General features: G+C 65.1%; 63 protein-coding genes and 1 pseudogene (1 of these 64 running past the window's edge). 31 read left to right on the top strand and 33 right to left on the bottom strand.

Going from position 1 to position 55415, the window contains the following annotated elements; all coding sequences use genetic code 11:
• The 3 genes from RHODMAR_RS26480 to RHODMAR_RS27295 all read right to left on the bottom strand — a co-directional run.
• Positions 1-522: the beginning of a DEAD/DEAH box helicase gene (locus RHODMAR_RS26480; protein ID WP_008720917.1), read on the bottom strand. Its footprint begins 4443 nt before the window's first position; only the first 522 of its 4965 coding nucleotides appear in the window; its start codon is at positions 520-522; its stop codon lies off the left edge, out of view.
• 217 nt (positions 523-739) lie between these two features.
• Complete coding sequence (locus RHODMAR_RS26475) at positions 740-1321, bottom strand: hypothetical protein (RefSeq protein ID WP_232433771.1); 582 nt, start codon at positions 1319-1321, stop codon at positions 740-742.
• Positions 1322-1489: 168 nt separating this feature from the next.
• The gene (locus tag RHODMAR_RS27295; RefSeq protein WP_008720915.1) at positions 1490-2131 is read right to left on the bottom strand and encodes a hypothetical protein; all 642 of its coding nucleotides are present in this window, start codon (positions 2129-2131) and stop codon (positions 1490-1492) included.
• Between the two features lie 409 nt (positions 2132-2540).
• On the opposite strand from RHODMAR_RS27295, the gene RHODMAR_RS28550 reads away from it, so the two are divergent.
• From RHODMAR_RS28550 to RHODMAR_RS28545, 5 genes are all read left to right on the top strand, one after another.
• A complete protein-coding gene (locus RHODMAR_RS28550) occupies positions 2541-3869 on the top strand; it encodes a pentapeptide repeat-containing protein (protein WP_008720914.1) in 1329 nt (442 codons plus the stop codon).
• A 491-nt stretch (positions 3870-4360) separates the two neighbouring features.
• Complete coding sequence (locus RHODMAR_RS26460; protein WP_008720913.1) at positions 4361-4924, top strand: hypothetical protein; 564 nt, start codon at positions 4361-4363, stop codon at positions 4922-4924.
• A 180-nt stretch (positions 4925-5104) separates the two neighbouring features.
• The gene (locus RHODMAR_RS26455; protein WP_008720912.1) at positions 5105-5410 is read left to right on the top strand and encodes a hypothetical protein; all 306 of its coding nucleotides are present in this window, start codon (positions 5105-5107) and stop codon (positions 5408-5410) included.
• Between the two features lie 33 nt (positions 5411-5443).
• Positions 5444-5776, top strand: a complete 333-nt coding sequence (locus tag RHODMAR_RS26450) for a hypothetical protein (RefSeq protein ID WP_008720911.1) — start codon at positions 5444-5446, stop codon at positions 5774-5776.
• Positions 5773-5934, top strand: coding sequence for a hypothetical protein (locus RHODMAR_RS28545; RefSeq protein ID WP_157226255.1), 162 nt, complete (start codon positions 5773-5775; stop codon positions 5932-5934). The genes RHODMAR_RS26450 and RHODMAR_RS28545 overlap by 4 nt, the downstream gene beginning before the upstream one ends.
• A 429-nt stretch (positions 5935-6363) precedes the next feature.
• Here the strand turns inward: RHODMAR_RS28545 and RHODMAR_RS26445 are convergent, their stop codons facing one another.
• Entirely contained in the window at positions 6364-6804 is a 441-nt protein-coding gene (locus RHODMAR_RS26445; protein WP_008720910.1) for a hypothetical protein, read from the bottom strand.
• A gap of 857 nt (positions 6805-7661) precedes the next feature.
• Positions 7662-7820 carry a hypothetical protein gene (locus RHODMAR_RS28540; protein ID WP_157226254.1) on the bottom strand — a complete coding sequence of 53 codons (159 nt, stop codon included), beginning with the start codon at positions 7818-7820 and terminating at the stop codon, positions 7662-7664.
• A 242-nt stretch (positions 7821-8062) separates the two neighbouring features.
• Between RHODMAR_RS28540 and RHODMAR_RS26440 the strand changes: the two genes are divergently transcribed.
• From RHODMAR_RS26440 to RHODMAR_RS26430, 3 genes are all read left to right on the top strand, one after another.
• Positions 8063-9004, top strand: a complete 942-nt coding sequence (locus RHODMAR_RS26440; protein WP_008720909.1) for an ArdC-like ssDNA-binding domain-containing protein — start codon at positions 8063-8065, stop codon at positions 9002-9004.
• Between the two features lie 365 nt (positions 9005-9369).
• Positions 9370-9657, top strand: a complete 288-nt coding sequence (locus RHODMAR_RS26435) for a hypothetical protein (protein ID WP_008720908.1) — start codon at positions 9370-9372, stop codon at positions 9655-9657.
• Between the two features lie 325 nt (positions 9658-9982).
• Positions 9983-11467 (top strand): hypothetical protein, encoded by a 1485-nt coding sequence (locus RHODMAR_RS26430; protein WP_008720907.1) that lies wholly within the window; start codon positions 9983-9985, stop codon positions 11465-11467.
• 154 nt (positions 11468-11621) lie between these two features.
• On the opposite strand, the gene RHODMAR_RS26425 is transcribed toward RHODMAR_RS26430, so the two are convergent.
• Positions 11622-11990 (bottom strand): histone-like nucleoid-structuring protein Lsr2, encoded by a 369-nt coding sequence (locus tag RHODMAR_RS26425; RefSeq protein WP_042940532.1) that lies wholly within the window; start codon positions 11988-11990, stop codon positions 11622-11624.
• A 421-nt stretch (positions 11991-12411) separates the two neighbouring features.
• On the opposite strand from RHODMAR_RS26425, the gene RHODMAR_RS26420 reads away from it, so the two are divergent.
• The 8 genes from RHODMAR_RS26420 (at position 12412) to RHODMAR_RS26395 (ending at position 17869) form a co-directional block, all read left to right on the top strand.
• On the top strand, positions 12412-12672 hold the full coding sequence (locus RHODMAR_RS26420; protein WP_008720905.1) for a hypothetical protein: 261 nt from the start codon (positions 12412-12414) through the stop codon (positions 12670-12672).
• 285 nt (positions 12673-12957) lie between these two features.
• Positions 12958-13170, top strand: a complete 213-nt coding sequence (locus RHODMAR_RS26415) for a hypothetical protein (RefSeq protein ID WP_008720904.1) — start codon at positions 12958-12960, stop codon at positions 13168-13170.
• 130 nt (positions 13171-13300) lie between these two features.
• The gene (locus RHODMAR_RS28535) at positions 13301-13465 is read left to right on the top strand and encodes a hypothetical protein (RefSeq protein ID WP_157226253.1); all 165 of its coding nucleotides are present in this window, start codon (positions 13301-13303) and stop codon (positions 13463-13465) included.
• A gap of 87 nt (positions 13466-13552) precedes the next feature.
• Positions 13553-14401 (top strand): hypothetical protein, encoded by an 849-nt coding sequence (locus RHODMAR_RS26410; protein ID WP_008720903.1) that lies wholly within the window; start codon positions 13553-13555, stop codon positions 14399-14401.
• Between the two features lie 336 nt (positions 14402-14737).
• Complete coding sequence (locus RHODMAR_RS28530; protein ID WP_008720902.1) at positions 14738-14992, top strand: hypothetical protein; 255 nt, start codon at positions 14738-14740, stop codon at positions 14990-14992.
• Positions 14993-15340: 348 nt separating this feature from the next.
• On the top strand, positions 15341-16177 hold the full coding sequence (locus tag RHODMAR_RS27285) for a restriction endonuclease (protein ID WP_008720901.1): 837 nt from the start codon (positions 15341-15343) through the stop codon (positions 16175-16177).
• Between the two features lie 480 nt (positions 16178-16657).
• A complete protein-coding gene (locus tag RHODMAR_RS28525; RefSeq protein WP_157226252.1) occupies positions 16658-16798 on the top strand; it encodes a hypothetical protein in 141 nt (46 codons plus the stop codon).
• A gap of 51 nt (positions 16799-16849) precedes the next feature.
• A complete protein-coding gene (locus RHODMAR_RS26395; RefSeq protein ID WP_008720900.1) occupies positions 16850-17869 on the top strand; it encodes a DUF4192 domain-containing protein in 1020 nt (339 codons plus the stop codon).
• Between the two features lie 179 nt (positions 17870-18048).
• Here the strand turns inward: RHODMAR_RS26395 and RHODMAR_RS28520 are convergent, their stop codons facing one another.
• The gene (locus RHODMAR_RS28520) at positions 18049-18219 is read right to left on the bottom strand and encodes a hypothetical protein (protein WP_157226251.1); all 171 of its coding nucleotides are present in this window, start codon (positions 18217-18219) and stop codon (positions 18049-18051) included.
• A 500-nt stretch (positions 18220-18719) separates the two neighbouring features.
• Between RHODMAR_RS28520 and RHODMAR_RS26390 the strand changes: the two are divergent.
• From RHODMAR_RS26390 to RHODMAR_RS26380, 4 genes and pseudogenes are all read left to right on the top strand, one after another.
• Positions 18720-18961 (top strand): annotated as a pseudogene (locus RHODMAR_RS26390) (glutaredoxin domain-containing protein).
• Between the two features lie 36 nt (positions 18962-18997).
• Positions 18998-19141 (top strand): hypothetical protein, encoded by a 144-nt coding sequence (locus RHODMAR_RS28515; protein WP_157226250.1) that lies wholly within the window; start codon positions 18998-19000, stop codon positions 19139-19141.
• An 84-nt stretch (positions 19142-19225) separates the two neighbouring features.
• Complete coding sequence (locus RHODMAR_RS26385; protein WP_008720898.1) at positions 19226-19819, top strand: DnaB-like helicase N-terminal domain-containing protein; 594 nt, start codon at positions 19226-19228, stop codon at positions 19817-19819.
• A 139-nt stretch (positions 19820-19958) separates the two neighbouring features.
• The gene (locus RHODMAR_RS26380) at positions 19959-20771 is read left to right on the top strand and encodes a hypothetical protein (protein ID WP_008720897.1); all 813 of its coding nucleotides are present in this window, start codon (positions 19959-19961) and stop codon (positions 20769-20771) included.
• An 85-nt stretch (positions 20772-20856) separates the two neighbouring features.
• On the opposite strand, the gene RHODMAR_RS26375 is transcribed toward RHODMAR_RS26380, so the two are convergent.
• From RHODMAR_RS26375 to RHODMAR_RS26345, 7 genes are all read right to left on the bottom strand, one after another.
• Positions 20857-21186, bottom strand: a complete 330-nt coding sequence (locus RHODMAR_RS26375; RefSeq protein WP_008720896.1) for a hypothetical protein — start codon at positions 21184-21186, stop codon at positions 20857-20859.
• Positions 21183-21602, bottom strand: a complete 420-nt coding sequence (locus tag RHODMAR_RS26370; RefSeq protein ID WP_008720895.1) for a hypothetical protein — start codon at positions 21600-21602, stop codon at positions 21183-21185. Before RHODMAR_RS26370 ends, RHODMAR_RS26375 begins: the two co-directional genes overlap by 4 nt.
• Positions 21599-22405, bottom strand: coding sequence for a hypothetical protein (locus RHODMAR_RS26365; RefSeq protein ID WP_008720894.1), 807 nt, complete (start codon positions 22403-22405; stop codon positions 21599-21601). Before RHODMAR_RS26365 ends, RHODMAR_RS26370 begins: the two co-directional genes overlap by 4 nt.
• A gap of 30 nt (positions 22406-22435) precedes the next feature.
• A complete protein-coding gene (locus RHODMAR_RS26360; RefSeq protein WP_042940494.1) occupies positions 22436-22660 on the bottom strand; it encodes a hypothetical protein in 225 nt (74 codons plus the stop codon).
• A gap of 3 nt (positions 22661-22663) precedes the next feature.
• Positions 22664-23083, bottom strand: a complete 420-nt coding sequence (locus tag RHODMAR_RS26355; RefSeq protein WP_008720893.1) for a hypothetical protein — start codon at positions 23081-23083, stop codon at positions 22664-22666.
• A gap of 142 nt (positions 23084-23225) precedes the next feature.
• On the bottom strand, positions 23226-24515 hold the full coding sequence (locus RHODMAR_RS26350; RefSeq protein WP_008720892.1) for a pentapeptide repeat-containing protein: 1290 nt from the start codon (positions 24513-24515) through the stop codon (positions 23226-23228).
• A gap of 82 nt (positions 24516-24597) precedes the next feature.
• Positions 24598-25239 carry an NPCBM/NEW2 domain-containing protein gene (locus RHODMAR_RS26345; RefSeq protein WP_008720891.1) on the bottom strand — a complete coding sequence of 214 codons (642 nt, stop codon included), beginning with the start codon at positions 25237-25239 and terminating at the stop codon, positions 24598-24600.
• A 417-nt stretch (positions 25240-25656) separates the two neighbouring features.
• On the opposite strand from RHODMAR_RS26345, the gene RHODMAR_RS26340 reads away from it, so the two are divergent.
• The 6 genes from RHODMAR_RS26340 to RHODMAR_RS26315 all read left to right on the top strand — a co-directional run bounded on the left by RHODMAR_RS26340 (position 25657) and on the right by RHODMAR_RS26315 (position 31132).
• On the top strand, positions 25657-26037 hold the full coding sequence (locus RHODMAR_RS26340; protein ID WP_008720890.1) for a plasmid mobilization protein: 381 nt from the start codon (positions 25657-25659) through the stop codon (positions 26035-26037).
• A gap of 26 nt (positions 26038-26063) precedes the next feature.
• Positions 26064-27782 (top strand): relaxase/mobilization nuclease domain-containing protein, encoded by a 1719-nt coding sequence (locus tag RHODMAR_RS26335; RefSeq protein ID WP_157226248.1) that lies wholly within the window; start codon positions 26064-26066, stop codon positions 27780-27782.
• Between the two features lie 562 nt (positions 27783-28344).
• Positions 28345-29379 carry a hypothetical protein gene (locus RHODMAR_RS26330; RefSeq protein ID WP_157226247.1) on the top strand — a complete coding sequence of 345 codons (1035 nt, stop codon included), beginning with the start codon at positions 28345-28347 and terminating at the stop codon, positions 29377-29379.
• 11 nt (positions 29380-29390) lie between these two features.
• The gene (locus RHODMAR_RS26325) at positions 29391-29606 is read left to right on the top strand and encodes a hypothetical protein (RefSeq protein WP_042940488.1); all 216 of its coding nucleotides are present in this window, start codon (positions 29391-29393) and stop codon (positions 29604-29606) included.
• 585 nt (positions 29607-30191) lie between these two features.
• Entirely contained in the window at positions 30192-30428 is a 237-nt protein-coding gene (locus tag RHODMAR_RS29655) for a TIR domain-containing protein (RefSeq protein ID WP_081606126.1), read from the top strand.
• Between the two features lie 23 nt (positions 30429-30451).
• On the top strand, positions 30452-31132 hold the full coding sequence (locus RHODMAR_RS26315; protein ID WP_008720886.1) for a hypothetical protein: 681 nt from the start codon (positions 30452-30454) through the stop codon (positions 31130-31132).
• Positions 31133-31339: 207 nt separating this feature from the next.
• On the opposite strand, the gene RHODMAR_RS27280 is transcribed toward RHODMAR_RS26315, so the two are convergent.
• The 19 genes from RHODMAR_RS27280 to RHODMAR_RS26220 form a co-directional block, all read right to left on the bottom strand.
• Positions 31340-32914, bottom strand: coding sequence for a hypothetical protein (locus RHODMAR_RS27280; RefSeq protein WP_008720885.1), 1575 nt, complete (start codon positions 32912-32914; stop codon positions 31340-31342).
• A complete protein-coding gene (locus RHODMAR_RS29335) occupies positions 32911-33690 on the bottom strand; it encodes a DUF4913 domain-containing protein (RefSeq protein ID WP_008720884.1) in 780 nt (259 codons plus the stop codon). Before RHODMAR_RS29335 ends, RHODMAR_RS27280 begins: the two co-directional genes overlap by 4 nt.
• On the bottom strand, positions 33687-35549 hold the full coding sequence (locus RHODMAR_RS26300; protein WP_008720883.1) for a type IV secretory system conjugative DNA transfer family protein: 1863 nt from the start codon (positions 35547-35549) through the stop codon (positions 33687-33689). The genes RHODMAR_RS29335 and RHODMAR_RS26300 overlap by 4 nt, the downstream gene beginning before the upstream one ends.
• A 29-nt stretch (positions 35550-35578) precedes the next feature.
• Positions 35579-36160 carry a hypothetical protein gene (locus RHODMAR_RS26295; RefSeq protein WP_008720881.1) on the bottom strand — a complete coding sequence of 194 codons (582 nt, stop codon included), beginning with the start codon at positions 36158-36160 and terminating at the stop codon, positions 35579-35581.
• Positions 36157-37860, bottom strand: a complete 1704-nt coding sequence (locus RHODMAR_RS26290; protein WP_042940486.1) for a M23 family metallopeptidase — start codon at positions 37858-37860, stop codon at positions 36157-36159. Before RHODMAR_RS26290 ends, RHODMAR_RS26295 begins: the two co-directional genes overlap by 4 nt.
• Positions 37860-38177 (bottom strand): hypothetical protein, encoded by a 318-nt coding sequence (locus RHODMAR_RS27275; protein WP_008720879.1) that lies wholly within the window; start codon positions 38175-38177, stop codon positions 37860-37862. Before RHODMAR_RS27275 ends, RHODMAR_RS26290 begins: the two co-directional genes overlap by 1 nt.
• The gene (locus RHODMAR_RS26280; RefSeq protein WP_008720876.1) at positions 38174-40069 is read right to left on the bottom strand and encodes a hypothetical protein; all 1896 of its coding nucleotides are present in this window, start codon (positions 40067-40069) and stop codon (positions 38174-38176) included. The genes RHODMAR_RS27275 and RHODMAR_RS26280 overlap by 4 nt, the downstream gene beginning before the upstream one ends.
• Before the next feature lie 54 nt (positions 40070-40123).
• The gene (locus tag RHODMAR_RS26275; protein ID WP_008720873.1) at positions 40124-41617 is read right to left on the bottom strand and encodes an SCO6880 family protein; all 1494 of its coding nucleotides are present in this window, start codon (positions 41615-41617) and stop codon (positions 40124-40126) included.
• Entirely contained in the window at positions 41614-43170 is a 1557-nt protein-coding gene (locus tag RHODMAR_RS26270) for a hypothetical protein (RefSeq protein WP_008720871.1), read from the bottom strand. The genes RHODMAR_RS26275 and RHODMAR_RS26270 overlap by 4 nt, the downstream gene beginning before the upstream one ends.
• Complete coding sequence (locus RHODMAR_RS26265) at positions 43161-44042, bottom strand: hypothetical protein (protein ID WP_008720869.1); 882 nt, start codon at positions 44040-44042, stop codon at positions 43161-43163. Before RHODMAR_RS26265 ends, RHODMAR_RS26270 begins: the two co-directional genes overlap by 10 nt.
• Complete coding sequence (locus RHODMAR_RS26260; protein WP_008720866.1) at positions 44039-44698, bottom strand: hypothetical protein; 660 nt, start codon at positions 44696-44698, stop codon at positions 44039-44041. Before RHODMAR_RS26260 ends, RHODMAR_RS26265 begins: the two co-directional genes overlap by 4 nt.
• Positions 44695-45051, bottom strand: a complete 357-nt coding sequence (locus tag RHODMAR_RS26255) for a hypothetical protein (RefSeq protein WP_008720864.1) — start codon at positions 45049-45051, stop codon at positions 44695-44697. The genes RHODMAR_RS26260 and RHODMAR_RS26255 overlap by 4 nt, the downstream gene beginning before the upstream one ends.
• A complete protein-coding gene (locus RHODMAR_RS26250; RefSeq protein ID WP_008720862.1) occupies positions 45048-45341 on the bottom strand; it encodes a hypothetical protein in 294 nt (97 codons plus the stop codon). Before RHODMAR_RS26250 ends, RHODMAR_RS26255 begins: the two co-directional genes overlap by 4 nt.
• A 172-nt stretch (positions 45342-45513) precedes the next feature.
• Positions 45514-46071 (bottom strand): hypothetical protein, encoded by a 558-nt coding sequence (locus RHODMAR_RS26245; RefSeq protein ID WP_008720859.1) that lies wholly within the window; start codon positions 46069-46071, stop codon positions 45514-45516.
• The gene (locus RHODMAR_RS26240) at positions 46068-46835 is read right to left on the bottom strand and encodes a hypothetical protein (protein WP_008720857.1); all 768 of its coding nucleotides are present in this window, start codon (positions 46833-46835) and stop codon (positions 46068-46070) included. Before RHODMAR_RS26240 ends, RHODMAR_RS26245 begins: the two co-directional genes overlap by 4 nt.
• Positions 46832-47794, bottom strand: coding sequence for a hypothetical protein (locus tag RHODMAR_RS27270; protein ID WP_008720855.1), 963 nt, complete (start codon positions 47792-47794; stop codon positions 46832-46834). The genes RHODMAR_RS26240 and RHODMAR_RS27270 overlap by 4 nt, the downstream gene beginning before the upstream one ends.
• Positions 47795-47931: 137 nt before the next feature.
• A complete protein-coding gene (locus tag RHODMAR_RS26230; protein ID WP_008720853.1) occupies positions 47932-49200 on the bottom strand; it encodes a hypothetical protein in 1269 nt (422 codons plus the stop codon).
• Between the two features lie 29 nt (positions 49201-49229).
• Positions 49230-50837: a cutinase family protein gene (locus tag RHODMAR_RS26225; RefSeq protein WP_008720851.1), complete on the bottom strand. Its 1608-nt coding sequence runs from the start codon at positions 50835-50837 to the stop codon at positions 49230-49232.
• A gap of 386 nt (positions 50838-51223) precedes the next feature.
• Complete coding sequence (locus RHODMAR_RS26220; protein WP_157226245.1) at positions 51224-51433, bottom strand: hypothetical protein; 210 nt, start codon at positions 51431-51433, stop codon at positions 51224-51226.
• Between the two features lie 365 nt (positions 51434-51798).
• Between RHODMAR_RS26220 and RHODMAR_RS29650 the strand changes: the two genes are divergently transcribed.
• From RHODMAR_RS29650 to RHODMAR_RS26195, 5 genes are all read left to right on the top strand, one after another.
• Positions 51799-52242 (top strand): helix-turn-helix domain-containing protein, encoded by a 444-nt coding sequence (locus RHODMAR_RS29650; RefSeq protein ID WP_080736002.1) that lies wholly within the window; start codon positions 51799-51801, stop codon positions 52240-52242.
• Positions 52243-52695: 453 nt separating this feature from the next.
• A complete protein-coding gene (locus RHODMAR_RS27265; RefSeq protein WP_051048296.1) occupies positions 52696-53223 on the top strand; it encodes a hypothetical protein in 528 nt (175 codons plus the stop codon).
• A 17-nt stretch (positions 53224-53240) separates the two neighbouring features.
• Positions 53241-53684, top strand: coding sequence for a hypothetical protein (locus RHODMAR_RS27260; protein ID WP_051048295.1), 444 nt, complete (start codon positions 53241-53243; stop codon positions 53682-53684).
• 47 nt (positions 53685-53731) lie between these two features.
• Positions 53732-54247, top strand: coding sequence for a hypothetical protein (locus tag RHODMAR_RS26200; protein WP_008720845.1), 516 nt, complete (start codon positions 53732-53734; stop codon positions 54245-54247).
• Positions 54244-55395 (top strand): MAB_1171c family putative transporter, encoded by a 1152-nt coding sequence (locus RHODMAR_RS26195; RefSeq protein WP_008720843.1) that lies wholly within the window; start codon positions 54244-54246, stop codon positions 55393-55395. The genes RHODMAR_RS26200 and RHODMAR_RS26195 overlap by 4 nt, the downstream gene beginning before the upstream one ends.
• The last annotated feature ends 20 nt before the right edge of the window (positions 55396-55415 follow it).

The following is a 55415-nucleotide window of genomic DNA, read 5'->3' as shown; positions in this document are numbered from 1 at the left end:
GTTGCGGACCGCTTCACTCAACTCGACCGTCAGCTCACCCTGCGGCCATGCGATGTCCCAGTCGATCGGGGCCTCGGCGATCTCGGCCAGACCGATCCGTTGGACAGGGATGGTCTGGTGATTGATCGCGTCTTCGGCGTTCTTTCCCCACCGGTCGGTGGTGGAGATGATCACGCGGTTGGTGAACGACCGATCCCCATCGGCGGTGGGAAATGTTTGTCCCGAGGCGGTGAAAAACGAATCGAGATCGCCTTTGCTCAACGTGGTGGTCGGTTCGTAGAACTTGCACTGGATCGCGGCGTAGTCGCCGGTGTCGCGTTCGCGGGCGACCAGGTCGATGCCGGTGTCGGCCTTACCTTGACGGTCGGGCCAGTCGATCCACCGCCACACCTGCTCGTACTGCTGCGACAGCGTCGGATCGAGCTCGAAGTATCGAACCATCAGCTGCTCGAACTTGGTGCCCCGCTCCGAATTCGACGGCTCACCACGGAACGCTTCGATAACCTCGTGCACACTCGCCATGACCTACCGAAACCACCTCAACGTCGGGGACGATCAGACCGAGTATGCCGCTTACATCGACGACAACCGCCATCCACGAGGACTCTTCGGCGTTTCGGTCACTGAAGAGGTCGTGGCCCAGCAGAGTCTCCCGGGTAGAGCCGCAGACGCGGAAAGCTCCGGTGTCGCATCCTCGAGTGCAAAGGGGCGTGCCGCCACGAAGCCTGCACGGTCGAAGTCAGGATTGTTCGCGCGCCGCAGCCTGGACAACACTGGCGAGTCCGGAGAACGAACATTCGACGGGATCGTGTGAGAGCAGACTGCTCAACACAATCGACTTCTGCTCCCCGAACGTGGAGTTGAGGCGCTGGGTGGACATCACGTAGAAGTCCCAGTGGTCTAGGTCGAGCGGGTCGGCGGTGGCCCGATCGGTCTGTTTGAAGACACAGAAGACGTATACGTCGGCCTGCCGCTTCCGTTGCGCGGCAATTGTGTTCGTCGTCGCGTCCCAGCCGTTCGTCGGCTGGATCCCGAAGCTGATCGTCGACAACCTCTCCTGCTTCCAACTTTGCAGGTAGGCAGACGATTTCACCTCGACGCGAATTCCCCCTTCGGTCAGTAGATCAGAAGCATCCCACTCCACTCGGACTCCATCGGCTACGCATCCGAGTGCGAGTCCGACAATGTATTCGGCGAGAACACCGCGTTGGGCGTTACCGATGAGATCCGAGCACGCCCAACGCCAGAACTGGCGAAGGTCCGATCCGATCGACTGACCTTGCTGTGTGAAGGGCTCGTCGCCAGTCTTCGGTGCTGTCACGAGTGGGTCGCGGTGGTTCGTGAGCTCGATCGACGAGCATTCGTCCACCTCGGCCGCATACCGGGTCCCGTGGTGGTCGTGCAGCATCGCACTCGATGGGTCGAGATGCCGATGAACTCGAAATCGATGGCCATGAAAATTCTCCCTCGATCGGACAGGTGAACGGAACTAGCTCTTCCGAGGTCTACTCATGTGCCGCCAGATCGAGTGGTCGAGTGCCGACACCGGCATGTCCATCCGCCTCGCAGCGTCGGTCACCAGCCGTGAGACTTCTTCGCTCCCGGGTCTACGGCCCAACGCCTCCACCACGAATCGAGTGACGAGAGTGTCGGCTTTGACGCCGTCGTGGCCGACCAGCATGAGGAAGTAGTCCCACGTCACCGGGCCCAAGCCGCGAGTTCCGCAGTACGCGGCTCGCTGCGCTGCCGAGTCCCGATCGATGTCGGATGCGTGGCGCGCGCCCGACGCTGCGAGCCGGCCGGCAGCAGAGACGATCGCCTCGGCCTTCGGCACACCCCCGGTCTTCTGCTTGTTGCCGAGCACCGTCTGAAGCCACCGCGGGTCGGCCTCGCCCAGTACACCGAGGTCGTCCCAACTTTGCCTGCCGGACTCGGCCTTGTACCGCTTGATCGCGCCGCGTACGCCCGTGTCGGCAGAGACTCCGTAGACCGCTCTGATCGACAGGACCGCATCGATCAACGCCAGTTCCACATGCCCCGGCCATCCGTCCGGGGCAGCGTGCATCTCAGTGATCTCAGCCGTGAGGTACTCGACGAGCACCTCGACATCGCCTGCGTCCGTCGTCGCCATTACGGTGGATCCCTTCTGGGTCGATGAGAGCGGACGTTACCGGCCACCGCCGACCCATTTGCACAGAACTCGTCCTCGACGACCACAGTTCGTCGTACGGGCGAGGGTAAGGCAGGCGACACACCTCCCGGTGCTGCCTGCGACAGTCAGGCGCACGGTCGACTATCCGCGGATGAGGATCTCGATGGCGTCGACGTCATACGTCTTCGCCAGACCGGCCTTCGCATAGTTGTATCTATAGTTATCCGCATTGCACCTGTGGTCGCCCTTGACGGCACCGTCCCGGCGTCCGAGTCGGCATCGGAAAAGACACGTTATCGGGTACACGACCACGGCGATTCTGAGCTACCTTCACAACCGTGAGCAGCAAGGACGCTACCCGTCGGAACAGAATGCCCTGCGTCGACGCGTGGCCGCAACACTGATCAGCCTTGTATTGGTGATCGGCGCTGTCGCTGCTGCCCCCAAAACATGGGCGGTACTGGTAATCGAAATACCCGCTGCATGGTCCTGGTACCTGACCCAGAACATCACCCCCGGCCACGGAACCATTATCGGCGGCACCTTCGTCTGCGTCGCAGCACTCATCGCCTACACAGGCACCCACCTTAGCCGGCGAAGTACCGAACGCATCGCCAACAACAACAACAACCTTGCCGACAACCAAGAACTGCGTCGCCGCTTCGTCACCACCACAGCACAATTCGCCGATCCATCGCCCGAAGTCAGACTCGCTGGCGTCTACGCCCTCGAAGCACTCACCGACGACTGGATCGACCGAGGCAAATACACCGACGCCCAAATCTGCATCAACTACCTCTGCAGCTACCTCACCCGTCCCTACACACCACCCACCGAACACCCCCACCTTCGCCAAACCGTCGTCACATCCGACGCAGCTACCCACATCGAACGCACCTACCAGCACCCCCGCGACGACCTCACCGTCCGCCAAGCCATCACACGCACCATCGTCACCCACCTAAAACCCGACCACCACCACAACTGGAGCAGATACAACTACGACCTCACCGGCGCGTACTTCCACAACGCCGACTTCACCGACGCCCATTTCTGCGGCAACACCACCTTCGGCAAAGCTCAGTTCCACGGCGACCGGACGACGTTCCACCGGGCGCAGTTCCATAGTGACTGGACGTCGTTCGTTGAGGCGCAGTTCCGCAGTGACTGGACGTCGTTCGTTGAGGCGCAGTTCCGCGGTGGCTTGACTTCGTTCGGTGAGGCGCAGTTCCACGGCGACTGGACGTCGTTCGGTATGGCGGAGTTCCGCAGTAAGAGAGTGACGTCGTTCGGTGAGGCGCAGTTCCACGGCGACTGGACGTCGTTCGGCCTGGCGCAGTTCCGCGGCGGCTGGACGTCGTTCGGCAAGGCGCAGTTCCACGGTGACGGGACGACGTTCTACAAGTCGCAGTTCCGCAGTAAGAAACAGACGTCGTTCGACGAGGCGCAGTTCCGCAGTAAGAAACAGACGTCGTTCGACGAGGCGCAGTTCCACGGTGACTGGACGACGTTCTACAAGGCGCAGTTCCGCGGTGACCAGACGACGTTCTACAAGGCGTCCTTCCAAGGTGCGGAGACGTCGTTCTACTCACCGGGAGCGTGGAACAACGTGTACTTCGACTGGGACACCGAAATCCCCTGCACCGCCGAAGGAATCAAACCGGACAACGTCAAACCCCACGACTGGCCACCCCCCGTCTTGGAGCCGATGCCCTAGCGCTACCGCGACACCGAGTGGGGCGGATCTCCGTCGCTCCCACGCAAGCACCCTTTTGTTGGAGTGTGGGGTTGCATTCTCGCATTCCGCCTGGCGGCGGTGCCGCGGAACAGCAGGCAGAAGTCGGGGCGCAGTAGCCGCGATCCCGAGCCGCGCCCCCTATTGCGGGGCACGGACCGGGCCACCTGCGGTGTCCACCTAATCGAACTCCGCTGCGCTCCGTCCTGTGAAAAAAGCAATTTCTTTCGCACATCTGGCTCTCTCCGAGCATGCGTCACCCTGGCGCGTCTTACCCACCCTTGACTCCGCGATGCTCCGGCCCTTCGGGCTCCAGAAACTTTTCAAAGCGCCTGCGGCTGAAAACTTTCCGTCCCAGGGGCAGGACGCCGTTCCATGCCGCCGCCTTCTCTCCCCAAGCCAGATGACGGCGAAGGAAATTGGCACGAGCGAAGGGCCGGGGGAGCCGGTCCCGCGAGAGAAGGAGACCCGACATGCCGAAGAACACCACCCGCCCCGCACGCACGAGCACCGCAGCAGGAAACGCCCAGACCCCCGCCATCGTCACCCACACCACGGTCATCATCACCGGACCCCAGAACGCGACCATCAGCATCACCGCCGCGGGCACCGAGCACGCGCAAATGGTCGTCGCGTTCGGGCACCTCATGATGACCTTCCGCAGCGCCGAAGCAGTCTGCGACGTCATCGCCGGATTCGCCACTGTCCGGTCGGCCCTCGCCGGAGCCGACGGACGCGCCCCGTACCCGCAGCAGCCAGGCGCAGAGTTCGGCGCACCCGCAATCTCGATCCTCTGGCTCGGAGGCCCCGAACACACGGTGATCCCCGGCGCCCGCTACATCCCCGAGCAACGCCGCACCGTGCACTGGGTGGACCTGCACATGGGGCCGATCACCTGGCGCGTCACCGACCGCGTCGGCTACGACACCCTCATGGACGAGTTCCGCCGCGTCCACCGCGCCGCAGTCGGCGTCTTCCTCGACGGAGGCCGCTACCGCCGCGATCCGTCCAAGATCCTCGACTCGTTCGATGACTGACCGCAATAACACACCTCGGCCCCGCACCCGCGGGGCCGAACGTGTTCATCCACAGGCCCCGGCCCCGCTCCACAGACCACCGAAATTCCGGTTCGCGTCGCACGACTCGCTGCGCTCCCCGTGCGACGCTGAGAAGCAAGCAGCCACCCGCTTCAGGCCAGAAAAGGGAAGCCACCGCCGATGATCACCTGGACCGTCACCACCCGCCCCGAGAACAGTCCCGAACTGCTCACCGCCAGCGGAGCCGACACCACCCTCGACGACGCCAAGAGAGCCGCCGCAGACGCCGTCCGCTACGCCCTCCTCGACGCCGCCGAGCACACCTCACCCGACAACGGCTGCGCACCGTCCTACCTCGTCACCCTCGACGGCACCTGCGCCCTCATCGTCGGACTCGGCCGCTGCCGACCCGCCAACTACAACGGCGTCCTCGACAGCCTCGAACGCTTCGACGGCACCGCACCACCACACCTGCTCTACATGTGAGCCGACCACGACCCCCAGGAAGGAACCACCCACGTGCCCGCACAAGCATGGGTCACCCTCATCGTCGGCATCCTCGCCACCATCGGCGTCACCGCCACCCTGCGTCAACGCACCAGCAGCGAGAACCGAGCTCAGGCCTGGCAGCGCATCAGCTGGTGCCTTGAGCTCACCACCAGTGACGACGACGCCGCCGCCGAACTCGGCTGGACGATGTACAGCACCGTCAGCAAATCCAAACTCATCACCCCCACCGAACGCGACGTCATCCGCACCGTCAGCGAACACGCCATGCGCCGAGCACTGGCGCAAGACCCCGACACCGAGGACACTGAACCTCAGACCGACACCACGGAGGACCCGCGATGACCACCACCGAACGCCGAACCACCCGGCGACCACGCCCACGCGTGGCAGCAGCGGCCGCCCGCGCCTACGTCGAAACCGCCGAATACGACAACGTCGACGTCCCCGACTGGATCCGCGACGTCGCCGCCGGCAAAGACACCAAACCCCCCAAAAGCTGACCAACACACGAACCCGACAAGGCCCGCCCCCACCAGGGAGCGGGCCTTGTCGTATCGCGGACGCCGAGCAGAGATGCCGTCGAGCGCACGGAAGGGCGACACCCCGCGCGGGCGGCCACCGACCCGAACTGCGCTTCCGTCCTGCAGAAACCCGCCAGCACGAGATCCAGAGACGGCGAAATGCTGCAGGCGCGACCGCAACACGTTGCAGCGCAACAGAACCTGTCGGTACCCCACGGCACAATCGGCGACTATGCGAATCCGAACCATCGACGGCCCACCACTGCCCGCCGAGATCGCAGAGCGTGCCGCGCGCGCGATCGCCCTCCGCGTGCTCCTCGACCGGAAGATCACTGATCGATCAACCCACCCACCACGAGCATCCGACGCTCCACAAGCCGCCACAGCATGATCAGACAGCCCACGTAGCTACTGATCCCGCTGTCGCCCACCCAGCGGACAGACACACTCATCACGTCTCTTGAAACACCTATTGTCGTGATAGGGCAACGGATCTCGATCCTTCGACACGTTTCCATTCCGTACAGCAGTGATGAAGTGTTGACCCGCCTCTAACTGATTTTCGAGGGGACCGGAGATCCGGAACTCATAGCCGGGGAAGTGATCCATCAGTCGCTGGAACATCGCCATGCCGAGCCCACCCAAATAGGAACCAGGCGGCTTATCCGCCTCAGTGAGGTTATCGAGTTGAAGCGTCTCGACGACCCGATCGTCATGGAATACACCGAAAGTGAAGCGCCCCACCTTGTGGGGAGGGTCTACGCGAAAGCACTCGATCTCGCCCTCCAAGGACATGCCGATCGTCCCATACACGTCGATGCGGTATCGATACTCCGGTTCGTCGTACATCCCGCGAGTATCGCCGAAAACAAGGCCCCGCACAGGGCATTTCACTACTTGTCGGTTCTACAACCAACCGGACGCCGGACACCACCACAACGGCCTGACCGTCTACCGAAAATGCCGAACATCCGGCCTCTGCCTACCGATGCTGAGCAGGCGATTCCCTACCCAGTCGATTGGAACTTTGGCAAACTCCGTCTACAGTGAACTTAGGCAACGTGGACACCAGTTCACGACAAGGGCGACCACCCCGGTGCGCGAACACCGAGATAGCCGCCCTGCCCCAGGGCCTCCTCTTGTCAGCGCCGCCGCGAGAAGCTAGCAGCCAACTGGAGTCCTAGAACCAACAGCTCGATCACCAGAACAACGGTGGTCGAGCTGTTGCAGTATGTGGCGAGCAACAAAGCTCCCCGCATTCCTACAGCGACACGCAAAAACGCATCCCCAGCTCTATCGGCCCGCGAAGGCCCCGGTCTTTCGGGTGGATCGGCATCAGAAGCCATCGCCGCCCCCTTCCTACCTCGCAACCGACAGGCAATCTGTCGGAAGCCAGCCGCCCCTATCGAGACGACCAGAACAGGAAGACACGACACGTCGCGTCCTGAGGCATAGGGGGCGAGAACAACCTCGCCGATCCATCTCTATTCAGTTGGATTCCCGATGAACCCGACTCCGTGGCGCAGCAGATCTTCGTACGGAGGCGAAACCATCACACGAGTGATCTTACTGGCATTTGCGACAGCTACCGTATGCCCTCCAGCGCGCCGTACCGGAGGCTGACTCACACCGCCCAGGCAACGAAACATCGCGAATTGGCGCTGCCGCAACACCGAGCGTGTCCGGTCTCCGTCGCTCCCGCACAATCACTTCGCGAGCTCCACGGCCGGGAGGTGGTCACCCGCCGGCGTCGATGAGCGATCGGGTGTTCCGCCTTCGGCGGTGCCGGCCACCCTGCGGGCGTCCCCCGAACCGAGCTCCGCTGCGCTCCGCACCGCGAAAGACATCGATTTCTTGTCGCACATCTGGCTCCCGGCGATACTGCATCACCCGTGCCCGCCGACTCAACCCCTCGCTCCGCTGCGCTACGGCCGAAGGCTCCGAACACTTTTCGTCCCGTAGTCGCTGCGCTCCCACGAAAACTGTCCGAGACGCAGGGTTGCCCCGTCGTCCCCGTGCGCTGCTGTCTCTCCTCACGCCAGATGACGGCGACAAGAAATTGGCAGAGCAGGCCGGGGGACCGGTCACGAGGGGAGAGGCACCAGTCATGGCCACACGAACCAACACCAGCGCGGCGGACAAGGCCGAAGCACGCCGCGAGCTGGCGGCATCACTGCACACCTCGATCACCGACAAGGTAGCCGAGCTGACCAGCTCCGACACCTGGCGCGCGTACCTCGACCACGTGGCCTCGTTCCACTCCTACAGCTTCAACAACGTCCTGTTGATCCTCGCCCAGAAGCCCGAGGCCACTCAGGTTGCCGGATTCCGTGCCTGGCAGCAACGCGGGCGGCAGGTCCGCAAAGGTCAGAAGGCGATCCGGATCTACGGCTACAGCTCCCGCACCGTCACCGTCACCGTCACCGAGACCGACCCCGACACCGGCGACGAAGAGACCCGCAAGGTGCCCACGTTCCCGATTCTGTCGGTGTTCGACCACTCCCAAACCGACCCGATCGAGGGACACCCCCAGCCCGAGGAAATCGCCCAGCTGCTCACCGGCGCCGATCCGGACGCGATCTACGACCGCGTGGCAGCGATCATGACCGGCCGAGGCTGGACCGTCACCCGCGAGGCGATCACCAGCAGCGCGAACGGCTACACCACCACCGACGGCTCCCACCGGATCGTCGTCGACGCAGCCCTCGAACCCGCAGCGGCCGCAAAAACGATGATCCACGAGGCAGCGCACGCGATCATGCACGCACCCGACCTCATCGGCCCCGAAGCCCGAAAGGACCTGCACCGCGGCCGGATGGAAGTCGAAGCCGAATCCGTCGCCTACGTGCTGGCCGGGATGCTCGGACTCGACACCAGCGCCTACAGCGTCGGCTACATCGCCGGATGGGCAGCAGGAGACCTCGAGCAGGTCACCGCCACCGCGAAAGCAGTACTGACCGCCGTCCACGAGCTGGCCGACGCCCTCGACGAGACCGCCGACTCCGAGTCGAACAAGGGTGAGGACACCGGGACCGGGGAAGCCGCATAGGTGCACCGGGAGGGTTCGCCGGCCGAGAGTTCCGGCCGGCGGATCAGGCCACCTGCGGTGTCCACCGAATCGAGCTCCGCTGCGCTCCGCACCGTGGAAGAGCAAGACGTTTTTTCACTGCGGTTCTGGCTACCGGCGAGCATTCATCACCCGTGACCGCCGCCTCAACCCCTCGCTCCGCTGCGCTACGGCCAAGGCTCCGAACACTTTTCGTCCCGCAGTCGCTGCGCTCCCACGAAAACTGTCCGAGACGAGGGGTTGCCCCGTCGTCCCCGTGCGCTGACTTCTCTCCTCACGCCAGAAACGGCGAAAAAACGTGGCAGGGCAAAGGGCCAGGCCACCAGTTGAGAAGGGAAGTACGCGACATGCACGACACCATCACAGGACCGAGGACGGCGGGACTGCGTACCGCAGTCATGGCCGCGATCGCCGGAGTCCCGGCGCAGGTCAAGACCCACGCACTCGCGCAGGTCACCGCCTACACCGAGCAGGTCAACCGGGCCGCAACAGATGCGAACTCGACCACCGTCGACGCGCACCTCGAGCGGGCCGCGTTCTGGGCGTGCACCGCACGCGAACACGGAGCCAGTGAGGCCGAGATCCACGCCGCACGGCTCGAAGGCCACCACCAGGCAGCCACCGCTCAGCATTAACCCCGAGGCCCGTACAGGCCCGGACAACAAGAAAACACCGGACAGTCCTTACCTGCCCGGTGTCTCCAACCGAAGAATCTACCAGGGAGAGACACCACCATGACCGCGAGCGTCGAAACCACCACCGCCGCAACGCAAGCCTCCACGACCGGCACCACGCCGGTCGTGGGGGCGGGCGAATACGTCGTCCGCCTGCACCCCACCGCCCTCGAGGTCGGCCCGAACGTCCGCGACGAGGTCGACACCGAGACGGACGAGTTCCGCGCCGTCGTCGCCTCCATCACCGAACTCGGAGTGCTGATGCCGATCCTCGCGCGCCGCGACGGTGACCGAGTCGTCGTCATCTCCCGGCCAGGTTCGCACCCTCGCCGCGATCGAAGCCGGGGTCGACAGCGTCCGAGTGCTGATCGTGCCGACTGCCAGCAAGGCCAAGGACCGGGAAATCGAACGCCTCACCCAGCAGGTCGTCGCCAACGACCGCAGAATCGGCCTCACCGAAGGTCAGCGCGCGAAGGCCGTGACCGACATGCTCGAACTCGGTCTGTCGGTGCCCAAGATCGCCAAGGCCGTCCAGGTCAAGCGTGAGACCGTCAAAGCGGCAGGGGCAGCGGGCCGCTCGCAGACTGCGATCGGTGCCCTCGACGCGGGGCAGCTGACTCTCGATCAGGCCGCGATCGTGGCCGTGTTCGACGCAGAGGGCGACACTGCCGCCGTCGAGACGCTACTGGGAGTTGCGCGGTACGACTTCCGGTGGACCGCGCAGCGGCTGCTCGAGGACCGTGCCGTGCGCAAGGCCCGCGCCGCAGCGGGCGCACCGTACGCCGAGCAAGGGCTGACCGTCCTCGAGGAAGAACCGGCCTACGGCGGCCCGTACCTGCGTGCAGACGATCTGGTGACCGCCGACGGTGATGCAGTGACCGACGCCGTGATCGAGGCCGCAGCGGGATACTGGGCGGTGTGGCTGTCGAAGGAAGACCAGTTCACCCTCACCGCGACAGGCGCGGTGATCGAGGAGGACAGCATCGACTGGGACACCCAGGATGACCCCGAAGCGACACCCGACGAGGGGTTGCACCACCACAAGGACATCACCGCCGCCGAGGTGTGGGTGCCGGAGTACTTCACCGCCGACCCCGACGCCGCCGGTGTGAAGCCGGGGCCGATCCTTGCGGCCGCGCTGGCCGAACCCGCAGAAAACGTCGATCCCGCCGACGCCGAGGCAGTCGCTCGGGCGGTCGAGCAGAAGCGGCTCGCCGCCGAGGCGGCGGCGAAGGAAGCAGAACGGGCAGCCCGGCGACGGACCAAGGCGCTCAACGTCGCATCGCTCGCAGCGACTGTGGTCCGCAAGGAGTTCGTGACCAAGTTCCTCACTCGCAAGACCCTGCCGAAGGGTGCCGCGAAGTGGATCACCGACACCCTTGTCGACGAGCCGGGACTGCTCACCCAGAACAAGGCGTCGCAGTACCTCGCGGAGCTGCTCGGAGTGAGCGTGGCCGAGCCGACGACCAGCCTCTACGGCGATTGGAAAGAGCGGGCCGCACGTGATGCGCTGGCACCGGTGATCGACAAGGCGAGCGACTCACGCGCGCAGGTGATCGCGCTCGCGCAGATCCTCGCCGCCTACGAAGCGAGGATGAGCGGGACCGGTAAGGACTGGTGGAAGCGAGTCGGAGGCTCCAACCAGGACAACTACCTGGGACTGTTGGCCGAGCAGGGCTGCGAGCTGACTCCGGTAGAGCAGGTCGCAGCCGGGACGATGACACCGGAACAGGCGTACGACGCGCTCAGCGAGGAAAGCGTCACCGACTAGGACCGGCATCGGTGGCGGGTACCTCTACGGTGCCCGCCACCTGGTGGCCTCGTCCCCGGCCCGGTCGAGGGGGCCTGCGGCAGCCCCTCGAGCTCCCCCGCTCGGCGCACCACCATCGGCACCCGCTCACGTCGACGCAGGCGGCTCACCGAAATCAGTGAGCGGCGTTGTACGCCTCTTCGATGTCGGCCGGAATCCGGCCACGTTCGCTGATCTCGTAACCCTGGTCGAACGCCCACTGCCGGATCGCCCGCGTCTGCTCCGGATCACGCTTGACCGATCCGCCGGCCGCTGTCGCGGTCGACGCGGCAGCGGGGGAGGGCTTACGCTTGCGGCCGCCGACCCGCGTCGCATGCCCGACGTAGTAGTCGAGCTTCTTGTGAAACTCGTTGGCGTTCTTCGCTTTCAAGTCGATCGAGTACTCGACACCGTTGATCGCGAATTCGATCGTCTCGCCGGACTCGTCGTCGATGACCGACCCGTCGATATCGTCCACCAATTGGGTTGTCACTCGTTTGGCCACAGCCGGAAAACCTTTCATCGACACATTCGCAACGCGCAACCGCATTCGTCGTCACGAGGATAACCAGCGTCGATATCCGCATTCTTCATCGACACGGTAATTGAGCTGCATTCGATTTCCCGCAGTCGGACCTATGGGCACAGTGAAAGCAATCCCGCCGGGTGCACGGATGGACGTTTGCGGCAGCCGTAGCCGTTGCAGTGCAACAGTATTCGAACGCGTGGGACGCGTCCGCACGTCCCCTTCGGGGCCGCCCCATATGGGTCACCATTTTTGGTCGTACGAGTCGTCCCAGCCTGACATGCCGGGGACCCCGACCAGTAAAACCGCGGTCGCACGCTCCCACAACGCGGTTTGACAGGCCACCCTCGTCACGTCGATCGGGGACGTCTCATCCGAACCTTTGGAAGGTGTCCCTGTCATGAACAGCAACGAATTGCTCAACGATCACCAGATCATCACCGATCTCATCGGCAATGCCGCTCACTGCCCCGCCGAAGATCCGCGCGCGGCCCGGTGGGCCACCGAAGCGCTCGTGCTCGCCAGCGCAGCAGAGCTGCCCATCCTCATCGAGGAGGCCGAAGGAGTGCTCGGACGGATCACACACGACACCACCTGCCGGTGGTGCAACAGACAGCCGGGAGCATCCATCCCGGTCGGGTCCTTCTGGTGCACCCACTGAGCACCAGGCCCTCCAGGGCCCGGTCCCACCACGGGGCCGGGTCCCCTTTTTTTGTCTCCCAGATCGGAGCTGTGCATCCGTGCGGAGTGCACGTGTACCTGCAGCACCACCTCGCCGCCTGCGGCGTCGCCCCATATGGGTCACCAAAGGGGTCGTACGAGGACGCCGAGTCTGACATGCCGGGGACCCCGACCAGTCAACCCACGCTCCGCTCTTCGGGGTTGACAGGCCACCCTCGTCATGCCCGATCGCTACGTCTCATCCGAACCTCGAAAGGAACTCGCCATGCTTCCAGATCGCCTCTCCGCCATCGCATCCGCCGCCCATAACCGCGGCGCGACGATGGCCACCCACAACCTGGGTGGACTGCACGCGGACGTGCACCACGCCACGATATGGGGACAGTGGGTCGCACCCGAGCAGCTCGACACCCGGACCTGGGAATGCCTGCTCGGCAAACACCGCACCGACGAACCGATCCAGCCGCTCGAGCTCTAGCCGGACGGCCCCGCCCACACCGGGCGGGGACACCACCCGTCCCGTCTGGCCAGGCCTCCACGCTCGTCCAGTCATTCACACGAATGACTGTTGCCGGAACCAAGTCGAGCCCGGCGGCGTCCAAGCAGGTATGGACCACGACGAACGAGCCGCCATCCGAGGCGAGGGCCACGACCCCGACCACCCGACCGTTCTTCATGCCCTCGAACAGGTCAAATGCACCCTGCGTCTGTACCGGCACCTCGCCTGGACCTTCACAGCGGCCGACCTCGACGGCCACGCCGTTCCCCGCTGACCGACCTCACCAGCACATTCGACAACTCGAACGGGTGTTCGATACTCTGGCGGTAGCTCCCACCGGCACGGCGAAAGGTCGATCCACATGGCCACCGTCGACGCGATCGAAGACCTCATCGGACTCGATAAAGCCGCCCAGCTCGACGTCCTCCGCCGCCGGATGGCCACCGTCCCCGGCGGCCGCCGAGACCACGCGCCTGCCGATCTGCCCGCTATCGCCGCGCACGAACGGGTTCAACCCATCGATCGGGTCACGCCGGTCGTCGACGACGATCCGGAACCGCTCACCGGCGCTGTACGCGGCAAAACCCTTCGCACCATGCCCGTACCCCCGCCGCTCGCCGCTCTGCTCCCACGCCGAGCCCTGGCCCGCGGAACCGCCATCACCGTCACCGGCGCCGGATCGATACTCATCGCCCTCATCGCCGAAGCATCCGCCGCCGGCCACCACGTCGCCCTCATCGGCCAACCCCGCCTGAGCCTGCTCGCCGTCCACGAACACGGCGGCAACCTCGCCAAAGTGCATCTCGTAGATCCAGGATCGACCGACCCTCTCGACGCCGCCTCGATCTGTCTCGACGGGGTAGATTTGGTCGTGACCACCGTGCACGGCCGCGACGTACCACCCACGCGCGCAAAGGCTCTGCTCGCCAGGAATCGTCGGCACGGCAGCATTCTGGCCATCACGGATGGCCGCATGCCCGGTATTGATCTCACGATCGCATCGACCGTCACCGGCTACGGCGGCATAGAGCAGGGGAGGGGCCGCATCAAGACGATCACCCTCGAGACCACTGTCCATGGACGCGGAACCCAGCAACGCACCGGCCGATACACCCTCACCGCTCCGAGCTTCGGCGAGACGGGCCTGCGCTGGACACCCTCACCCGCCGACGAACTCGCCGTCCATCGACCGCTCGCGGCCGCCCAATGACCACCGACGACAACGCCGGCATCTTCGACGCGTGGCCCACCACCTTCGAGCCACCCACCCGCCGCATCGTGGACCCGCCGATGTCGGTGAACGTCAATGTGGCACTCGCGATCGGGCGATCCGGAGGCGGACGATTCCGCGACACCACCGCGTTGAAAGTCCGTGCCGAGGGCCTCGCGATGGACACCATCGTCGAGGGAACCTTGTTCGCGTGGGCCCGGACCAGCGTCGGGGATTGGCTTGCAAGCGTGACGTTTTCGATACCCACGGGCAACAAGATGGGACGACTCGACCTCGACCGGCAATGGGCCCTGCCGACGCGGTCACACCCATCACATGACCGACACCACCACCCCGTTGGCCGTCCGAACCGACCTCGAGCATCGACAATCAACACACACCACCACAGGAGACACCGTGAACATCGGCGACCGCTACCACCTCGCACCCGGCGCACCCGGCATCGTCGTCATTCGCGAAATCCAAGACGGAGGCCTCGTCCTCGTCGAAAACGAAACACCAGGCCCCGGCGTCTACCCCTACCTCGTCAAACCCGACACCCTCGTACCCGCCACCACCGGACCGCTCTAACCACGACGCCGACGGAGTCGCCGCAGGTTCGCAGCATGAAGCCTCGCCGCCCGCTCCTCCGAATCGACCCGCAACGGATACCTACACTGAGAACAGAAGTTGTCCAGCGGCAACGGAATCGGGCGACTGCACCTGGGACAGTCATCGAAATGCGACCGATTCGTCAGCGCCGCGACAGTGGAGTCTGTTTCCATGAACCGCGACCCTGCCACAGGCCACCGACACCAACCGAACCCGCCGCAAGCCGCCACCGACGCACAGTCCGATACGGTGACCAGCGCCAGTAAGCTGCCGCGCAACGGGGCGCGCCTTGCGGGTCCTTGAACGGCCGAAAAGGAGCGTAGACCGGTGGCAGGCTTCATCAAGAATGCGCGCGACGCCGAACACGCTGCCGCACGGTCAATGAAGTCGCTCGGATTCACCGACGCCACGGTCACACCCATCGGCCCCGACGCCGGAATCGACGTCACCTCCCGCGCCGCCCTCGCCCAGGTCAAGTGGAAAGGCGGTGCCGCCGGCCGCCCAGACCTGCAACGCCTATACGGAGCATCCGCAGGCCAACACCACAAAACCATGCTGTTCTACTCCGCCTCCGGATACAGCAAATCAGCCGTCGAATACGCAGACCAATTCAAGATCGCACTCTTCGACTACGACCCCCACGGCACAGCCGAACCCCAAAACTCAGTCGCCGCGAACCTCGTGTCCAAGCCGCCCCAGACCGAACCCGCCGAACAATCCAAACCCGCAACGCCACCCTTCCGCCCCAAATCCGCACGGGCGCGAAACATCACTGGAGAGCCGCGCCTCTGGACGTCCCCAGCAAGCGCACTCATCACCCCGAAACCGAAAGACGAACGCCCATCCACCCAGAATGGCAGCCATCCGCAGCGAATCACCGGACCGAAGAAGCCAGCGGAGAGCTGGCGCGATGAGGTCAAAATGCGGAACGCTGAACCACCAGGACCCATCGCGAGCCTGGTCTTGGGTGCCGCAACGATTGTGCTCTGCCTGAGTCTCGCCGTGCTTGCAGGATGGCTATCGTTTGAGCTCTACAGCAGCACATTCCCCACGGCAGTGAAAATCATCCTTGGAACAGTCCTGGCACTGGGCGGCCTGACCTCGTTCGCGATCGCGTGCGTAGGAGTCCGCGAAATCCGCACCCCGGCGACGCCATCGGCCTGACCACGACAAACTGCAACACCAGCGCTACCGCGACACCGAGCGGCGTCACCCTCCGTCGCTCCCGCACAATCACGTTCACAGCCGTACCCCACTACCGCGCCGCCGTAGAGCACCAGCTCCGGCGGCGTTCTGCGTACACAGGCAGGCCCCGGCGGGCCACACGCACCCCTACGGGCCGAACCGAACCGAACTCCGCTGCGCTCCGCACTCAAAAGAGCGAAAAGAATCAAATTTCTTTCGACGTAGGTGGCTTCTCCGAGTATCCATCACCCGTGCCCGCCGGCTCAACCCCTCGCTCCGCTGCGCTACGGCCAAGGCTCCGAACACTTTTCATCCCGTAGTCGCTGCGCTCCCACGAAAACTGTCCGAGACGAGGGGTTGCCCCGTCGTTCCCGTGCGCTGGTTTCTCTCCCCAGCCACCACGGCGAAAGAAATTGGCAGGGCGAAGGTCCGGCCACCAGTCGAGAGGAACAGGTCACCATGCGAGCACAGCACCCCACCACCGCCGACGAAATCGACATCATCGTCCACCGCAACGGCAGCCGCAAAGTCCGGAGCACCGTCAAACGCGCCAGCGCACGCCGCGACCGCCGCACCGCGCGACGCGAACTCCGCCACTGAAAACCGATCCACCCCAACCCAACCCGAACGCACCCCCGAAAGGCTTTCGCTATGACCCAACACCGCCTGTCCCTCGCCACCGCCGCCGACACCCTCGCCGCCATCCCCGCCCTGCTCGGCCACACCCCCGAAAACTCCGTCGTCGCCATCACCCTGGCCGACAACGGCAACGGCTCACACCTGGTTGCAACCACCGCCCGCATCGACGCCGAGCAGGCCGAAGCCGGAGCGGATAACGTCGTGACCCCACTGTCCCGGCACACCGTCGCCGGGCGACCGGTCACCGCCGCCATCCTCGCCGCCATCGCAGACACCACCCACGCAGGCGCAGCCCTGATCGGACTCGACGCCATCCGCGACGCCTTCACCGCACGCGGAATCCGCACCATCCGCGCCCTGCACACCTACAGCCTCACCGCAGGAACCACCTTCACCGACCTCGACCGCTTCACCGACGGCACCATCCCCGACCCCGCCACCACCGAACTCGCGGCCGCCCGCACCGCAGCCGGGGGCGTCATCGCCACGTCACGCGCCGACATCGAGGCCCGCTTCGCACCCACCGCCAAGATCCCCGAATCCCTCGCACTCGCCGCCGCTGCCACGATGGGCGCCGACTTTCTGCCCGTCACCTTCGACGAGCTCGCCGCCGTCATCCACGCCCGCGAGATCCCCAGCGCTGACCTCACCGCCCGCGTCGGCCTCGCCCTGGCCACCGGCCACGCCGAAGTCCGAGACGCCTTCATGGCCATGCACATTCACGGCGACGCCGACGCAGCAGACGCATTCACCCGCATCGCGGCCCCGCTACGCGGCACCGCCCGAGCCAACGCCCTCACCATCGTCGCCTACTTCCTGTACTGCACCGGCGACGGCGCAGCCGCGTGCGCGGCCCTCGAGGCCGCCGAACGCACCGCCCACCGCGCCGACCTCACCCTCCCGAGACTGGCCGGTCTACTGTCCGCCGCACTCGCAGCCGGAATGGAACCGGCGCAGGTCCAAGGAATCGGCAGGGTCATCACCCCCGACTACGTGGCCGACCACATCGGCGCAGTGCAGAGCTACACCTGACACCGCCGCCGAGCGTGGCCACCGGTTCGAGGTGGCCACGCCCGGCAGTCAGGGCGCGGGCGCAGGGCCGATGCATCGGGCATCGAGCCCTCACATCGACAGACGCCCACCAGCGTCGACACCGACGTGGGCCGGGCGGCCGGCAGCAAATCGGGGAGAGGTGAAGAGCGAGACAGCGCTCAGAGGGTCGTCGGATCGGCCGGCCACGCCATATCGACGTCGGCGGTGGTGGGACGGGTGTCTTCGACCCGAACACCGGCGACGATCGCATCGAGCGCCAGATCCGACGGCGGCAGGGACGCGTTCACCACAGCTTTGGACAAGGCATGTTCGATCCGCGAGCGCTCCATACCCCAGAACCCTACCGACCAGCACGAACACCAGCCACCAGGCACGAGCTTTGCGCCGCCACACACAAAGGGGAGATTCTTTTCGGTCCGTCTGGCTGCGCAACGAGAATGCGTCACCCGCCGCTCTTCCGGATCAACCCCTGGCTCCGCTCACGCTTCGGCCACAGGGCCCAGCACGACTGTTCGCCCGACCCGCACTCGCTGCGCTCCCCGGCGAACACTCGCACCGGCCAGGCATTGACCGTCGACACCGTGCACCGCCGTCTCTTTTTCGCGCCACCCGGAAGCGAAAAGAACGCAGGGTAAGGCAGGCCCAATCAGAGGCATTCGTAGCTGTTCCGGAATGCCTCAAATGGATGCATCAGGGATTGCTCAGAGAACGATAAGGCGAAGTGCAGCAACATAATTGAAATTTAGGTGGAGGAGTAAAGGTCTGGATCTATTGCCGTTATTGACGTAGAATAGAAGCCAACAGCAGTAATTCCCGTAAGGAGAAAACTATGCCGATCACCGTGTACACGAAACCGAATTGCAGCCAATGCGACGCAACGAAACAACGACTCGACAAGCACGGCCTCGACTGCCGGACTGCCGGACAGTCGACATCAGAGAAGACGACACCGCCCGCCACTTCGTCACCTGCGAACTCGGCTACCTCCAGGCACCCGTGGTCGTCGTCGACGAGGACACCCACTGGTCAGGGTTCCGGATCGACGCCCTGGACAAGCTCGCCGCCGCCTGAGACCCGCAAACCCACAAATACAGAAGAGGCCCCGCCATGCGACTCGTGCCCGCCTACACCCCTGACCCTGACTACATCGACCGCCAGATCGACGCCGAGCTCACCGCAGAACACCCCACATCACGTCAGCCCAGCCTGGCCGAGACCGAGTGCAGTGACATCGACAAAGCTGCATCCTGACCACTGACGCAATGCACCACAGCCGGTAGCAACGTTCCACCGGTACGACGTCCGACCCGACCTGACACGAACACGAGGCCCACGATGAACGCACTACGCGCAGTCCCCACACCCGGCGACGCCGCAGCGCAGGCACGCGCGGACCTCGCACCCGTCGAGGACCTCGACACGTCGGTCGAACCCGGCTACGACCCGGCCACCGACCCCGAAGCAATGCTCCTGTGCGCCCTGATGGACGTGCGCAACCAGTCCACCGACGGAGCCGACATCGAACGGATCACCAGCACACTCACCGCAGCGGACTTCGAAGATCCAGCACACGCACGCATGTTCGGCCACATCGTCGACCTCATCGCCGCCGGTCAACCCCACGACTTCGCTTCCGTCACCGGCGCACTCATCCGATCCGGAGCAGACGGAGCCAAAGACGCGCCACTACGCAAACGCCTCATGGGCATCGTCACCGCCGGCGCACACTCCGTCGCCGCCGTCCACTACGCCGACAACGTCCTGTCCCAGTCCTACCGACGCAGCTTCCACATCGCCGGCCAACGACTGACCCAGGCCGCCGAAGAAGCACCCGAAGTAGACCTGTTCGACTACATGGTCGAACTCGGCACCGCGCAACGCGCAGCGTTCAACCGACTCAACACCTTTCGGCAACCCTCCACATCCTGACCATCGGGCGAGCTGATCCGTGTACGCGGACGACCGGCGGGTGGCACTACGGTGCTCTGCGGGCCACAACCGAAAGACGAGGACAGTGACAACGACAGGTGAGCACGCCGAACAGACGCCACACGTAGCGTCAGACGGCATGAACGAGCCCACCACGCCAGCCGCTACTCTCGGCGCAGGCCTGCCCGCGCACGTTCGAGACCAGATCGCCGCAGTCGTCGACGCGTCCGGCGATCTCGAGCACGTCCCGACCGGCAGCGGTGCGCTGACCGTGCAGGTGTGCTCGGCATCGGAAACCTCGTACGACGCGGCGACGTGGAGCACCCTGGGCACCTACCGCGCCGCTGACGCCGCAACTCTGGCCGAACGACTGCTCGACGCTCTCGGGGACAGTGCGAACATCGGAACCGACCTCGGCGTCCTCATCGTTACCCACACCCACACCGACACCCTGGAGGCACCGGCCATGACCGCACCCACCGCACACGGAGCTGACGGAACCCCTGCGCCGGCCGCGCCGCTGCTCACCCTCGACATCGCCAAAGCCGACGTGCTCGACGACGACTTCGAGTGGCCCGAACCCGGTACCCCGCAAGCACTGTGGACGCCGCACTGGTTGCTGCAGGCCGCGATCAACTCCGGTGCCGTCACCTACGACCGGCGACTGTGGGGCGAGCTCGCCCTGTCGGCCGAGTTCACCGCCCCGAACCGGCACGAGCTCCACTTCGTGATCACCTACGAAATCGACGGCGCACCGAACATCGTCGACGGCGACACCACCGACTACCCGAGCGACTTCAACGAACTCTCCGACGACGAACAGAACGCCGTCCCGTCGACGCTGGTCCCGAACCCGGAGACCGCAGCGTCATGGCTGACGTACCTCGTCGACGCCTTCAACGCCGTGCACGCGAGCACCGACAAGCTCGTTCGCGGCTGGCCCCAGCACTAGACCCCCGCCGGAACAGCTGAAACCCCCGACCACAGTGTGTGGCCGGGGGTTTCAGCTGTTTATCGCGATCGCGATGGTGTGGCTGTCAGTCCTCGCGGATCCTCCGCAAGACCTGCGCGAGAGCGAGCGCGGTGATCGGATCGTCGACGGTGGGGGCGGCTGCGACGACCACCTCGAGGTCGCCCGAATCTTGCACCGCGTCGAGCAGATCGAGTGATGCGTCGACGGCGAAGTTCGGGCCCGAGAGCTCGTTGATGATCGCCAGCAGCTCGACGAACCGCGGCCCGGCCTCCGGGCGGACGGTGCTGTGCAGTATCTCGAACGCGGCCACCGCTTCCGGTGAGCGCAGTTCGGCGAGGATGTCGAGCTCCACGGCGTCGAGGTCGGACAGGGCGGGGGAGTCGGGTGTGCTCATGGTGTGGGTCCTTCGGTCGGTGCGTCGCCGGTGGCCGGAGACGTGGGAGGGACGAGAAACAGTCGGGATGCCGCGGCTTCGGTGGTCCCGAGATGGCTGGCGACGGTGGCCACGGAGTCGGTGGCCACCATCTCGGTGACTAGATCCCGATGGATCAGCGCGGCGAGGCGGTGCTGATGGGACAGGTAGGCGAGCAGCTCGGCGGTGAGCAGTGTGGCACCGATCGGTCCGCCGTACTGCTGCGCCCAGTCCTCGCCGTCGCGTTCGGGTGCGTACAGCAGCGAGTCCGGCGCGCAGAGAACCTTGTCGAGGGTCTCCGCAGTGATCCCGCACGCCTGCAGGCGCTCGATCACCCCGGGGATCTCGTCGGCCGTCCGGTGCCCGACGAGGCTCAGATACCACCCGACGTCGATCACGCCACTGCGCCCGATTCGTCGTCGAACGACCGGCGGGTATGGCTTTCGAGTACGTGGAGCTCGGCAGTGAGGCCGACCGCGCATTCGGCGTCCGCCACCGGGTCGAGGGCAGCGATGTTCGCCCGCAGTTGCGTGATCCGGGTGTAGCGGGCGACCGCTGCGGCATCGGTTTCGTCGACCTCCACCGGGTGTTCGACGACGAGACGCCGTTGCCCGGGCACCGTCTTCACGGTCGCCTCGCTGTGGCCGCCGCTGCGCATCGTGATCTCGCGGGCGAGAGCGCCGGCGAAGATGTGCGCCGAGTGGGCGAGGAAGTCGCCGGCCACCGTGGTCGAGTCCGGCAACGGATCGGGCCGAGTCGAGTGCACGCTGACGTCGATAAGGTCGGCCGGGTCGACGCCGGGAAGCGGCTCGATCGGTGTGGCGGTCCAGACCCCGATTGCGGTGGTGACGTAGCCCGGTGGCGGCAGTTCCGCCGACCGGACACCCGGCGCGTAGGCCGACATCGACGCCAGAGCGCACGCTATCTCGCCGGGTGTCCCGATTAGACAGAGCGAGTCGTCGACGGTGTGGATGAACGTCGAGGCGACGGTATCGACCTGTCGGAGGTCCGCGACGGTTTCTGCTTGGCTCACCGCGAACCGGGCCGCAGTGGAGGGGGAGTGGAAGTGTCCGCGGGTGTGTACGAACCCGGGGTCGCCGTGTTGGTCGAGGGTCGAGATCTCGATCAGCGTACGAGTCGAGGGCGCGGCCGAGTGGGACTCTGTGGCCGGCGGGAGCGAGTGGGGATCTGTGGTGTCCATGATGGATGCCTTCGATTGGGGCGAGACAGGTCAGAGCGGAATGGGGTTCGGGCCCCACGATGTCCAGGCCGAGAGAGCCAGGGTGGCGGCGGCGCACAGAAGACCGATCAGGACCAGGTTTCGACTGATGCGGTCGTCCAACGGTCCACAGACGGTTGTGTGCCTGAGCGTGAGGCCGAGCCGGGCACCAGCGATTGCCGTCGTGAGGAAGGACGTCAGCGCCAGTGCCACGGTCAGCCAGTACAGAACGGCCATCGGTCAGCTCGCGTTCGCGTAGCTCTCCGACGAGTTGCGGTCAGCGTCCGTGCCGCCCGAGTCGGGAGCATCGTTCTCGTTCTTCGCCGGCGTCGATGACGGTTGCAGTCGCGGCGGCCGCAGCGACGTCTTGGCGGACGCTGCGGTGTTGGACTTCTTACCGCCCGCAGCGGAGGTGGGGACTTTGAGTCCGGCCTTGCGGAGTTCGGCGGCGGACCAACCACCGTCTATCGCAGCTTTGATGGCGGCGAGCTCTGTCGCGGCCGCAGCCCGTTCGGCAGCTTGTGCTTCGGCGACCTTCGTCGCGGCGAGGGTGCGTTCGTTCTGCGCGGCGACGATGGCATCGATGAGACCGAGCCGGGCATCGAGAGCGGCCTGAGCGGCGGCGCGAACGGTCGTGGGATCGAGAGCAGTGCTGGACATGTGCGGACCTTTCGGAGACGGCGTGCAGCGCACACGCAAACCGATGCGTGGCGCTGTTATGAACGCGGTCTCGGACGGCCCGCACGGCTGCCCGATATCCACCAGCAACGCTATCGGATCGGTGGCAGATCCGCATACGCACTCACGCGGGCTCTGGCCCGTCAGTGCCGGGATCGGCGTCGTCGGTCCATGGCCATCCGGGGAAGCGATCACGGGTGTCCGGCGCAATGCGTGGGGGAGTGCTGCCGGCCGCGCCTTCGAAGTTGACACGTCTTGTGAACGTGAAATCGACTGTCGAGAAGTCGACCGGGCCGTCGAAACGGGCGCGGGCGAAGGTGATCATGTCGTTGCCGAAGTCGACCTCGTCGAACAGCGTTGAGCTCGCTTCCGAGAAGTGCGCACCGGCAAACGAGGCCGACGCGAGGAACCTGGCACCGTAGAAGGTGGCTGATTCCTCGAACTGTGTCCCGTCAAACGTGCAGGGCACGAGCATGCCCACGTCTTTGAAGATGGCGGTTCTCAGATGTGCCGCTGAGAAACTGGCACGCCCCGTCTTCAGCCCGTGTGTGTAGAACCGAGCGTTTGTGAAGTGGACTCGTCGAAGCTCCGATGCGCTGAACGTTGTTTGTCCGATGAACTGTGCGTTCGATAGATCGAGGTCGTCGAATGTGCAGCTGGAGAAGTCGGCATCGACCAATTTGGCACCGGTGAGGTCGAATCTGCGGTCGGACCACGGCCCGTCGACGAACTCTGCGTATGAGCCAGGAGTGGGCAGTGCCGCCGCTCGGGGTCTCGTTCGTTCGGCGATGATCCGGACAGCGGTGCGCCGTACCTCGTGTTCGGCCTTAGAACCGGCTTGAACGTCCTCGACGAAGATCGGTTCGTTGTATTCGTCGACGTATTCTTTCATCGGGATGGTGGGTGTGCGTAGGTATGCGCAGATGACGTCGATGCACGTCTGTTGCTCGCCGGGTTCGCCGCTTGCGCGCCAGTCATCCGCGAGGGCTGCGATGGCGTAGAGACCGGCGAGGCGTACAGCGAATGAGCTCGAGCCAAGTTGCTCGGTTGCGGCGGTGTAGCGCTCTCGAAGTGCGCGTACGGAGTCGTGACCGAATTGCTGTTGTCCCAACGCGAGTGCGTTCAGTGCTGTCCGTTCTGCGCTTTCGGTGGTGCGTTGGCGTCGGTAGGCGATGAAGGCTGCGCCGCCGAGCCCGACGATGCCGACGAGCGTGACCGTGGTTCGTGCGGAGTCGAAGAGTTGTTGGCCGGCCAGACCGGTGAGGAAGAAGTTCCCGAACGGACCTTGCTGCTGCCAGGCGAACAGGTAGAAGAAGATTGCGCCGACAAGCGTGGACGCGCCGATCCCCAACAGGGTCAACGACAGCAACGGTTCCGATGGCTCGGGTTGTTCGGGATGCTTGCGTAGAGCCACCGGTTGTCTCCTGTCGCCCGTTCCCGGGGTGTGGGTCGAAGGTGTGCGTGCGATGGGGACGGGCTGTGTGTTCCGGCGCTTGTCACCGCAACGTCGGGTCGCCCCAGACGACGTATCCGTCGTCGCTGCACATGCCCATCTCCCCGTCGATGTAGACGAAACCGATCTTGAGCTGGAGAACGTCGTCGATGGGGATGCTTACCGGGATGGATTGTCCGACGGACAGGTTGCCGGAGTTGTAGATGGGTGTGTCTCGGTCGAAGATCTCGACCTGCACGACGGAGGCGCTTTCGGTGTCGTCGCGCAACCCGATTGTGGTGTCCAACGTGGTCCAGTCGCGACCGATGTCGTAGACGTACTTACCGGACTTTCGGCAGCCCCCGAAGTTCGTGTAGACGGAATGTGGATACGTCTCACCGTTGATGTCGGCGGATCCGTTGCGCGGATTGCCCTCGATCGGGTCGAGGTCTTCGAGATACACCTGCGCCGCTGGGCGAGGTGTGGCGCTGGTGGTGGTCGTCGGTGGCGAGACAGGCGGTACTACTGGTTCCGCAGACGTGGGACTTTCGGCGGTCGACGCGGAGTCGTCCTTGTCCCTGTTCACGTAGACGAGCGCGCCCGCCCCGATCGCCGCGGCCCCGATGGCGGCCACAACAGGAATGACGATGGATGCGGTGAACCATTGCCTTTTGGTCGGTTTGTGTTCTGTCCCCCCGGAATTCATGGCTCATGTTAACCGGACCGCACGGGGATGCACGGTCTGCGGAATCGGTGACGTGCACGGTTGCCCCCAACTGTGGATCGGACGTGGTCCTCATGTGGATGTCCGAGAGTTCCCAGGCCGCTCCGCTCGATCTCAGGCACCCACAATCGGGTCCGAGACCCACAACCGGGGACAACCGCCGGCCGCGCACCTGTGGCGCGCGAAATCGGAACTCGCGGCGCTCGTCCTGAGCGTCTTTGCTGGTGACCCACTTCGCAGGCTCGGCGAGCCACCAGCGTGCTCCTGGCGGAGCAAGCTATAACTTAGGTGCCCTAAGTGTGGATTTCCTGACGGAAATCTGACACGCTGATCGCGTGGTCCCCAGGTCTGGGGTCGCTGCGCTGGGCCGATGTGAGATGCGAACGGGAGGAGCGGGTGATGGCAGAACGCAAAGCTGGGTGGCTGCGCACCCGTCAGTCGAACGTCGTCGGGGGCCGTGAGTACAGGCACGTGGTGAAGCTGACGGCCGAGCAGGAGATGGCGGTCCAGGCTGCTGCCCGAGTGCAGGGTGTGACGGTGGCCCGGCTGTTGATCGACTCCGCTCTCAAAGCCCCGCGCTCGACGGTCTCGCGTGAGGATCTGACGGAGTTGTTCGCGGCGACGAAGCTCATTGCGGCGGTGGGCCGCAATCTCAATCAGCTGGCCAAGGTGGCGAATGCAACGGGTGAGTTGCCTCCGGAGACGGCGGCGGCGATTGCGGCGGTGCGGCGCGTGTTCGATCGACTCGAACGGTTGCCCCGGGATCTGGTCGGGCGTTGATACCGAACATCACTCGGGGCGCGAAGATGACCGGTCTGGTGGTGTATCTCGCCGGTCCGGGTAAGTCGAACGAGCACGAGAATCCGCACATCGTCACCGGCCACGAAGCCATCGTCTATGGGGCACCAGCGGGGGAGCTGTCGCACGAAGATGCCATCGAGTTGGCCGGAAAGCTCGATACTGCGCGGGTGGTGTTCGGGACCGAGGTGTCGGTGACGAGCCGACGGAAGATGAACGCTGCCATCGACGACGGAGTGCCGCGGTCGGTGGCGTTGGCCGACGCGACATCGGATCAGAACGTGTGGCACTGCTCCCTCTCGCTCAACCCCGATGAGGGCGAGCTGTCGGACGAGAAGTGGGCGACGATCGCGGCCGACTTCATGAAGGAAATGGACTTCGACGACGCGGACTCACCGCGCGCCCCGGCTCGCTGGGTGGCGATCCGCCACGGCAAGACCACAGCCGGCGGCGACCACATCCACATCGCGGCATCCGCTGTCCGCGAGGACGGAACGAAGGTCAACACATTCAACGACTTCAAGCGCGCACAGGCGGCGTGCAACGTCCTCGAACGGCGACACAATCTGGTGGTGCTGGCCTCACGGGAAGCCGAGCGCGGCACGCGGGGAATCAAACCGGCCGAAGCGGCGCGAGCGCGACGGGCCTGTGCACCGGAAACTGCGCGCGAGTCGATGGAGCGGACGGTGCGGGCCTGCGCGACCGCATCGAAGACCGAAGCCGAGTTTGTCCGCCGGCTACGCGAACACAAGCTTCTGGTGCGCCCCCGCTACGACAAGGGTTCGGCCGGCGAGGTGGTCGGCTATTCCGTGGCCACGACACCGACACCCGCCGACCGCGCGAACGGCAGCAAACCGGTTTGGTACGGCGGCGGACGCCTGTCGAAAGACCTCACCCTGCCGCGGTTGCGGGACGAATGGGACCAGAGCGAGGACGCCCGTACAGCGGCTGCAGCCGAGTGGAAGGCCACGCGTCGCGGGACAGCGGTCACCGTCACCGACGGGCGCGAACGCGCGCCGATCGACCCGAAGCTGGTCGCCCTTGCCGCCGACGACATCGGCAAATGGAACACCTACCTCGCGTCGATCCCAGCGACCGACACCGCGCAATGGGCACGCGCCGCCGGCCGCACCTCCGGTGTGTTCGCGGCATGGTCGGCGCGGGTGGAGACCACGCCCGGTCCCTTGGCTGCGGCGGCACGAACACTGGCCGACTCGGCGCAGATCTCGGCGCACCAACGCGCACCGGTACCGAAGAAGACGATCTCCGCCGGCGGAGCTGCGCTGATCATGCTGCAGCTCGCCACCGACGACCCGACAGCGGCGTACATGCTGCTGCTGCAACAGTTGACCAAGACAATGCAAGCGATCGCGGACGCGCACCGCGCTGTAGGAGATCTGGCGCGCGCGTCGACGGTGGAGACGTTGGCGCTAACCGAACTCGCAGCCGTACGTGCACGATTACAGCCCACGGCCGAGGCATATCAGGCGACATCACCGGTTTCGGTTGCCGAGCGCACACGGCCACTGACGGCCAGTGAGCACCGCAAGGCGTACGACGCAGAAGTCGATGCGCGCACCGACATCTCCGACGAGATCAAAGAAGTCCTCAAAGCGCGCCATGCCGACACTGTCGGGCGTCCTAACCGGTCTCACACCTTGGCCTCCCCGCAAGCTGCACCTAACCGACAATCAACGCGCCGAAACGAACCCGGTGTAGAGCGTTGACATCCAGATACGTCTGACAGCTTGTGGAGCATGTGCGCCTGCGCTGCTGTCCTTCGGCGTGGCAGCTGGCAGCGACCGCACATTCATGATCCGGTAAAGAATTAGCTTCGGACCGACCGGGGCTCAGAGTGCTTCGGGGGCAGCGATGCGTTTCTCAGACGAGTTCTCGATCTCTCGCAATGACGATGACGACTGGTTCGATCTCGAGTGCACCGAAGACACGCCGCTGTATGTCGACCCGTTCCTTGTCTTCGACGATGCTGACCCGTATTGGTCCGGCACACATGACCAGTTGACAGACTTCTTCGGACTTGCTGTCAGGTACGTAGCACGAGCCGGCGGAGACAAGAACTCGCCAGCATGGCGCAAGGCCGAGCGCATGCTTCGCTTCCCCGAACCGAAAGAGTTCGCGCTCGGCCTGTCGATGGGGCACCCAGAAGGATCGGGCACCGGCAGAGACTTCGCCCGGCGCATGGCCGAAGCACTCGACATCCTGAACTCACACGCGATCGGCACAGTCGATTACGTCGAGGCCTTCGCTCTGTTCTGCGATGGAATGGGCGTGGACCGGATCAGCGATGCGTTCTGCAACATCGTCAAAGCCAAGTTCATCGACTACACCAGTCAGATCGTCACTCGGCACACGATTCCGACGACTGACGTCATGGTCAAGCACGCTTCTTGGACCAAAGAAGGGCGATGGAACGACCGGCGACTTGCGCTGCCCAAGAGCCCCGCCGTCAGTGGCGGACTTCTTCTGGTTCCAGAACGTTTCCTGAAAGACATCCCTCGTGTGACAGCGGACGGCTTCTGGGGATGGGCCGAGGCCACCGAGGCCGACGTATTGCGAGATGATCTGAATTACGACCTGGAGGAGTCTCTGACAAAACAGGCGAAGACCGCGCGCGGTCATGCTGTCGCCCGAGCTCGGCCGGACATTGCTTTGCGCTACCTGGAAACCCTCGAAAACGAAGAACTTCTGCCGTACGACGTGCAACGGGATCCCAAACTGTTGGTCGGCTGGGCTGAGGCCGGTCGCCAGGCTGCAGCGGGGGCGAGTTCGAGCGTGTCGCAGCCGAAGTCTCAGTCCGACTTTATGGACTGGGTCAAGGATCTTGCCGATGAGTTCAGGACGGCAGTCGAAGACACCGACCTGTGGAAGGCTCTGTGGAACGACGACCTGACCAAGCACCGCGACGAGAAAATTGTCCAAGCAATTGCTGGAGCTATGTGGGTGCAGCAGTGCAAAGCCGCCGACGTCGATATCAGCAAGGAACCCAACATGGGCCGAGGGCCGGTCGACTTCAAATTTTCGGCCGGTTGGACCAAACGCGCTCTGATCGAAGTGAAGTTCATCGCAAGCACCAAGTTCTTCCAAGGCCGGGAAAAACAGCTACCGCAGTATCTCAAGACGGAGCAAATTTCTGGCGGCTACTACCTGTGTGTCGGATTCACCGACCAAGATTTTTCCACCGCTCGCATCGACAAGGTCAAGGACACTTGCAGGACTCTGAGCGACCAGAAAGGCGTCACGATGAAGCCGCTGTTTGTCGATGCCCGCCACGACAACAAACCATCCGCCTCGAAGATCAAGTAAGGAGACCAGAGATGGCCAGGTTCGAGGTCCTGTACAACAGCAACAGACGAGACTTCGACAAAGTGATCGAGGCCGATTCGTACAAGGTAGACGCCAAGTTCTTCACCTTCGTCAAAGACAAAGAAGTGATTCGTTCGCTCAAGGTTGACGTCGTACTTCAGATTCGCCGCATGGACGACGACGAACAAGAAGACGACAACGGCCAAGGCAATCCACCGAGTTTGTAGTTGCTGTGCGCGTGCAACCCGCTAGAGAGGATTGATTGTGGACGCGTCGTCAGTGGCCTTGCTCATCTCGGCTCTCTCGCTCGTACTGGCGGGGCTCTCCCTGGGGTGGCAGATAGCGCAGTGGTTGCTCTCTGCCGGAAGGCCAAAGGCTTCCCTGATGCACGGGCTGTCGGACGGAGCTCAAGCTTGGGTGGGCCCTGTTCGGAAAGACGGCACAGGATTCGACACGACAAGCTTGCAGCGACAGGGCGTGACCGGGTCACCTGTAGTGGGTGTTCAGGTCACGAATCACGGGCGAGCACCGGTCGTCGTGGAGACGGTCGCGATGCTTTCACGCGGTGGGTCCGCGCGATTCGTACCGATTGGAGAACGGATCGGACCTGACCTTCCGCTGACGTTGCAGCCCGGCTCCAACGCCAGCTGGTATCTGTCCGCCGAACACGCCGAGCTCCTTGTCAGAAGCTCGCGCGAAGTCCTGCACGAGAGAGTGTCCGGTGTCTACATGACAGCGCAACTAGCAACAGGTAAAACCGTAGAGACGCCACGGACACTCCGGATTCGGTGACGTCGTTCTGAACGACCGTTCTGGCGGGGGACCGAGGGGTCGATGAATCTTGCTGTGGCACGCGAGCCAACGTAATTCACGAAGTAGGCCTGTTTCAGGGACGTCTCGGTTTCGAGAAGGCCATAGTCCTGCTTGAGGAGGGGTGCGAAGAGTTCTCCAATATCACAGGACTGAGCCAACTTCGGTACCCAGCCAACAGAATCTCTGCGATTTACGAAGACCTCCGTCAAGTCCTGGAACGCGAAGGTCTGCTCTGAAGGAACGTCACTAGGATCATCCGGTGGGATTCGACAGGGCCAAAGGTGACATCGTCGCGGAGGCGTACAGACGGACGTCAGGTCAGGTCGCCTACCTCGACGAGTCCTACCAGGCACCGGATCCCACAGTGACGATGTCCAACACCTTCTACATCTTCACTGCAGTGATCGTCCACAAAGACGCCATGGGGGAGCTCAGGCGCGATCTCGGCGACATCGTGGACGGAACGTGGTGGCACACCACAGACGCGTTGCTCGAAGAGGACGGCCGCGTGAAAACCCGCCGGATGCTCGAATACTTGGGGGAAGGATTCGAGGCGTGCGTCATTGCGCACAAAGTCCCTGTCGACAAGGACGATCACGACGCCGAAGAGGCTCGGCGGGCGTGCTATCGCGCGTTGGCGATCGAACTTGCTGCCGGAGCCACCGGCCGGTGGGAGCCAGTGGAACTCCTGGTGCTAGAAGAGCGCAACCAGATGAACTTCCGCAACAAGGACAGGCTCAACCACAAAGAGTTGGTCGCCGAGAAGAAGGTCCCCCGTAACACCCGCCTTCTGCAGACTTCGCCAAGATTCGAGCGCCTGCTCTGGCTACCCGACGTCGTCTCTGCGGCCTACCGGCGCACTCTCACCCACAGCGATGAGACGAGCACGATGTTCGACCTAATCAAGAAGCAAGTGCACTTCGTCGACGTGACCGACTGATCGGTTCCAGCGCTTGGCGAACTGGGTCCAGATACAGAGCAGCCCCCGGCTGCCGTAGCTACACCGAGGGCCAGACCAACTGTCGAGGCACTACACCTAGAGGGTTGATTCCTTGCTCATAAGCATATTAACACTGTGCCGCTAGCTTTTCATCCCGCCGGGCGGACATGACGTTGTTGCAGGTGGCGACTTGCGAGCGAGCCGTGGTCAGCGATCTCCGCGTTCGGTACTGACTTCGACACCGGCGCTGCGGTCGCCCTTGCGGGCCTTCGGCGATGAAGACGCGCCTGCGACAGGAGCGCCGATCGGGTGGGCGTTGTCGCGATCAGCGGCGAGCCGGGCTGCGATCGCATCCGGATCGACGCCGGCAGCTGTCAGCGTCGCCGTCAGTGCGTCGCGGCGTTCCTTCGAGTCGTACTTGAACGGGACTGCAGGCGGCGCTAACGCTGATATGACATCGACGCGGGGACGTCCTGCGGTCGTCCATTCCCCGATCAGTTCCGTTCTGGCAGTGAGGTAGTCCTCGCGGTTCGCTGATGCCTCGCTCTGCGCGAACTGGGCTGCAAGTGCGGGCGCGTGGTCGGCGGCCCATCCTTTCGATTGTGCTACTTCCCAGCCGGTGATGATGGTTTCGCGGGCAGCGTCCTGGCGGCGGCCGACCGTGTCGACGTAGCGTTCGGCGTCGCGCGGTACAGCCTGTTTGGCCCACTCCAACGCGTCCGCGAATTCCTGCTGTTCGCGAGGTGAGGGTGCGGGCTCTTGCGCGCTTTGCGCCGTAGCTTCGCTCGTCTGGCGGCGGTCGGCCGACTTGTCGATCGCGTCGGTCTGTGCGATTGCAGCGGCGGCGTCGACTCGCTCTCGGGTGCCTTTGTCGTCGGCGCGTTCCTTGTCGCGTTCGGCATTGACGCTGCTGATGCGGGCTGCGAGGTCGTCAGGTAGGCCGGCGAACGGTCGGGCATCGATGCCGTAGCGCCGGGAGATCTGATCTTGCATGTGGGCGATGCCGTAGGCGCTGCCGTTGTGGATGAACTGGTCGTGGATTTCCGCGATCTGGTGCTCGGCGGCCATCTCCCACCACCAGTCCTCGTAGGCGAGATGCAGCGGTGGGATTGGGCGGTTCAAGCCGGCGGCGTCGGGGTCGGTGCAGAAGTACTCGGGCGTCCAGTCGCCAGTTTCTTTGTCCCGGGCGAGGTAGACCGCCCAGTGAGCGGGTGCGGTGTCGATGGTCTCTTGATCGACGTTCTCACCGCTGGCTTGCCGGAGGTCCCAGGTGGGAATGAATCCTCGGCCGGCGGGACGGTCCTCGACGATGGTGAAGCCGCGCTCGGTGTACGGCTCCGTTGCCTTCTCGCGGGCGATGCGTTCGTTCATCACCGCTTCGACCTTGTCCGCGACGGCTGCAGGGTCGACTCCGAGCTTGCTGGTGTCGATTCCGTGCCGCTGCGTCAGCTGCTCGTCGAGGCGGGTGAGGGTGTCGGCGGCGAGCGGTGATTGGTCCTTCCAGGCGTACGCGGTGCGGTAGGTGTTCGCAAGGATCTCCGGGGTTGCAGCGGTCCACCAGCGCGGTGAATGAACCGGACGTAGTTGCGCCTCAGCGGAGGCTTGTTCGGCCCGTAGGCGGGCAGTGAGGGCGGCGGCGCGCTGCTCGCTGTCCTGTTGCGCCTGGCGGAGTCGGTTCTCGCGTCGACGTGCGATGTCCTGGCCGGCGAGCATGGCGACCTGCAGGGTGGTGCGGAGGGCGCGGGCGAGGTCGTCGGTGAGGGCGTCGGTGGGGTGAGTCATCGGTGTTCGTCTCCTTCGGATGCGGCGGGTACGAGCTCAGGTGCGGGGGCGGCGGTTCGCGGATCTGCGGGTGTTCCGAACAGGGCCGGGTCGGGTGGATCTGCGGGCAGCGGCGGCAGGGACGTCTTGTGTCCGTGTTTGACGCTGCAGGCGGAGAACGGGCCCTGAGGGTCGAACAGCTTGCTCATGTGGTGGTCGGCGTGATCTCTCCACCACACGCTCATCCCGGTGTTCGGGTCTTGCCTCAGGTGCTCCCACGCTCGCCAGAGAGCGTCGAGACGGCGGTACGCCTCACCGTGCGCCCACCACTGCGGGCACCATTTTTTGCTGTTGCCGTCGACCACCTCGCGGCGATAGTGCGGCCGGATCATCTCGTCGACGAAGTCGAGCAGGGTCTCGTACACCGGCTTTGCTTCGGCGTTGTCGGCGTCCGCTTCGGCTCGACGTGCTGCTTCCTCGAGGTGGGCCGCCAGTGCGCGTGCCGTGGCGGTCTGCATCCGTTCGTACAGCTCGGGTGTCAGGGCTTCCTCGAACTGCGCCTCCGCGATGGCGGCGAGTTCTTTGCTGATGCGTCTGTTCACGCTGTGCTCGACCAACGCTTGCAGACTCTGTGGTAGCTCGTCTGCCGTCGCGTATTCTGTTGCGTCGCCGACTGTCTCGTTGCCCGGACCGAACGGCGGGGCATCTTCGAACGCTGGAAGGTCGTCGTAGGGCGGGGGTTCGTCGGGTGAGGGGATCTCGCTCAGCGGATCGAAGTCGGGATCGTCGTCGCTCATAGCGGCGTGGCTTCGGTTCCGCTGAACTCGGGTGTTTTGTCGAGTCGGACGGTGCGGGCTCGGTCGTCGGCGGCCTGGTTGGCTCGCTCCTGCGCGGCGGCCACGGCGTCGGCGTACGGGCCGTCGCTCCACTGCACCGTCTTGATCAATACCGGCAGGTTGCCCGACGAGCGGACCAGGGCGCGGCCGCGGGGGAGGGCTTCGAGGGCGTCTTCGGTCAGGGTGCGCACCTTGGTGCGCTGCCGCGATTGCGACCCACCGCCTCGTCCGGACGAAACCGATCCGGAGAGTTCGTAGTGATCGCCCACGGCAGTGGACATGTTGCGCAGGAACGGTCCGTCGTCGACGGCGACACCGCCGCCGTAGACCTTCACGTTCGCGGCCGACCACAGCGCTTTCATGCCGTCCTCGCCCCAGCAGCGCACCCCCTGCGACCACGACTGCAGGATGGACATGATGATGATGCCGCGCGAGCCGAAGTGGCTGTAGAGGCCGGGAAGCTCCTGCCAGCGAACGACATTGGCGACCTCGTCCAGGGCGAACAGGACCGGTGTCCGCAGACGCCCGCCCTCGATCTCGCTGGCGTAGTCGAGTATCTCGTCACACACCGCGACGGTGAGGGCGGTGACCAGCGGCCCGACCGACCCGACGCCTTCCTTGGACAGGCTGTAGAGGGTGTCGGTCTGCGACCGTGCGAACGTGGCCGGGTCGAACTCGGGCCGGGTATCGCCCGGTCCGGTCCGCTCGATCCAGGGATGCACCGAGCTGAGCTTGAGGCAGTTGATCATCTTCTTGGCGGTGGTGAATACGCCGCTGCGTTGCTTCGGGGTGGCGTTGTAGTGGGCGGAGAGGCCGTCTGCCATCAGGGAGTAGCCGCCCTCGCGGAGCAGCTGGATCGGTTCGAGGTTCTGCTCGTCGGTCACCCACCGGTACACCTGTGTGATGCCGTAGCGGGAGGTTGCTGCAGCGAGGATCAGTGACGCGAGCAGGTCCTCACCTTCGGGGTCGAAGAACGGGTCCTTGCTGGCAGCTTGCCCGTCCGCGCCGACGGCGAACTGCTTGGCCAGTGCCGCGGCTTTGCGTTCGTGCACCGATACGTCGCTGAGTACATCGTCGATGTCGTCCGTCGCGGCCGTGGTCGCGGTAGCCGATCGCACCCAGGACAGCGGATCCCAGAACCACGTCGGGGGCTCGTGCGCCACCCGCTGAGGATCGAAGATGCGGACGGTGCCGATCTCGGAACGGTACGCACGGGTGATGTCGACGACGTCGCGTTTGTTGCTGGTGGTCAACACCGATCCGATCGCGGCGAGGATCGCTGGAATGACCCGGGAGGTGGTCTTACCGGTACGCGGGCCCCAGATGTCGACGTGCGTGGATTCGATATCGGCGTACAGCCTGGCGTTCGTTCCAACCATGACACCGAGCGGCACCCCTGGAGGGCAACCCTTCTCGATCGAGGTTCCGAGCCTGCCTGCTGCTGCGCGGCATGACTTTTCGGTCAACGACCGGACATCCTTCATGGAGGCGAGATATTTGGCGGCGTCATCGACGCGGCTGCGGCCGGCCCGGCGACGGGCGAGGCCGACCGCCACCGCCCCGAGCAACACCAGCAGCAGGAGTGCGAAGAACACTGCGACGATGGTGGCACCGGTCGGCCACACCAGATCACCGGTGTAGAGCTGGGAGACGACGTCGGCAGGGTTGGCCGGCACATTCTGTTCGGTATCGGACAGAGCGCTACCCAGATGCAGAGAGATCGACGCTCCTCCGCCGACGAGTACTGCAGCACTGGCAATTCCGCCGAGCAGCCACGTGGCGGCTGTGTCGTTCGTGGGATCTTTGACGTCGTTGTTCACGCTGGTTCTCCTAGGGTGGGTGTGGCGGATCAGGTTGTGCGGTAGCGGAAGTCGGACAGTTTCCACCCGTTTGGGGTGGTGATGACGGTGGCGCGCCACGGTTCGGTGGGTCGCTGTGTCGAGGAGCCGTCGGCGTGGAGGACTCGTTGGCGGCATTCGAGGTCGACGATGACCGTGCGCATTCCGGCCGGCGGGGCGGTGGCACCCTCGACGGGCCAGCAGGTGGCGGTGAGGGAATCTTTCGAGCGTGCCCAGGCGTCCCACTCCTTGTCCGGACGTAGCTCGGTTGTGCTCTGTGGTGCATCGAGGGTGTCGATCAGGGGTGTGGTGATCCACGGCCGTGCGCGGGCGAGCGCGGCGGCCTTGCTGTCGTCGACGGCTGGTTGCCAGGACAGAATGGCGTTCATCGCTGTCGTCGCGGCACCGGGGGCGTCGAGGCCGGAGGGGTCGAGTGGGTCGATCTGAACGTGGGCGTCGGTGCCTTCGGGGATCGGATCGGGATCGGGTGATCCACCGCAGCCCGCGACAGCGAGTACCGCGGCGATGGCCGCAGCGAGCAGGAGTCGTCGACGATGGACCAGTGCGGTGCGAGCGTTGGAGTGGGCGTTCATGAGTTCTGCTTCCTGTACTTGGCTTCACCGGCGATGATCTTGTCGGCGTACGGGCGGGTCTGAACGACGTAATCGGTGGAACCGGTGGGGAATCCGCCCGAGGACAGCACGGCTCCCTCGCCGGCGTTGTAGCCGGCGAGATACAGCTCGGTCGGACCGTTCGGCGCGGCCACACGTCCGTCCGCGATCCCGGCATCGATGGCCTTGGCGATATCGCACATGTACTGGCCCTGGGCCATGACCGCGTCTCCGATGGAGTTGATGTCGACCCGTCCGTCGCCGTCGTAGTCCTTGCCGTAACTGGCCCAGGTGCCCGGCATGAATTGCGCGGGCCCACCGGCACCGGTGGAGGACACGGGAGCGTTTGCGCCGTAGGCGAATCCGTTCTCGGCGTCGAGCTGAGCGGTGATGAGCGAGGGCTTGATCTGCGGGCAGATCCCGCCTGCTTTGCGGATCCACTGCTCGAACTCGGGTGGGACCGATCCGTCGGCGAGATCTTCACCGAGGCCTCCGCCGGCGACGGTGCAGCCCGGGCTCGTGGCCGCAGCGTTCGATCCCGCCCCGCCGCCGGGTAGCTGTCCCCAGACCGCGGCTGCGTCGTCGAAGCCGGAGGCGTCGACGGTGATGTGGACGTGATTCATATGGTTCTCGTTGTCCGAACCGCGGTCCTCCATCAGTGAGGGCTCCTGGCCGGGGAAATGGATGGTCTGACGCCAGATCGCGTACTCGAGGTGGAAGAAGTCCGCGTTGGCCACGACGTAATCGAGGACCTCGTTGCCGAGCGCGACGCCTTCGCCGGAGGAGTAGTTCGGGATCATCGCGTCGACGGCGCGGCCTTCGGGGTGATCGGTGGCCGCTCCGCCGTTCGCTCGCCACCCGCCGAGCGAGTCGAGCCGGTCCCCGAACTTCATACCCAGGGCGCGTATCAACCGTTTCGTGCCGACCTGCAAATTCGCTTCCGAGCCCATCGACGCCGGTGTCGGGGCCGAGAGGTCACCACCGCCTGCGGTAGCGCCGGCCAGCTGGTCGACCGGGGCAGCAGGAGCAGCAGGGGCGGCCGGTGCCGGACTCGGCGCAGCGGGAGCCTGCCCCGGTGCGGGAGCGGCTTCGTACTGGGCGAGGGGGTCGATGGCCTGCCCGCCGGCGTGGCCACCGTCCCAGATCTCGAAATGCAGGTGCGGGCCGGTCGACTCACCCCGGTTACCGAGGGTGGCGATGAGCTGCCCGGCGCGCACGGGTTGGCCGGCGGCGACGGTGAAGGTGTCGATGTGGCCGTAGACGGTGGAGATGGTCTTGCCGTCGATGACGTGGTCGAGCACGACCCACTGCCCGAAGCCGGACGCGTTCCCGGCGGCGTTGACCGTTCCGTCGGCTGCGGCGTAGATAGGGGTTCCGATCGGTCCGGCGAGGTCGATGCCTTGATGCTGGGCACCCCAGCGAGTACCGAAACCGCTGGTGAACGTCACTTGGGCGGGGTCGACGGGTTTGATGAACGACCCGGGCGCGGCAAGGAGGTTGCCCTGCGTCTGTCCGGTCGCTCTGCTGCCGGGCATGCAATCGAGTGCCCCGATCGCGGCCTGGTCCTCTTCGTCCTGAGCGAGGAAGGCCATCATCACGACCAGGCTCATCATCACCGCCACGACGGCCGCGAGCACACCCATCACGGCCGACGAGGAAGAGGAAGAGGACGACGACGCCATCAGCTGGTCGCCGTCCCGAACATCGACCCGCTGGTGCGTTGAGCGGCGAGCCGGTGGTTGAGCTCGGCTGCGGCTTCGAGGGCGCGGCGCAGCTCGAGGACCTGCTCGAAATCGGCGCGCGGGCGCCGACCGGAGTCGTTCACCCAACCGCGCACCGTCGTTTCGGCGACGTCGAGATGCTGAGCGACGACCTTGCAGGCCGCCGTGAACGATGTTCCCTTCTCAATCGCACCGCACACGGTGCCGATAGCGGCGTCGCGGGTGGCGTCGTCGACGATCCGGTACTTGCGGCGCTCACCTCCACCGAACGCAGTCATCGGGTCACCGCCGCGCGTCGCTGCTCTTCGGCGGCCGCGTCGAGCCGCTCATCGGTGTCGTGGATTCCCGACTTCTTCTCGGCCGGGGTCACCCACACCCGGAACGGGACACCGGGGCGGCCGCCTTCACCCAGCTTGAGCAGAAAGTGCCCCATCCCGGAGGGTGGCTGCTTGACCGCTTCGAGTGGTTCAGCAATGCGGTCGGTGGCCTGCGCCTGGAAGTACGCGTCCTGTTGCGGGTCGACGGCGTCGCAGTACCGCGCTTCGCTGTCCTGGTGGACCCATTCCGGTGTCTGGGTGCCTGCGAGGTAGAGCAGCGACCGTGAGCAGTGCTTGCAGCGAATCCGCGCCGCGGTCATCGCGGTCGCGGCCGAACCCAGGTCGGCCGAGTCCGACCAGTTGGTGAGCATCGTCTTCTCCCGCTCGGAGAACTGCATGACCTCCGAGAGGCGGGCGACTTCGCTGCGGGGGATGGGGCCGATGATGCGGGCGCGGGAGCGTTCGAAGAATCCGGAGGCACCGACTTTTTCGAGGTCGGCTACCGAGTGGGTGACCGCGATGACGCCGACGCCTTTGGTGCGCTGTAGGCGTTGGACGCCGTCGAGGCGGTCGACCATCGTCGGACCGCACGAGAGGACCTGCCAGAGCTCGTCCATGAGGATCGAGAACGCCAGGTGTGGGCCGTTGCCGCTGGTGGCGCGTAGGTGCGCGGCGTCGACGGCGGCGAAGCACTCCGACCAGCCCGAGACGAGCACGGCGGCACGCATCAGGGAGTCGCCTTCGGGGACGGCGGACATGTCCAGGCAGGTCGAGGGGTTGTCGATGTCGATCCGGACGGTGGTGTTCGAGTCGAACGTTTCCCCGAACCGGCCTTTGGTGAGCGCGCGCAGGGTCCGGAGCAGTGGTTTGACCTGCCCGCGGTACTCCTCGGGGGTGTCTGCGACGACGTCGTTCTGTAGTTCCTCGGGGCAGCTGTCGACGAGGTCGAGCAGGTCCGACAGGCGGGCGGGCCGCTCGACGTCGTGTCCGCGGCCGCCGTCGGAGACGGGTGTGTAGAGCAAGCGGATACCGGAGTCGATGACTGCTTCTTCGTAGTCCTGCAACGGACTTCGGCGGACGATCTCGCACAGTGCCAGTACGAGGTTGACCTGACGGAAGTGCAGAGCGAACTCGTAGCGTCGTCGCAGGTCCGGGTCGATGGTGACGTACCGGGCCAGGGCGACTCCGATCGGGCCGGGATCGAGGGGGTTCAACGATCCTGTGCCGTAACCGACTTCGTTGACACCGGTGGTGCAGACCGCTTCGGTGAGCTTGCGTCCGTCGGGCTTGACGTCGCCGGGCCACATCACCCGGATACCGGCGGCGATGTCTCCCAGGGCGATACGGCGCAGCAGGGTCGACTTACCGAATCCGTTGAGCGCGATGATGATGCACGCCGGGGCGGTGATCGCGCCGCGTTCTTTCGCAGCGAGCGGTGAGAAGCCGACCGGAGCGCCGGTCGACAGGTGCGGTCCCAGGATGGGTCCGAGGATCGGGGCGGAGGCACCGAAGATCCACGGATACAGCCCCGCCACCTGCTTGGTGGTGCCGCGGTACTCCACCGGCGGCAACACGATGGCCATGCGGCCGCTGCTCGCGCCTTTGAATCCACGTGCGTCGGATTCGGTGAACCGCGCCGCGTCGGTGCCGTCACCGAGCAGTGCCAGGTCGCGATCACGGTTGCGGCGATGGTTCGCGTCACGGTTGAGGCGGGCACGCAGCCAGAAGGCGGTGATACCGGTCGCGGCCGCGCACCGCCGTTCGAGCGCGGTCCGCTCGTCGTCGGACATGACCTTGTATTTGTCGACGCGGGTCGATGCGGGCTTGGGCGGTCGGGCGTGGGTGGTGGGCACCGGGTGGTCCTCTCGATCGGTCGACAACGCAGGAGTGGTGGCGGTCGGCGTGGATCAGCCGTCGGCCAGGCGCGGCAGGGAGGTGTGTTCGGGTGCGGAGACCCCGACCCCGAGACCGACCGCGAATGCTGCGTCCTGCCAGTAGTTGCTGCGCCGCACCGAGAGCAGGGCCTGGACCGAGACGTCACGCAGGATGGCATCGATGCGGGGAACGTCGGTGGTCTCGGCGGGTCCGGTGACAGTGATCAGGACCGCGAAGCGGGTCATACCGTGTCCGAGGGACTGTTCCTGTTGGGCGAGGTTGGCGGCGCGTTCGTCGTTGACATCGCTCATGTTGTCCAGGCCGGTGCGTCCGGATCGGCGGGCGCGGGCGTTGCGGTAGTCGCTGGCGGCGACATCGGCGGCCTCGCCGGCGGGGTGGACGCGGTAGATGATCGTCACCCGCTTGTGCGGGAGCTCGGCGTGCGGGCGGATCAGGCGCTCGAGGACGCGTTCGGTGACTGCGCGTTTCGGTGCGGCCCGCATTTCCCAGGTCACCGACACCGCGCCGTCGTGCAGGTAGCGATCGCGCATGCGGAACGCTGTGCGGGGTCCGCAGTCCGCCCAGTTCAGGCCCGTGCCCTGACCGGAGTACAGAGCGGCCTCGACGGCTTCGAGGGCAGCGGGATCGTAGGAGCGGCGCACCGTCCCGGCGACCTCGTCGGCGGTCATGGGGGTACAGATGACCCCGGCAGCAGCGGCGGCGGAGGTGATTTCGGGAAGTCGACGGGCGATCTCGACGGCCTGCTCGGCGGGGTCCTTGCGGCGCTCGTCGGTCTGGGCCTCGAACGTGATCGCCAGGCGCGCGGCCATCCGGACGCCGCCTTTGGCGGTGCCGGTGGCCGTTTCGTACATCGACTGCCGTGCGAGCTCGGGGGCGTCGCGCCGAACGCGGCCGCGGACGGTCTCCATCAGCACCGTGCCGGTGTCGGGAACGGTTTCGAGTACTGCGGCCACCAAAGGGATGTCGGAGACGTCGCCGAATGCAGTGAGCTGCTGTCCCCAGTTGTTCACCGCGCGGTCGAGGTGTTCCTGGTCGAAGTTCTCCCCGCCTTGCGGCTCCGCGGCGAGCTCGACGGTGTAGACGTTCTTGTCGGGCATGTGGATCATCGAGAACGTGCGGCCGGCGGAGTCGATGGCCTCGTAGAGGTCGGTACCGGCGAGAACGCCCGGTAGCCGCAGCATTCCGCCGGGCACCTTCGAGAAGGCACCGGAAGCGTAGGTGTCTTCCCCGCGACGGCTCGAGGTCAGAGCGGATCGCCAGCCGGAGAATCGGCGGTGTCCGCTCTGCCCGTCCTTGTTCATCACCATCGGCACGAGCACCACCGCACCCGCGGCGACGACCAGACCCGATGCCATGAGCGATCTCGTGAACAGGTACGTGGCGATCATGGCCACGGCCACGCCCATGCCGATGATGGTCACTGCGAAGCTCACACCGAATGCGCCGCCGGAACGGGGAAGTCGCCACGCCCCGTAGGTCGTCGGGCGTCTGCTGGCGTCACTCATATCTGAAATCCCCTGTCATCGTCGGTGTTTCCCAAATTGCGGTCGGCTGCTCCGTCGACGCCGGACCCGAACGAATCCGGGGCCGATCCACCCCCGGCGGCCGGTCCGCTGGCGTCGGTGGCCCGTCCTGCCGTCTCTGCGCCGGAATCGCCTGCACCCGTACCGCTGGGCATCGATCCGCCGCCGCCTCCGCCGTCTGATCCGCCGCTGCTCGGCCCCGAGCTGTCACTTCCGCCGCCGCCTCCACCGGAGGGGCCGACACCAAAGGACGCCGGAACCGATCCGGACGAGCTCGACGGAGCCCATCCCTCCACTGCGCCGCCGCCGGCCGCACCGCCCGCTGCGCCTCCGGCGGCACCCGCACCTGCGCTGGCACCACCGGTAGCGGCCATGCCGCCGATCTGGACAGCGGCACCGGTGAGAGCGGCAGCGGCCGCGAGACCGCCTGCACCGCCGGAGGTTTCAGGAAGCAGTAGCTTCATCAGCGATGGCAACACCAATGCGGTGCAGGCCAGCAGGAGTGCTCCGACGACGGCAGTCATGATGCCGCCGTCGGCTTCCTGCGAGGGTGCGGACTGGGCGAAGAGCATGGCCGAGATCCCGATGACGAACGCGCCGACCGGCTTGAAGAGCAGGAACGCCAGCGTCCAGGCGATGAGGCGGTCGTACGCTCCCGCACCGATCCGTGTTCCGCCGGCGGCCGCGACGATCGGCAGGAACGCCGAGACGACCACGAGCATGCCCATGCGCATGATGAGCAGAAACGCCATCAGCAGACCGCCGAGGATGCCGATCAGCCCGATGACGAACAGCATCGCGACGCCGCCCGATCCGGTGAACACCGTGATCCGCACCATCGCCTCGACGAGCTTGGCGGGATCGTTCCCGACGGTGGAGGTGATGAACCAGCTACTGACCCCATCCGATATCCGGGTGCCGATCACCACGAAGAAGCCGATGGAACCGGAAATGATCGTGGCACGGGCGAGTTGGCGGAATCCTTCCTCCGAAACCTGCCGAATTGCTCCCGATCGGGCGAGGGCGAGCTTGCCGCCGAGCAAGATGATCGAGACGATGAGGAACGCCAGCTGGATGTCGTAGGTGTAGCCGCCGACAGTGGACAGCACGCTCTGGAATGCCTGCTCGTTCTGGCCGGGAATCTCGATCCACCAGCCCAGCGCGAATTTCAGGGCCGCGCCGCCGGCCTCACCGAAGCTCAGACCGGCCTTCTCGAACGCGCCTTCGGCGACGTTCTTGACGGCGTTGATCGGTGCTGCCGCGACGTCACCTACCGCGTCGAGGCAGCTCGGCGCACCGTCGGTCACGCCCGTCGCATTTGCGATCTCACTGGCTATGGAGACGCCGAGCCCGACGGCGTTCGAGCACGTCGAGGCTGTGGCGGCGTTCTCGACGAATGACGGGTCATCCGGCGGCGGGTCCTGTGCGGCCGCGATGCCGGCGTTACCCGCGACCAGCGCGAAAACAGCAACGAACATGAGGGTGGAGCGCAGCAGGTAAGCCAGAAGCGTTCGGGGCTTGTGGGTTACCACCATGTCAGCCACCCCGGCTCGAATGGCGTCTGGTCGGCGGTACCGCCGACGGTGGATCCCTGAGGGGAGTTCAGCGGTCGGACCTGGATGACCCATCCACGGTCCTCGCGCCAGATGAAGTCCGAGAACACGCGCCGGTACTGGGTGGAGCCGTCCTTGAGGGTGGCGGTGTAGCCGAACGAGACGCGGGTGAGGGCGTCGGTGTAGTTCAATTTCAAGGAGGGCAGGGCAACGTATGCGGAGCCGGCCGCGACGGACCCGAGAACGCCGGTGGCGTTGTAGCGCTTGGCTTCCGCGATGGTGCCGGTCGGATCGTCGGCCCGACCCGATGCTGCGATCATGTCGATGCGGTCGTTTCCGCCGGTGAAGTAGGCGATGTAGTGCGCCGCAGCCAACGCCGCACCCTGGGGGGTGTGGCTGAATCCTATTGCTACACCGGAGGAATCGATAGCGGTCGGCCCGTCCGAGGTGGAGAACGGTAGCACCATGTTGCCGTGCACCCGTTGGAGCATCACCCCTTCCGGAGCGGTCTCGGGCGTGCGGCCGGCAGGTGGGGTCTTCTGCTCGAGGACGACCCCGTTCGGGTCTTTCGGGACGTAGACCACCCGGTCGAGGGAATCGAACTCGGGATCGGGCTCGAACAAACCGGCAGCGTCCTGCGGGGGCACCTGCACCGCGGTGCCGCCGTCGTAGAGGGGGACCAGGGGTGTGTCCTGGTCGCGGGAGAGGACCACCAGGCTCACGGCGAGACCGGCGAGCATGATGACCACCACCATCCCGACGCCGATCCAGCCGACGGTGCCGATGCGCTTGCCTTCCGGCTCGGTCGGTTCTGTTGCAGGCGTCGGGTTTTCGTCGTAGTGCGGTTCGGTCATGGTCTGGTTCCTTCCAGGTCGACGATGTCGTCGGGAAGGGTAGCCAGATCCTCGACCGGGTTGGTGTCGCTGACCGGGAGGGTGAGCCTCCAGTCATTGCCGGACCAGGTCACCGGGGTCAGGGTCGAGGCCAGCGAGTCGTCGGGGAAGCGCTGGACGATCGAGACGTCGGCGGCGTCGGCCGAGTACTCCTCGATCGTGTAGCCGACGATCTCGGGGGCGACGGAGGGATCGATGCCGCTGGTGGAGATCAACGCTCGGTTGCCGGCCCACAGGTCGCGGCCCTGGCCGGGAACGGTCACAGCGGGCAGGATTTCTGCCCAACGTCCGTCGGCGGCGGTGGCGAGCTGGACCGATTGGTCGATCGCGGCCAGAGCTGCCCCTTGCGGGGTTTGGGTGTAGCCGGTGAACGGTGCTCCCGGGGTCGAGGTCGGTCCGTCTACTGCGCCGAGTGGTACCGCAATGCTCCCTGCTGTGGTCCAGGACGCGATCTCGGGTGCCCGGTGGATGTCGATGCTCGGTGCGGCGGGAGCGTCGCTCTGCGGCTCTGTCTCGTCGCTGCCGCACCCGGCCAGTAGAAGGCCGACCGTGATCGCGGTGGCCGCACCTGCGGTCAGGTAACGACGGCCCGTGCGGGGGTGAGTGGCGATGGTCATTGTCCGCCTTCCAGAGGTGGGTTGATGCGTTCGATGTCGTCGACGACGGTGGGGCTCGGTTGGGGATCGTTCGAGACAGTGCCGGTCGCATCCAGTAGGGCCGCGGCGATACCTCCGGCGGCGACGGCGGCGAGTATCCATCCGATGACTGCGGCGAAGAACTCCGCCGAGACAGGCGATTCGACACCGGGGGTGTGCTGGTGATCCCAGGCCATGCGAGCACCGACGAAGATGATCTTTCCTACGCAGGCCACCGCGACGAGCCCGAGCATCCACCCGAGGGCGGTGTTGATGTTCTCGACGACATCGGCGGGCATGGCCAGGACAGTCCCGCCGTCGGTGGCCCCGGTCATCCGCCGGCGACGGCGTTGAGGATGGCGTTGGCGCTACCGGAGACGATCGCGCCGACCAGAGCGCCGAGCAGGATCTTCGGGGCCTGGATCGAGCCCTGGTTCCACTTCTCCCAGGCCATCTTTCCGCCCGAGAACACGATCGCGGCCATGCAGGCCAGCAGCACTCCCCACAGCAGCCAGTTCAACAGTTTAAGCAGTCCGTTCGCGCCGGGCGGTAGTTCGGCGGTGACGTTGAATTCGATGGCCTGGACCGAGAAGTCCTGCACGGCCTGTGCGGTTGCGAGAATCATGGGCGATCATCGAGCCTTTCGTGTCGTATTCGGTCGAGCGGTGAACATCGGTCGCATCAGTACTGCGGTCCGAAACTTGTTGAGAGGCAGCAGCGGTGAACCGGTCATGAGATATAGGGCGAGAGGCCGTAGGTGCCGGCCATGATCAGGCAGCCGAGGATGGATTCGGCGTTCACGAGGCGACCTGTCCGGTGAACAGCGCCGGGATGCGTGCGTGTATGGCGTTGGTCAGGGCGATGCCGACGGTGTGGATATCGGTCGGCAGTGCTGGGTTGGGGGCGGTTGCGTCGGCGGCGAGGGGATGCCAGCGCGGGAGCCGATCCAGGGACGCTGACAGCAAGGTTCGATGCCATCCGATGTGCCAGGACTGCTCGAACGCCCCACCGACGACGTCGCGGTGTTGGCGTATCGGCTTGTCCAAGGTCGGGGCCGACGCGACGGTGATCAACCCGAGGAGCTCCGATCCGGCCCCGATTTCTCCTCGCTGGTGTGCGAGTGCGAGATTTTGCGCGGCAGTGAGCGATTTGAAGCTGTCGCGCGCGACGATGACGACGTACGGAGAGACCCGCTCGCGGTCGTCGCCCGGTGGCCACGATCCTTCGCTGTCGGCGGTGAACGACCAGAACTGTTCGAGGGTGCTCACCCCTGCCTCGCGGGTGGCACCGAGCAGCCACACTGACGGTGAGATCCACTGTGCCGCTGAGTCTGTGGTGTCGATGGTCTCGGTCATGCTTGCTCTCGCTTTCGTTGCTGGTCGGTCTTGAGGTCTGCAGCGGCGAGCGAAAGAGCCAGCGCGGCAGACGCGGCGGTGGACCATGCGGCCGTCGTGGCCGGTGCGGTGCGGCGGTGATCGAACAATCCGGGTGCAGCCAGGGCACTGTCGAAGGGCACCTCGACCAGTGCGGCGAGAACAGGGGTCAGTCCGGCACAGACGGCGGTGAGATCGACGGTGCCGGCGGGAATGGTGTGCGAGATGACCACGACGGTGCGAGCGAGCGCATCCGCCCCGTGGGCGGCGCGAATGTGCTCGAGGCGTCCTCGCAAGCGGGTGAGTGGTTCGGCGCGTGCGATCGCGGTCAGGACGAGCACGGCCTGTCCTCGCAGGCTTGCCACGCGCGGTGCGTCGAGCGCCGTGCCGACGTCGTAGATGCGCGCTGCTCCGCGTGAGGCGAAGATGCTGTCGATCAGGGTCAGGTCGCTGCGGTCCGAGGTCGGTCCGCACACCGTTGCGTTCGAGGTGGTGGCGGCGCTGCTGACGGGCAGACCGGCGGTGACCGGGTTGTCGAGGGTGTGCGCGGCGGCGCGCTCGAAGAGGTTTCCGCCGTCGGTGGTCCCATCGGCCACCACGACCGGGAACTTCGGTGTGGTCATGGCGGTCGCGAGCCCGAGGGCGGTGGTGGTCGAGGACGCACCACCCGAGGACGATCCGACCACGATGCAGACCTGCTGTGGCGGTGGGGTTTTGCCCGGTCGGATGGGAACCACGGTGCTCACCGAACCTCCTCGACGTTGCTGATGGCGTAGTTCGCACCGGTGCGGACGGTGGTGATCCGTGAGGCGATGGCCGATTCGGAGCCGGACGGTGTTCGTAGCGCGAGGGCGACGGCATGAACGTCCGGGTTGTCGGTGGCGGCGATCGTCACGCAGTGCTCGGTGCCGGCCGGGGTGCGGTCGATGACGGCCTGGATGCGTTCCGGTGGTGCCGGAGAGACCATGAGGGAGGCGACGGCTGCGCCGGAGCGCTCCACGTAGTACGCGTGCTCGAAGGCTGCGATGACATCGACCGCGTTTCCGCGTCCCCCGGCAGCGTCGGTGGTCGTGGCGTCGGGGGTGCTGGTGGTGGTGCAGAAGGGAGCCGGGGCGGCGCTGGTGGGCGCAGTGGTGCTCGCTCTCGGTGCGGCGGTCGGCGCAGCCACCACGGTCGGGGTCTGCGGGGCCGGGGCGTCGTCCTGGCCGTTGACGATGACAACGGCACCGATCAGTGCGGCGGCCGCGACGCCGGCAGCAGCGATCCACGTCGGGGAGATCCGTCGACGCGGGCGCGCGGCCGGTGCCGGCAGCGCCGATGTCGTGTCGTAGACGGAGGGAGTCGGTGTGGGCGCGGTGCGACGTCGGCGGAATCGCCGTTGTGGTTGATCCATCACGAGGCGGTCGGCCGGGACGTGTGCGGCGACCCAGTACGGAACCGGAGCGGTCTCGGGGGCGATGTCGCCGAAATCATGGTCGGCATCGGCGGCGACGTAGTCGTGTTCGGTGCCGAAGTCGTAGGTGTGTGCCGGATCGGCTGTCGGGGAATCGTGGTCGCCTACTGCTGGCATCGCCGGTAGCAGTGGTGCGGGGGTCGTCGACGGGTGCAAGGCGGAGTCTGCGGCCGGCTGCCACTGCGAGTGGTCGAATTTTTCCTGGGGGTCAGGGAACAGCATCGTGCTGTCGCGGTGATTGTCGGTCGCCATTGTTTTCTCCTGTGTCCCTGAGACGTTCGATGAGAGCGCGAGGGGTTCGGGTGGAGTGGGGAGCTTCGGGAAGGCCGGTTCCGGCCGCGTGCGGGTCGGTCGGAACGCGGCCTTCCCGAAGCAGGTCACTGGGTAGGTCAGGCAGGCACTGCCGGAGCGAGCGGGTTGGACAATCCGGCGGCCGCGAGCGCGTTGTCGATGGCAGCGAAGGCAGGTGCTGCATCTGCCACAGCGGCCTGCACCGCTGGCGTCGCATCGGCCACAGCGGAATCGATGGCGTCGAGTGCTTGCTGGCCACCGGCGATCTGTGTCGTGACGAATCCGCGCGCGGTGTCGACAGGGTTGTCCGGAACAGTCCAGACCGGGGCGGCCTGCTCGATGACCGGCGCGGGTGCGGGAGCCGGTGCGATAGGTGCAGGTGCAGGTGCAGGGGCGGGCTGCGGGAAGTCCGGCAGTTCGATCTTCTGCGGCTCACCGAGATCGCCGGCACCGTAGGTGGTTCCGAGTGCAACTCCCGTCGCGAGACCGACTGCGCCACCGATCGCGGCCGAGGGCACACCGCCGACCAGTGCGCCGATTGCTGCTCCGCCTGCGGTGCCGGCGATGCCGGTGGTGATCGGTGCGATGCCGGGGGCGATCGGGATCAGTCCGCCGGCGAGTGCGCCGCCGATACCGCCGATGGTTCCGCCGGCGAGCGAGCCGAGGACAGCACCGGGGACACCGGCCGCCACAGCGCCGGTGACCAGGCCTGCGCCGCCCGCCGCGATTTGGGCGGCACCGAGTCGCTGAGCGCGGTCGGTCGGGACACCGATCGAGCGCCAGAAGTCGGTCACCTGCGCTTCGATGACGGCCGTGGAGTTGTTGGTGCGGTCGCGGTCCTGGTCAGAGAGCCAGCTGGGCTGGTCGGCGTAGAAGTCACCGATCTTGACCGTCTTGTCCGGTGCGGCGATCGGCGCGGTGGGGTCGTAGATGGCGGTCGGGCCGTGGAGGGTGTTCACGTTCAACGGTGCGGCGGGCTCTGCCGGTGCGGCCGGTTCTGCGGGCCGTGCAGCGGTGTCGTCGGAGCTCGTGCTGTTGCCGCCGGTGGTGGCTGGGGTTTCGTCGTCGTAGTAGTAGGCGTCCCAGGTCTGCCATTCGGTCTGGTCGTACTGCGCGGGCGGTGCCACCCAGTAGACGCGTTCGGGCTGCGGGGCGGGGGCGGTCAGTTCACCTTGGGTGGACGGTGCATCGGAGGTCAGCGGTCCTTGGGTCGAGGGTGCAGCGGTGGTGATGTCGCCCTGGGTGGCCGGGGCGTCGCCCGGTGCGGCTGCTGCGGTGCCGTAGCAGAACACGGCCATCACCGATGCTGCGGTCGTGGCCGTAGCGACGCGGGCCAGTGAACGGGTGGGGATCTTGTGAGTGCCCATGAAGGAGTAAACCTTTCGAGTAGGTGGAGCTATTGGACGGGACTTGCGGACGGAAGCGAGGTGACGCTCCCGGGCGTGGTGGAGGGACGAGTCGAGGGCAGCACCGAGGTAGTGCCGGTCGACGTTGTGGGCGTTGCGATGCGTGTCGTGGTGGCGCTCGACGGAGACGATGTCGTCGACGACGCCGTATCGCTGGAACTGTCACCGAAATCGGCGGCGGCGGCCGCGAGCCAGTCCGCCACGAACTGTGTCGTCGACTCGCCCTGTGGAGTCGCCGCCGCAGTGCCGTAACCGGTATGTGCGGCAATGGTGTTGGCGTAGGACGTCAGCGCTGCGAGGTCGAACAGATCCTTGTTGGCCGTCAGTTCGTTCTTGACGACGTTGAACGCCTGCTGCACGACCCGCTTCGATGTCGCGGGTGGCACGAGCTCGATCACGGCCTTGGCTGTCTTGGCGGCGATCACCGCGAATGCTGCTGCGGGATTGGACAACCCGGCAGCGGAGACTTCCGCGATGGTCTGCGGGGTGATGACCTTCTTCGCCACCGACACCACCGCATTGACCGCGACCAGACCGACTTTGGTCAGCGCCGCGATCGCTTCCTGCCCGGTCGGCGGAGTCGCCTTCGGGTCCGAAGCTTCGGCGAACCGCTGCGAGAGCGACTTCTTCGGCGCGATGGAGAGGTTCTCGAGGGAGTTCTTCGGTACCGAGACGTCCTCGTTGATGACGTCGACCGCGACGCCGAACGACGTCGACGCCAATGCCATGCCGATGGACGACACGGCGCGGAACGGATCACCGCCGACCTCTGCCTGGCCCGCGACATTGGTGACCGCTCGTGCGATCGGAGCGTTCGCGGGTGCATCGCACGCGAGGTCGCCGGTCTGGCACATCGACGCCACCCGCCCGCTGAGCGATCCGTAGCTCGACACGACGTCACTGGTCGGGCCGATTCCCGACCCGGCAGGTGCGGGCGCAGAGACCGGGGGTAGGTCCGAGACGTGGCTACCGGACGAGCCGGGCGCAGGTGAGGGGTCGTCGCTACTGCTCCCGGGAAAGACTGGCGAACCGGGCGCCCTGGTCGGCGAACCGAACAGCGCGCCCACTGCGACCTTCTCTGCCGGGATTGCGCTGGTGCCGGCACCGATTGCTTCGAGAACGTTCGAGGCCGCGTGCGCACCCTGGCTGTAGCCGATGATGGCCAATCGGGTTGCCGGGCAGCTCGAGACGACTTTCTCGGCTGCAGCTTCGAGGTTGGCGGCTGCCTCCTCTACCGAGACGGTGTAGGGCTGCTTGCCACCGGGAACCGCTCCGCCGAATGCAGCCGGGTACGGCACATACGCCCGGTCGAGCGAGGAACCGATGACCCGAGCGGCCTCAAGTGCCGGGCCGAGGACCGTTCCGAGCATTCCGGTGTCGGCCTTGATCGGCGCATCCGGCGAGGACTGTCCGGTCCCCTGGACGGCGAGTGTGTAGAGGGCGGGGCAGTCGGTGACCAGTTCGTCGAGCCACGGCTGCTCTGGGCTGGCCGAGGCAGTCGGCGGCGTCACCAACAGGTGTGCCGCGGTGACCGACAGCGTGCATGCTGCGACGGCCATCATCGCGGCGATGGATCTGAAACGAGTTCTGTCGGACAATATTTCGACTCCTGTCAAAACCGAGAGAAACTGCGGGCTGTGACGTCGACGACGCCGGATCGTGGAACTTGTGTGTGCTTCCTGGTGGGTGCCAGGTCGATCGACAACGCAGGCACCCACCGGCATGTTTGGAGAAGCGGTCAGCCCAGCAGGCTGAGCCAGAACCAGAGCTGCGAGAAAATCCAAGCCATCGGGCGTATTCCTTTCTGTCAGTAGAGGTGTGGGAATCCGGTGGATGTCCCGGCGGGGTCGCGCAGTGCTGAACATGATGAAATGCGCTCACTGCGCGACCCTCGCGCCGGTCCATCGGTCGAGCTACAGGGCGTCGGGGAGCTCCTGCAGCTCACGACCGGGCGTCAAACAGCTGACCCCGGTCGAGATTGGGGTCAGGCCACGTCGCCGTAGTGAATCTCGTGGTCGGGTGTATCGCTGAACTCGACATAGTGCTGGAATTCGTTGGTGGGCAGGCGGAACATCGTGTCCGCGTCGGTCCATTCCCCGACTACTTCGCCGGTCTCTTCACACCGAAGCTGGTGTGTGGAATGCGGAGCCGAGGCCAGTGAGCACACAGCAAGACCGTGGACTCGGTCGTTCACGGCGCTGCACTGATTCGAGTGCGAGGACGCGGCCGCTGGTGCTTGCAGGGTCTGTGAATGACTGGACAGCACAGTTGCGTTCCGTTCCGGGGCGCTACGTGCATCGACGTCCGTTAGGCTGAGAATGCCCATGTAGACGCGACGTAGTCGCACCCCTGTCTGCTGGGTCGGCCCTCGTGGATGCGCTTTGCGGACGCCAATCAGCTACGCGCACCACGGGGGTTCTTCTTTGTTCGGGTCCTGTGCTAAACCTTACTTCGATAGTCCGGTTTAAACAACCCGTGATAACCAATCTGTTTTGCAACTACATTATGTGCTACCAGGAATAGGCGGGTGACATTGTGACTCACCGTGGAGTACCAGCGATGAAGCGCCGCCTCCGCGGTTTCGATCCGAGCCGCCTGCGAGACGCCCGAGCCAAGGCTGGGCTCAGTGGTGCGGAGGTTGCTCGACGGGGCGGTATCGGAGCGTCGACTTACTCGCAGTGGGAGCAGGGAAAGGCGGATCCGGGCATCGCCGCACTTGCCCGCTGCCTCGCTGTGCTGCAAGTGCGTGTTACCGATGTGGTGATCGTGGATCCCAGTGATGAGCACCTTGGAGACTTGCGGGTAGCCCGCGGTCTTACGCAGGGTGATCTTGCTGGCAAAGTTGAGGTGAGCCCTCAGCACATCGGCGCACTCGAACGCGGTCATGTGAAGCTGTCGGACGCAATGGCCCGAAAGATTGCGAGCGCCCTTGGTTTCGAGGTGTCGCGTGTAGTTGCCTCCTTCGATCGCGTACGAAACCGACCGTCGGACGTACTCCCCTGAGGACGTTGACGGCAGCACGGGGTTCTCGTCGCATGCAGTCCGGTCCAGTGGCAGCTGAACCGAACCGCCTCGGTCGGTCGTAAGTGGGCCGACCATCCTTCGTTGGACGTCCCGTGGATCCAGTCTTTTAGATTCACGAAACTCAACGCGCGATCTGATTGCGCCGTGTTTCGTCGTCACGAGCGGAACACTATGGTCCCCCTGAGCGATGGGCAAGTAGAAGTCAATTTCGAATGGGCCAAATGTCCCTGACCAGGGCTTTGTGATTCGACACGTTTATTGACCCCACTCAGTTTATTGACCATATATTGACCTCGGCTCTAGGATGGATCTGTGACGCAAACGGGACACCCACTATGGTTTGCCACCTGCGTCAGCTCTCGCAGAAAGCAACGGAACCTCACCATCACGGGATTGCGCGAAGCAGGTGGGCCCACAAAGCCCGTCGTCCTGATGGCCGAACGCGGCGAGCTCAACAACCCGAGACCGAGCACCTTGCAAAAGTTCGATACCGGGCTGAGTTGGAAGCCCGGAAGCGCCGCGAATGTCTATTGGGAAAGCGCGCAGCCGGTTGTGTTGGGGCGCGCGCCGTACAAGGCCGGCACGGGGAACATCACGGTCGGGCTGGACCCTCTGACCAAACTGCTCGCGGCCCAGAGGGGCATGCACAGAGAGATCGATGGCCTGGAAGACCGCACCTCAGGGGTCGATGATCTGCGGGCAGCACTCCGGAAACTGGATGTTGCAGTTTCGGCCATCGCCGGGTCCTTCGTCACCGAGACGCTGGAACGGAATCATGGGCAGCACCACAAGGCAATCGATTCCGCAATCGCGGCGCTCCTGGAGCTTCCTGTCGATTACGACGATCCAGAACGCGAAGAAAAGCTTTACCGCCGTTGGCTTTACGGCAGTCCCATCGAAGTCGATCAAGCAACAGCCCAGCGGTTCGCGCGCCGTCTGAAAGACAGTCGACGCCGCTAAGAAGAACGGAATTGAACATGGCTAAGGCAACGCCTCCTTTACACGTGAGAATCAACAAACTCTTCGAGACGAACCACACCGCTGACAACCCGGAAATCAGCAATGCCGTCGTAGCCGAGGCGATCTCCAGTCTCTTGGGACGGCCTGTTATCGAGACGGAAATAGCAGAGTTACGTGCTGAGGCCGGTTTGCGATTTGCCGACAGCGACATGGTCCACGCTCTCGCTGAGTACTTCGAGGCCCCGGCCTCCTTCTTAGCGAACAAGTGGGACAGCACCGCGGAGAGCTACGACCGGGAATTGTCGGTGCTGACCCAGCTACGCGATTCCGGCGTTCAGTTACTTGCGATGCGCGACGGAGGTGCGATGAGCGCCGACGACCTCATGAACATCCTCGAACAACTTCCTGACCAGGCAAAAGCCGAGACATCCGATGCAGGCGGTACCAGGAGTAACGTGTAGCGCCGTTCATAGTTGTCGGTAAAAAAGGTCGGAGGGAGTCGGGACCCGTGAGCCAAGAGAGTCAGATTCGGTCGGCTGTGCGACGCATCGCAGCGAACATGCCGTCGGATGAGCCGTGGTCGCGTCACAAGTTCATCGACCTGATCGCGGAGGAACGTGATCGACCGATCGTTCTATGGCCGGTCGAGTCGGCACTGCTGAGCCGTGTGGGCCTGACCGGAACTCTCTGTGGGTTGTGGGTAGCACGCAAGCAAGACGACTTCATCGTGTACGGGTCCGACGTTGCCGAGTATCAAGCAGACCAAGTCATCGGTCATGAGGTAGGCCACATGGTGCTTTCACATACCGGCCTTCCCGAGTCCGACCACAGTAGGGACATGCTCAGGGTGTTGTTGCCTCACGTCTCGGAGCGAACAATCCAAAATGTGTTGGGTCGTGACAGCTTCGAAGACGACCAGGAAGCCGCCGCCGAGTCCTTCGCCGACCACATCATGGTCGAGGCGATGGTCAATCGAAATCGACGCCAATCGCCCCTCCGCTCGACATTTTTCAGGGCGAAATGACCTCCCCCGTCCCAGCGTGGATCTCGTGGCCAATCATCGTACTGATGGCACTGACGTTGGTGGTTCGGATCGCGTGGCTCAACTCGTCGATCATCGACAGGTTGACTACACGCTCGCTGGTCATCGGATGGCTCGCCTTGGTTCTCCGTGAAAGTGCGGTACAAGACGCAATCAGGCATCTACCGAAGCCGATAGGCGACGTCGCTCTGTTTCAGCAGCTCACGTTCTGTTGCATCGTCATGGTTGTCATGGCCATCTACGGCATGTCGCGGCTATGGGTGGGGGCCGACCCTTCGGCTGTGTGGAAGCGCCAGCGGGTCTACGACGCGATTGGACTTGCTCTCAGTGCCGTCATCCTCATTTCCGGGACACCTTCCCGGAAGGCCGGTGAGTTAGTCGATCAATACTTTGGCTGGCCGGCAGTCGTCTTGTGGACCGCCTTCTATGCCCCGATTCTGTTCGTCGCAGTTGCTGTCATGAGGATCTTCTTACGCGAAGCTCGACATCCCGACACCGCTGTCCGTGAGAAAGCACTTTATGGCTTGGCGATTGCAATTGCCGTCGGTCTCGCGCTCGTTGCGGTAAGCACGCCTATTCTCACGTTTCAGGAGGTCTTGACAGGCTCTGGGTCGGCCGATCCGGAGATGCATGTGAAGGCCCTAACTTTCTTCCTAGCCGTTGCTGGATCGCTGATCATGGGTGCGGTTCCGGTTCTCGCAGTACTGCGGGCAAAGCTAGGACAGGACCGAATCAGCAAGAACTTGAAGGAAATCGAGCTTCTGTGGCAAGACATGACCGATCAGTTCCCCGAGGTCAGGACAGCCGACAGTCGACAGTCCGATCCTGCGATGAAGCTTCACAGAAAGATCATCGAGATTCACGATGCAGCACGCAGGCTCAGCAAGTGGAACGCATCCACGTTGTCCACTGAATCGGACCCGCTTCAACTAAATGCGGAGAGCATCGCAGCAGAACTGGCTCAGGCCTATTCCGCGAAAAACGCCGGTCAGACGCCTCCGGAACGCTACGAGCTCCTCACGGTGCTGGCGCAGCGCTCCGGGGCCTACGACCTCACCGCCACCAGCGATGACTTGGTCGACGTTGCCAGAGCTTGGCGAAAGCTACGCCGGCACAGCGCGATGTCCTGATCGAACCGCTCGTCACTTGT

The organism is Rhodococcus sp. AW25M09, from assembly GCF_000333955.1.
Classification (GTDB): Bacteria; Actinomycetota; Actinomycetes; order Mycobacteriales; family Mycobacteriaceae; genus Rhodococcoides.
Note: the sequence above shows the minus strand (reverse complement) of the source record. Positions and strands in the feature narration are given on the sequence as shown.

Excerpts from the sequence above, each read along its gene's own strand:
- RHODMAR_RS26355 (WP_008720893.1), bottom strand. The coding sequence starts at position 23,083 with ATGTCCAGCACTGCTCTCGATCCCACGACCGTTCGCGCCGCCGCTCAG.
- RHODMAR_RS28525 (WP_157226252.1), top strand. The coding sequence starts at position 16,658 with ATGCGAGCACAGCACCCCACCACCGCCGACGAAATCGACATCATCGTC.
- RHODMAR_RS27265 (WP_051048296.1), top strand. The coding sequence starts at position 52,696 with ATGGCCGAACGCGGCGAGCTCAACAACCCGAGACCGAGCACCTTGCAA.
- RHODMAR_RS26270 (WP_008720871.1), bottom strand. The coding sequence starts at position 43,170 with ATGGTGGTAACCCACAAGCCCCGAACGCTTCTGGCTTACCTGCTGCGC.
- RHODMAR_RS26360 (WP_042940494.1), bottom strand. The coding sequence starts at position 22,660 with ATGGCCGTTCTGTACTGGCTGACCGTGGCACTGGCGCTGACGTCCTTC.
- RHODMAR_RS26335 (WP_157226248.1), top strand. The coding sequence starts at position 26,064 with ATGACCGGTCTGGTGGTGTATCTCGCCGGTCCGGGTAAGTCGAACGAG.
- RHODMAR_RS26340 (WP_008720890.1), top strand. The coding sequence starts at position 25,657 with ATGGCAGAACGCAAAGCTGGGTGGCTGCGCACCCGTCAGTCGAACGTC.
- RHODMAR_RS26435 (WP_008720908.1), top strand. The coding sequence starts at position 9,370 with ATGCACGACACCATCACAGGACCGAGGACGGCGGGACTGCGTACCGCA.
- RHODMAR_RS28515 (WP_157226250.1), top strand. The coding sequence starts at position 18,998 with ATGCGACTCGTGCCCGCCTACACCCCTGACCCTGACTACATCGACCGC.
- RHODMAR_RS26445 (WP_008720910.1), bottom strand. The coding sequence starts at position 6,804 with ATGTACGACGAACCGGAGTATCGATACCGCATCGACGTGTATGGGACG.
- RHODMAR_RS27260 (WP_051048295.1), top strand. The coding sequence starts at position 53,241 with ATGGCTAAGGCAACGCCTCCTTTACACGTGAGAATCAACAAACTCTTC.
- RHODMAR_RS27295 (WP_008720915.1), bottom strand. The coding sequence starts at position 2,131 with ATGGCGACGACGGACGCAGGCGATGTCGAGGTGCTCGTCGAGTACCTC.
- RHODMAR_RS28520 (WP_157226251.1), bottom strand. The coding sequence starts at position 18,219 with ATGGAGCGCTCGCGGATCGAACATGCCTTGTCCAAAGCTGTGGTGAAC.
- RHODMAR_RS26365 (WP_008720894.1), bottom strand. The coding sequence starts at position 22,405 with ATGGACACCACAGATCCCCACTCGCTCCCGCCGGCCACAGAGTCCCAC.
- RHODMAR_RS27270 (WP_008720855.1), bottom strand. The coding sequence starts at position 47,794 with ATGGCGACCGACAATCACCGCGACAGCACGATGCTGTTCCCTGACCCC.
- RHODMAR_RS26325 (WP_042940488.1), top strand. The coding sequence starts at position 29,391 with ATGGCCAGGTTCGAGGTCCTGTACAACAGCAACAGACGAGACTTCGAC.
- RHODMAR_RS26290 (WP_042940486.1), bottom strand. The coding sequence starts at position 37,860 with ATGGCGTCGTCGTCCTCTTCCTCTTCCTCGTCGGCCGTGATGGGTGTG.
- RHODMAR_RS26420 (WP_008720905.1), top strand. The coding sequence starts at position 12,412 with ATGAACAGCAACGAATTGCTCAACGATCACCAGATCATCACCGATCTC.
- RHODMAR_RS26415 (WP_008720904.1), top strand. The coding sequence starts at position 12,958 with ATGCTTCCAGATCGCCTCTCCGCCATCGCATCCGCCGCCCATAACCGC.
- RHODMAR_RS27280 (WP_008720885.1), bottom strand. The coding sequence starts at position 32,914 with ATGACTCACCCCACCGACGCCCTCACCGACGACCTCGCCCGCGCCCTC.
- RHODMAR_RS26455 (WP_008720912.1), top strand. The coding sequence starts at position 5,105 with ATGATCACCTGGACCGTCACCACCCGCCCCGAGAACAGTCCCGAACTG.
- RHODMAR_RS28530 (WP_008720902.1), top strand. The coding sequence starts at position 14,738 with ATGACCGACACCACCACCCCGTTGGCCGTCCGAACCGACCTCGAGCAT.
- RHODMAR_RS26295 (WP_008720881.1), bottom strand. The coding sequence starts at position 36,160 with ATGAACGCCCACTCCAACGCTCGCACCGCACTGGTCCATCGTCGACGA.
- RHODMAR_RS26245 (WP_008720859.1), bottom strand. The coding sequence starts at position 46,071 with ATGACCGAGACCATCGACACCACAGACTCAGCGGCACAGTGGATCTCA.
- RHODMAR_RS26410 (WP_008720903.1), top strand. The coding sequence starts at position 13,553 with ATGGCCACCGTCGACGCGATCGAAGACCTCATCGGACTCGATAAAGCC.
- RHODMAR_RS26265 (WP_008720869.1), bottom strand. The coding sequence starts at position 44,042 with ATGACCGAACCGCACTACGACGAAAACCCGACGCCTGCAACAGAACCG.
- RHODMAR_RS29650 (WP_080736002.1), top strand. The coding sequence starts at position 51,799 with ATGAAGCGCCGCCTCCGCGGTTTCGATCCGAGCCGCCTGCGAGACGCC.
- RHODMAR_RS26255 (WP_008720864.1), bottom strand. The coding sequence starts at position 45,051 with ATGACCGGGGCCACCGACGGCGGGACTGTCCTGGCCATGCCCGCCGAT.
- RHODMAR_RS28540 (WP_157226254.1), bottom strand. The coding sequence starts at position 7,820 with ATGTGCGACAAGAAATCGATGTCTTTCGCGGTGCGGAGCGCAGCGGAG.
- RHODMAR_RS26195 (WP_008720843.1), top strand. The coding sequence starts at position 54,244 with ATGACCTCCCCCGTCCCAGCGTGGATCTCGTGGCCAATCATCGTACTG.
- RHODMAR_RS29335 (WP_008720884.1), bottom strand. The coding sequence starts at position 33,690 with ATGAGCGACGACGATCCCGACTTCGATCCGCTGAGCGAGATCCCCTCA.
- RHODMAR_RS27275 (WP_008720879.1), bottom strand. The coding sequence starts at position 38,177 with ATGACTGCGTTCGGTGGAGGTGAGCGCCGCAAGTACCGGATCGTCGAC.
- RHODMAR_RS26230 (WP_008720853.1), bottom strand. The coding sequence starts at position 49,200 with ATGGGCACTCACAAGATCCCCACCCGTTCACTGGCCCGCGTCGCTACG.
- RHODMAR_RS26380 (WP_008720897.1), top strand. The coding sequence starts at position 19,959 with ATGAACGAGCCCACCACGCCAGCCGCTACTCTCGGCGCAGGCCTGCCC.
- RHODMAR_RS26440 (WP_008720909.1), top strand. The coding sequence starts at position 8,063 with ATGGCCACACGAACCAACACCAGCGCGGCGGACAAGGCCGAAGCACGC.
- RHODMAR_RS26345 (WP_008720891.1), bottom strand. The coding sequence starts at position 25,239 with ATGAATTCCGGGGGGACAGAACACAAACCGACCAAAAGGCAATGGTTC.
- RHODMAR_RS28535 (WP_157226253.1), top strand. The coding sequence starts at position 13,301 with ATGGACCACGACGAACGAGCCGCCATCCGAGGCGAGGGCCACGACCCC.
- RHODMAR_RS26385 (WP_008720898.1), top strand. The coding sequence starts at position 19,226 with ATGAACGCACTACGCGCAGTCCCCACACCCGGCGACGCCGCAGCGCAG.
- RHODMAR_RS26375 (WP_008720896.1), bottom strand. The coding sequence starts at position 21,186 with ATGAGCACACCCGACTCCCCCGCCCTGTCCGACCTCGACGCCGTGGAG.
- RHODMAR_RS28545 (WP_157226255.1), top strand. The coding sequence starts at position 5,773 with ATGACCACCACCGAACGCCGAACCACCCGGCGACCACGCCCACGCGTG.
- RHODMAR_RS26395 (WP_008720900.1), top strand. The coding sequence starts at position 16,850 with ATGACCCAACACCGCCTGTCCCTCGCCACCGCCGCCGACACCCTCGCC.
- RHODMAR_RS26250 (WP_008720862.1), bottom strand. The coding sequence starts at position 45,341 with ATGATTCTCGCAACCGCACAGGCCGTGCAGGACTTCTCGGTCCAGGCC.
- RHODMAR_RS26460 (WP_008720913.1), top strand. The coding sequence starts at position 4,361 with ATGCCGAAGAACACCACCCGCCCCGCACGCACGAGCACCGCAGCAGGA.
- RHODMAR_RS26275 (WP_008720873.1), bottom strand. The coding sequence starts at position 41,617 with ATGAGTGACGCCAGCAGACGCCCGACGACCTACGGGGCGTGGCGACTT.
- RHODMAR_RS26260 (WP_008720866.1), bottom strand. The coding sequence starts at position 44,698 with ATGACCATCGCCACTCACCCCCGCACGGGCCGTCGTTACCTGACCGCA.